The 56,489-nt window shown below is 73.8% G+C and carries 52 protein-coding genes and 1 pseudogene (1 of these 53 only partly in view); 19 read left to right on the top strand and 34 right to left on the bottom strand.

Going from position 1 to position 56,489, the window contains the following annotated elements; genetic code table 11:
- Nucleotides 1-204 precede the first annotated feature (204 nt).
- The 4 genes from VSR01_RS00690 to VSR01_RS00705 all read right to left on the bottom strand — a co-directional run bounded on the left by VSR01_RS00690 (nt 205) and on the right by VSR01_RS00705 (nt 3,792).
- On the bottom strand, nt 205-693 hold the full coding sequence (locus VSR01_RS00690) for a GNAT family N-acetyltransferase (RefSeq protein ID WP_326447340.1): 489 nt from the start codon (nt 691-693) through the stop codon (nt 205-207).
- Between the two features lie 86 nt (nt 694-779).
- Nucleotides 780-2,240 (bottom strand): DUF2252 domain-containing protein, encoded by a 1,461-nt coding sequence (locus VSR01_RS00695; RefSeq protein WP_326447341.1) that lies wholly within the window; start codon nt 2,238-2,240, stop codon nt 780-782.
- Nucleotides 2,237-2,581, bottom strand: coding sequence for a DUF7144 family membrane protein (locus VSR01_RS00700; protein WP_326453435.1), 345 nt, complete (start codon nt 2,579-2,581; stop codon nt 2,237-2,239). Before VSR01_RS00700 ends, VSR01_RS00695 begins: the two co-directional genes overlap by 4 nt.
- A 329-nt stretch (nt 2,582-2,910) precedes the next feature.
- Nucleotides 2,911-3,792: an alpha/beta fold hydrolase gene (locus VSR01_RS00705; RefSeq protein WP_326447342.1), complete on the bottom strand. Its 882-nt coding sequence runs from the start codon at nt 3,790-3,792 to the stop codon at nt 2,911-2,913.
- A 194-nt stretch (nt 3,793-3,986) separates the two neighbouring features.
- Between VSR01_RS00705 and VSR01_RS00710 the strand changes: the two genes are divergently transcribed.
- The 7 genes from VSR01_RS00710 (at nt 3,987) to VSR01_RS00740 (ending at nt 9,484) form a co-directional block, all read left to right on the top strand.
- Complete coding sequence (locus VSR01_RS00710; protein ID WP_326447343.1) at nt 3,987-4,727, top strand: DUF4230 domain-containing protein; 741 nt, start codon at nt 3,987-3,989, stop codon at nt 4,725-4,727.
- 44 nt (nt 4,728-4,771) lie between these two features.
- Nucleotides 4,772-5,086 (top strand): YkvA family protein, encoded by a 315-nt coding sequence (locus VSR01_RS00715; protein WP_326447344.1) that lies wholly within the window; start codon nt 4,772-4,774, stop codon nt 5,084-5,086.
- 144 nt (nt 5,087-5,230) lie between these two features.
- Nucleotides 5,231-6,118, top strand: coding sequence for an NAD(P)-dependent oxidoreductase (locus VSR01_RS00720; protein WP_326447345.1), 888 nt, complete (start codon nt 5,231-5,233; stop codon nt 6,116-6,118).
- A gap of 138 nt (nt 6,119-6,256) precedes the next feature.
- A complete protein-coding gene (locus VSR01_RS00725; RefSeq protein WP_326447346.1) occupies nt 6,257-6,709 on the top strand; it encodes an SRPBCC family protein in 453 nt (150 codons plus the stop codon).
- Nucleotides 6,710-7,040: 331 nt separating this feature from the next.
- A complete protein-coding gene (locus VSR01_RS00730; protein WP_326447347.1) occupies nt 7,041-7,907 on the top strand; it encodes a DMT family transporter in 867 nt (288 codons plus the stop codon).
- Between the two features lie 117 nt (nt 7,908-8,024).
- Nucleotides 8,025-8,846, top strand: coding sequence for a DUF4184 family protein (locus tag VSR01_RS00735; protein WP_326447348.1), 822 nt, complete (start codon nt 8,025-8,027; stop codon nt 8,844-8,846).
- Between the two features lie 89 nt (nt 8,847-8,935).
- A complete protein-coding gene (locus VSR01_RS00740) occupies nt 8,936-9,484 on the top strand; it encodes a hypothetical protein (protein WP_326447349.1) in 549 nt (182 codons plus the stop codon).
- Nucleotides 9,485-9,542: 58 nt separating this feature from the next.
- Here VSR01_RS00740 and VSR01_RS00745 read toward each other — a convergent pair whose 3' ends face one another.
- The 5 genes from VSR01_RS00745 to VSR01_RS00765 form a co-directional block, all read right to left on the bottom strand.
- Nucleotides 9,543-10,169: a TetR/AcrR family transcriptional regulator gene (locus VSR01_RS00745; protein WP_326447350.1), complete on the bottom strand. Its 627-nt coding sequence runs from the start codon at nt 10,167-10,169 to the stop codon at nt 9,543-9,545.
- A gap of 156 nt (nt 10,170-10,325) precedes the next feature.
- A complete protein-coding gene (locus VSR01_RS00750) occupies nt 10,326-11,207 on the bottom strand; it encodes an alpha/beta fold hydrolase (RefSeq protein WP_326447351.1) in 882 nt (293 codons plus the stop codon).
- 162 nt (nt 11,208-11,369) lie between these two features.
- Nucleotides 11,370-12,809, bottom strand: a complete 1,440-nt coding sequence (locus tag VSR01_RS00755) for a dihydrolipoyl dehydrogenase family protein (protein ID WP_326447352.1) — start codon at nt 12,807-12,809, stop codon at nt 11,370-11,372.
- Between the two features lies 1 nt (nt 12,810).
- On the bottom strand, nt 12,811-13,371 hold the full coding sequence (locus tag VSR01_RS00760) for a hypothetical protein (protein ID WP_326447353.1): 561 nt from the start codon (nt 13,369-13,371) through the stop codon (nt 12,811-12,813).
- 91 nt (nt 13,372-13,462) lie between these two features.
- Nucleotides 13,463-14,269 (bottom strand): alpha/beta fold hydrolase, encoded by an 807-nt coding sequence (locus VSR01_RS00765; RefSeq protein ID WP_326447354.1) that lies wholly within the window; start codon nt 14,267-14,269, stop codon nt 13,463-13,465.
- A gap of 254 nt (nt 14,270-14,523) precedes the next feature.
- On the opposite strand from VSR01_RS00765, the gene VSR01_RS00770 reads away from it, so the two are divergent.
- Genes VSR01_RS00770 through VSR01_RS00785 form a run of 4 tightly spaced genes read left to right on the top strand, consistent with a single transcriptional unit; the run spans nt 14,524 to nt 21,393 of the window.
- Nucleotides 14,524-15,279, top strand: a complete 756-nt coding sequence (locus tag VSR01_RS00770) for an alpha/beta fold hydrolase (protein ID WP_326447355.1) — start codon at nt 14,524-14,526, stop codon at nt 15,277-15,279.
- A 16-nt stretch (nt 15,280-15,295) separates the two neighbouring features.
- Nucleotides 15,296-16,930, top strand: coding sequence for an FAD-dependent monooxygenase (locus tag VSR01_RS00775; RefSeq protein ID WP_326447356.1), 1,635 nt, complete (start codon nt 15,296-15,298; stop codon nt 16,928-16,930).
- Between the two features lie 21 nt (nt 16,931-16,951).
- A complete protein-coding gene (locus VSR01_RS00780) occupies nt 16,952-19,054 on the top strand; it encodes a hydantoinase/oxoprolinase family protein (protein WP_326447357.1) in 2,103 nt (700 codons plus the stop codon).
- Nucleotides 19,055-19,065: 11 nt separating this feature from the next.
- Nucleotides 19,066-21,393, top strand: a complete 2,328-nt coding sequence (locus VSR01_RS00785; RefSeq protein ID WP_326447358.1) for a hydantoinase B/oxoprolinase family protein — start codon at nt 19,066-19,068, stop codon at nt 21,391-21,393.
- 114 nt (nt 21,394-21,507) lie between these two features.
- Here VSR01_RS00785 and VSR01_RS00790 read toward each other — a convergent pair whose 3' ends face one another.
- The 15 genes and pseudogenes from VSR01_RS00790 to VSR01_RS00860 all read right to left on the bottom strand — a co-directional run bounded on the left by VSR01_RS00790 (nt 21,508) and on the right by VSR01_RS00860 (nt 36,679).
- Nucleotides 21,508-22,062, bottom strand: coding sequence for a COG4315 family predicted lipoprotein (locus VSR01_RS00790; protein ID WP_326447359.1), 555 nt, complete (start codon nt 22,060-22,062; stop codon nt 21,508-21,510).
- A gap of 168 nt (nt 22,063-22,230) precedes the next feature.
- The gene (locus VSR01_RS00795) at nt 22,231-23,877 is read right to left on the bottom strand and encodes a molybdopterin-dependent oxidoreductase (RefSeq protein WP_326447360.1); all 1,647 of its coding nucleotides are present in this window, start codon (nt 23,875-23,877) and stop codon (nt 22,231-22,233) included.
- Between the two features lie 341 nt (nt 23,878-24,218).
- The gene (gene dmpG, locus VSR01_RS00800) at nt 24,219-25,232 is read right to left on the bottom strand and encodes a 4-hydroxy-2-oxovalerate aldolase (protein ID WP_326447361.1); all 1,014 of its coding nucleotides are present in this window, start codon (nt 25,230-25,232) and stop codon (nt 24,219-24,221) included.
- Nucleotides 25,229-26,176 carry an acetaldehyde dehydrogenase (acetylating) gene (locus VSR01_RS00805; protein ID WP_326453436.1) on the bottom strand — a complete coding sequence of 316 codons (948 nt, stop codon included), beginning with the start codon at nt 26,174-26,176 and terminating at the stop codon, nt 25,229-25,231. The genes dmpG and VSR01_RS00805 overlap by 4 nt, the downstream gene beginning before the upstream one ends.
- Nucleotides 26,177-26,200: 24 nt before the next feature.
- Nucleotides 26,201-27,010, bottom strand: a pseudogene (locus VSR01_RS00810) (2-keto-4-pentenoate hydratase); the annotation flags it as partial.
- Between the two features lie 79 nt (nt 27,011-27,089).
- Nucleotides 27,090-27,875 (bottom strand): 3-hydroxybutyrate dehydrogenase, encoded by a 786-nt coding sequence (locus tag VSR01_RS00815; protein WP_442785625.1) that lies wholly within the window; start codon nt 27,873-27,875, stop codon nt 27,090-27,092.
- Nucleotides 27,847-28,719, bottom strand: a complete 873-nt coding sequence (locus tag VSR01_RS00820) for a VOC family protein (protein ID WP_326447363.1) — start codon at nt 28,717-28,719, stop codon at nt 27,847-27,849. The genes VSR01_RS00815 and VSR01_RS00820 overlap by 29 nt, the downstream gene beginning before the upstream one ends.
- Before the next feature lie 7 nt (nt 28,720-28,726).
- Nucleotides 28,727-29,371, bottom strand: coding sequence for an alpha/beta fold hydrolase (locus VSR01_RS00825; protein ID WP_326453437.1), 645 nt, complete (start codon nt 29,369-29,371; stop codon nt 28,727-28,729).
- Nucleotides 29,332-29,550 (bottom strand): alpha/beta fold hydrolase, encoded by a 219-nt coding sequence (locus VSR01_RS00830; protein ID WP_326454006.1) that lies wholly within the window; start codon nt 29,548-29,550, stop codon nt 29,332-29,334. Before VSR01_RS00830 ends, VSR01_RS00825 begins: the two co-directional genes overlap by 40 nt.
- A gap of 130 nt (nt 29,551-29,680) precedes the next feature.
- Entirely contained in the window at nt 29,681-30,307 is a 627-nt protein-coding gene (locus VSR01_RS00835) for a TetR/AcrR family transcriptional regulator (protein ID WP_326447364.1), read from the bottom strand.
- A gap of 99 nt (nt 30,308-30,406) precedes the next feature.
- Nucleotides 30,407-31,579 carry an ROK family transcriptional regulator gene (locus VSR01_RS00840; RefSeq protein ID WP_326447365.1) on the bottom strand — a complete coding sequence of 391 codons (1,173 nt, stop codon included), beginning with the start codon at nt 31,577-31,579 and terminating at the stop codon, nt 30,407-30,409.
- A gap of 134 nt (nt 31,580-31,713) precedes the next feature.
- On the bottom strand, nt 31,714-33,216 hold the full coding sequence (locus tag VSR01_RS00845; RefSeq protein WP_326447366.1) for a glycoside hydrolase family 36 protein: 1,503 nt from the start codon (nt 33,214-33,216) through the stop codon (nt 31,714-31,716).
- Between the two features lie 109 nt (nt 33,217-33,325).
- Nucleotides 33,326-34,744 (bottom strand): ABC transporter substrate-binding protein, encoded by a 1,419-nt coding sequence (locus VSR01_RS00850; protein ID WP_326447367.1) that lies wholly within the window; start codon nt 34,742-34,744, stop codon nt 33,326-33,328.
- A 57-nt stretch (nt 34,745-34,801) separates the two neighbouring features.
- The gene (locus tag VSR01_RS00855; RefSeq protein WP_326447368.1) at nt 34,802-35,653 is read right to left on the bottom strand and encodes a carbohydrate ABC transporter permease; all 852 of its coding nucleotides are present in this window, start codon (nt 35,651-35,653) and stop codon (nt 34,802-34,804) included.
- A 75-nt stretch (nt 35,654-35,728) separates the two neighbouring features.
- Nucleotides 35,729-36,679 (bottom strand): carbohydrate ABC transporter permease, encoded by a 951-nt coding sequence (locus tag VSR01_RS00860; RefSeq protein WP_326447369.1) that lies wholly within the window; start codon nt 36,677-36,679, stop codon nt 35,729-35,731.
- Nucleotides 36,680-36,881: 202 nt separating this feature from the next.
- Between VSR01_RS00860 and VSR01_RS00865 the strand changes: the two genes are divergently transcribed.
- Nucleotides 36,882-38,930: a DUF4832 domain-containing protein gene (locus VSR01_RS00865; RefSeq protein ID WP_326447370.1), complete on the top strand. Its 2,049-nt coding sequence runs from the start codon at nt 36,882-36,884 to the stop codon at nt 38,928-38,930.
- Nucleotides 38,931-39,002: 72 nt separating this feature from the next.
- Nucleotides 39,003-39,809, top strand: coding sequence for a DeoR/GlpR family DNA-binding transcription regulator (locus VSR01_RS00870; RefSeq protein WP_326447371.1), 807 nt, complete (start codon nt 39,003-39,005; stop codon nt 39,807-39,809).
- Between the two features lie 142 nt (nt 39,810-39,951).
- Here the strand turns inward: VSR01_RS00870 and VSR01_RS00875 are convergent, their stop codons facing one another.
- From VSR01_RS00875 to VSR01_RS00895, 5 genes are all read right to left on the bottom strand, one after another.
- Entirely contained in the window at nt 39,952-40,956 is a 1,005-nt protein-coding gene (locus VSR01_RS00875; RefSeq protein WP_326447372.1) for an NAD-dependent protein deacetylase, read from the bottom strand.
- Nucleotides 40,957-41,094: 138 nt separating this feature from the next.
- Complete coding sequence (locus tag VSR01_RS00880) at nt 41,095-41,658, bottom strand: hypothetical protein (RefSeq protein ID WP_326447373.1); 564 nt, start codon at nt 41,656-41,658, stop codon at nt 41,095-41,097.
- Between the two features lie 8 nt (nt 41,659-41,666).
- Nucleotides 41,667-42,509, bottom strand: coding sequence for a VOC family protein (locus VSR01_RS00885; protein WP_326447374.1), 843 nt, complete (start codon nt 42,507-42,509; stop codon nt 41,667-41,669).
- Nucleotides 42,509-43,378, bottom strand: coding sequence for a beta-glucanase (locus tag VSR01_RS00890; RefSeq protein ID WP_326447375.1), 870 nt, complete (start codon nt 43,376-43,378; stop codon nt 42,509-42,511). Before VSR01_RS00890 ends, VSR01_RS00885 begins: the two co-directional genes overlap by 1 nt.
- Nucleotides 43,379-43,580: 202 nt before the next feature.
- Nucleotides 43,581-45,986, bottom strand: a complete 2,406-nt coding sequence (locus VSR01_RS00895) for a ricin-type beta-trefoil lectin domain protein (protein WP_326447376.1) — start codon at nt 45,984-45,986, stop codon at nt 43,581-43,583.
- 276 nt (nt 45,987-46,262) lie between these two features.
- Between VSR01_RS00895 and VSR01_RS00900 the strand changes: the two genes are divergently transcribed.
- Both VSR01_RS00900 and VSR01_RS00905 read left to right on the top strand, forming a co-directional pair.
- Nucleotides 46,263-46,487 carry a hypothetical protein gene (locus tag VSR01_RS00900; protein ID WP_326447377.1) on the top strand — a complete coding sequence of 75 codons (225 nt, stop codon included), beginning with the start codon at nt 46,263-46,265 and terminating at the stop codon, nt 46,485-46,487.
- Nucleotides 46,488-46,550: 63 nt separating this feature from the next.
- Complete coding sequence (locus VSR01_RS00905; RefSeq protein ID WP_326453438.1) at nt 46,551-47,711, top strand: NAD(+)/NADH kinase; 1,161 nt, start codon at nt 46,551-46,553, stop codon at nt 47,709-47,711.
- 197 nt (nt 47,712-47,908) lie between these two features.
- On the opposite strand, the gene VSR01_RS00910 is transcribed toward VSR01_RS00905, so the two are convergent.
- The 5 genes from VSR01_RS00910 to VSR01_RS00930 form a co-directional block, all read right to left on the bottom strand.
- Nucleotides 47,909-48,793 (bottom strand): hypothetical protein, encoded by an 885-nt coding sequence (locus tag VSR01_RS00910; RefSeq protein WP_326447378.1) that lies wholly within the window; start codon nt 48,791-48,793, stop codon nt 47,909-47,911.
- Nucleotides 48,793-50,058 carry a VWA domain-containing protein gene (locus VSR01_RS00915; RefSeq protein ID WP_326447379.1) on the bottom strand — a complete coding sequence of 422 codons (1,266 nt, stop codon included), beginning with the start codon at nt 50,056-50,058 and terminating at the stop codon, nt 48,793-48,795. Before VSR01_RS00915 ends, VSR01_RS00910 begins: the two co-directional genes overlap by 1 nt.
- Nucleotides 50,059-50,182: 124 nt before the next feature.
- Nucleotides 50,183-50,398, bottom strand: coding sequence for a hypothetical protein (locus tag VSR01_RS00920; protein WP_326447380.1), 216 nt, complete (start codon nt 50,396-50,398; stop codon nt 50,183-50,185).
- Nucleotides 50,395-51,915, bottom strand: a complete 1,521-nt coding sequence (locus tag VSR01_RS00925; RefSeq protein WP_326447381.1) for an FAD-dependent oxidoreductase — start codon at nt 51,913-51,915, stop codon at nt 50,395-50,397. The genes VSR01_RS00920 and VSR01_RS00925 overlap by 4 nt, the downstream gene beginning before the upstream one ends.
- A 175-nt stretch (nt 51,916-52,090) precedes the next feature.
- Nucleotides 52,091-52,855, bottom strand: coding sequence for a ferric reductase-like transmembrane domain-containing protein (locus VSR01_RS00930; protein WP_326447382.1), 765 nt, complete (start codon nt 52,853-52,855; stop codon nt 52,091-52,093).
- A gap of 541 nt (nt 52,856-53,396) precedes the next feature.
- Between VSR01_RS00930 and VSR01_RS00935 the strand changes: the two genes are divergently transcribed.
- The 4 genes from VSR01_RS00935 to VSR01_RS00950 all read left to right on the top strand — a co-directional run.
- On the top strand, nt 53,397-54,164 hold the full coding sequence (locus VSR01_RS00935) for a DUF4232 domain-containing protein (protein WP_326447383.1): 768 nt from the start codon (nt 53,397-53,399) through the stop codon (nt 54,162-54,164).
- 339 nt (nt 54,165-54,503) lie between these two features.
- Entirely contained in the window at nt 54,504-55,115 is a 612-nt protein-coding gene (locus VSR01_RS00940; RefSeq protein WP_442785626.1) for a class F sortase, read from the top strand.
- A gap of 158 nt (nt 55,116-55,273) precedes the next feature.
- On the top strand, nt 55,274-55,762 hold the full coding sequence (locus VSR01_RS00945) for an RNA polymerase sigma factor (protein ID WP_442785627.1): 489 nt from the start codon (nt 55,274-55,276) through the stop codon (nt 55,760-55,762).
- Nucleotides 55,746-56,489, top strand: the 5' portion of a protein-coding gene (locus tag VSR01_RS00950) for a DUF4232 domain-containing protein (protein WP_326447386.1). Its footprint extends 186 nt past the window's final position; only the first 744 of its 930 coding nucleotides appear in the window; the start codon lies at nt 55,746-55,748; the stop codon falls past the right edge of the window. The genes VSR01_RS00945 and VSR01_RS00950 overlap by 17 nt, the downstream gene beginning before the upstream one ends.

Raw genomic sequence — 56,489 nt, forward strand, 5'->3', positions numbered from 1 at the left:
TGCCCGTTCAGACCGGTGAACCGCCACCAGGGTTGCCCTGCGAGACCGGACGGACACGATCCGCTCACCCTCCGAGGGCGCGCGGATCACCGCGCCGGTCGGGCGGTGAAGGCGCCGGCGGGGAGGCCGCCGGCGTTCGGAGCCTTCACCCGCGGCCGGGTAGGTCGGCCTGCGAGCCCCGTCGCGCGGCGCGGCGGAGGGGGTTCAAAGCGCCTTCGCCATGACCACTTCCCTGCGCACACCGTCCGGCAGCAGGTCGCCCCGCTCGCCGGTGTCCGCGAAGCCGTGGCGTTCGTAGAGCGCGGCGGCCGCACGGTTGTCCGGCATCACCGACAGCCGCAGGACCGTGGCGCCGCGCTGCGCGGCCCACCGCGTGATCTCCGCGATCAGCAGGTCGCCCACGCCGCGGCCCCGGGCCGCCGGGCTGACCCACATCGAGATCAGCTCGGCCGCGTCCGGCTGCTCGCCCGGTACCCCGCCGGCCATCCCGACCGGCCCGTCCGGGCCTGCGGCGACGACGTTGTGCGACCCGGGAATCGCCAGCCGGTTCCTCCAGCGCTCCTCACGGTCGCCGTCCCCCTGCCACTGGGCCAGCGTCGAACCGAACGCGTACGGCGCCTCCGCCAGCGCGGCCAGTCGCAGGTCACGCCAGACCGGCCAGTCGTCCGGTCCGAGGAATCTCAATTCGATCATGCGGGGACGATGCTCCGCGCCCGGCGCCGGCCGCAAGCGGGTTTCGGAGCAGGCGCGGCGGCCCCGCGGCGGGGGGCGGCGCCGGATCAGCCGGGAGCGGACCGGAGCCGGCCGGACCGGACCGCGGCCACCAGCGCCCGGTGGTCCTCGGCGTTCCGGTCGGCGTAGCGCTCGGCGAACTCCGCCAGCGCCCGGTCGAAGACGTCGCCGGACCCGAGGTAGGCGGCGATGGCGATGCGGTCGCCGGAGCGGGCGTGCGCGCGTGCCAGGGTGGCGCCGCACAGTTCGCCGAAGGCGCGCAGGCCGGCCGGCTCCATCGTCCCCGGCTCGGCGATGCCCTTGCCGTCGCGCAACTGCCGCACGTAGAAGTCACGCCGGCGCCCGTCGATCCCGTCGGCGCGCTCCCAGCCGAGGAAGATGTCGCTGGTGGCCTGCATCAGCCGCTGACCGGCCACCACGCGCTCCCCCTGGGCGCGGAAGTCCGGGCGCGGGCCCGGCGCGAACCGCTGCGCGCGATCGGCCGCGACCGTGTCCAGGCGGGACGCGAGCACCGACTCGCCTGCCTCCTTGGCCTGCAGCAGCAGCGGATCGCCGTCGTCGCGGCCGAGCAGCAGCACCACCCAGCACCGCGTCCCGACGCTGCCGACGCCCACCACCTTCCGCGCCATGTCGGCCACGCGGTACTGCTCCAGCAGGTGCCGGCGGTCCGAGGGCAGGGTGCGGGCGTAGCGGGTGAGCAGACGGCGCAAACGGCCTTCGAGGCGGCCGCACTCGGCGTCGGACAGCAGATCGCGCAGCGGGACGAGCAAGGGCGGGTCGGAAATGATCCGCCGCTCGCCGCCGACGACGCCGGTGAGCTTGTCGAACGCCTGGAGGTTGTCCCGGGTGCGCGCCTTCGCCACGGCCCTGTCCCAGCCGCGCCGGGCCCGGCCACCCGCTTCGGGGGCGAACCGGCGGCGTACCCACTCCTCGTCGAACCCCGCGTACCAGACCGGCAGGTGACCCATCCCGGCGTACCGGCGCATCTGCTCCCGGTAGGCGCGCGCGGCGGACCGCACGATCAGCGAGCGCTCCCTGCCGGAGAAGGCGTTGGCCCTGGCGGCGATGGCCAGGCTGGCGCACAGCCGCTTGACGTCCCATTTCCAGGGGCCGGGGTGGGTCTCGTCGAAGTCGTTGATGTCGAACATCATCCGGCGCTCCGGGGAGGACAGCAGCCGGAAGTTCAGCAGGTGGGCGTCGCCGCACAGCTGGGCGGTGACGCCGGTGACGGGCGCGGTGCGCAGGTCCATGGCCATCAGCGCGGCCGCGCCGCGGTAGAAGCGGAAGGGGGACTCGGTCATCCGGCCGTAGCGGATCGGGACCAGCTCGGGCAGCCGGGTCGCGGACTGCGCCTCGACGACGTCGACGGGGTCGGGGCGGCCGGCCGGCGGGTCGAAGTCCGCGTGCGCCGAACGCGGGACCCGCCGCCGCGCCGCCTTCCCCGCCTCGGCCCGCTCCGAGGCGGAGCGCCGCGGCGGGGCGGCGGCGCGCGGGCGCGCGGCGGTCATCGCAGTTCGCTGCCCCGTCGGTAGGGGCCGGCGCACAGCGCCCAGATGATGAACGCGTCCATCGCGATGAGGGTGAGCGCCCACAGCGGGTAGTGCGGCAGCCACATGAAGTTCGCGACCATCGACACTCCCGCGAGGACGACGCCGACCACCCGGGCCCACAGCGCGCCCCGGAACAGCGACAGGCCGGCGAGCACCACGAGGATGCCGAGGATCAGGTGGGTCCAGCCCCAGCCGGTCAGGTCGAAGGTGTACGCGTAGTTGCGGGTGGTGACGAAGACGTCGTCCTTGGCGATGGCCGACGCGCCCTCGAAGATCGCCATCGCCCCGCTGAAGATCATCAGTACGGCGGCGAAAGCCGTCCAGCCGGGCACCCAGTCCACTTCCCCGCGGCCACGGCCGCGGCCTCGACCCTGTACGTCGTCGTCGTGCACATGCGCAGTCGTCATGAGCGCAACCTCCCAGCACACGGCCCTCACCAGTCAGGGCCAGTCAGGTAGCTTTTATGTCGGTTTTCACCCTTTTCATACCCACCTCCGGCGCTCTCATACGAACACCCGCTCGCCACTTCCGCCCGCGGCCCCGCCCCACCGCCCACCTCCGGCGCCCACCTCCACCGCTCATCCCTGCCGCGGCGTCCGACGACCGCGCCGAACGCGGGCGGACCTGCTCAGCCGGTGTGCGCCGCCAGCGCGTCGATGATCCGCGGCCACAGCCGGCGCGGACGGTCGTGGCCCATGTCGGGGACCAGCAGGAGCTCGGCCCCGGGCACCAGCTCCGCGGTGCGGATCCCTCCGCTGGGGTCGATCAGTGTGTCGTCCAATCCGTGGATCACCAGCGTCGGCACCCGCAACCCGCGCAGTCCGTCCGCACGCGAACCGCTGAGGACCATCGCGCCGAGCTGTCGCGCGATGCCCGCGGGGTAGTACGCGCGGTCGTACTGCGCGGCGGCCGACTCGCGCAACGCCTCGGCGTCCGCGTACCGCCTGGAGGCCCACACCAGTTCCCTCTCCGCCGCCGCGACATACCCCTCGCGGTCCGCCGGCCTCGGGCCGAACAGCACCGCCTGCGCCTCCGGGCTGGGCTGCCCGTACTCCCTCTCGCCGGTCGAGGACATCATCGACGTCAGCGTCAGCACCCGCTCCGGGAAGGACAGGGCCATCGTCTGCGCGATCATCCCGCCCATCGAGGCCCCGACCACGTGGGCGCGCTCCACCCTCAGCGCGGTGAGCAGGCCCAGGCCGTCCTCGGCCATGTCGAGAAGCCGGTAGGGAACCATCGCGCGGGCGGCGGGGATGTCGCCCGAACTCACCGCGGCGATGAACGTCCCCATGTCCACGGGGTGGGCGTCGAACGTGGTGGACAGCCCGCAGTCGCGGTTGTCGTAGCGGATGACGTACCGGCCGCGGTCGGCCAGCGCCCGGCAGAAGTCCTCGTGCCAGGCCAGCATCTGCGCCCCGAACCCCATCACGAGCAGGACGGGCGGGTCCCCCGGGTCGCCGAAGGTCTCGTAGGCGAGGGAGATTCCGGTGGACACGTCGACGATCGGCATGGGCGGAGCCTGCCACGGCCGGGCACCGGGCGCACCCGGATATCGCCGGTGGCCTGCGGGTCCGGCTGCGTCCGCCGGCGTCCGCGTACGCGTGCGATTGAGCCAACTGCGCGCCGCTCGTGACGAGTTGTTGACTCCGTACCCATGGTCCGGCCCGACCGGGGCAGCAGACCGGAGGAGGAGGGAGGTCTGTCATGGACGCGCAACCGGCGGTGAGCCGTACGCCGTGGTGGGCCCGGGTCGTCATCGGGGTGGTCGTCCTGGGGCTGTTGTTCTTCCTGCTCGGGCGGGCGGACCTGTTGCCCGGTCTGCCCAACCCGTTCGCCGAGACCGACAAGGACCGCAGCGGTCCCGTGGTGCTCAAGTCGATTCAGGACATGAACAGGTTCGAGGGTGCGAGCGGCAACTTCGAGGTGGTCGTCGACCTGCAGAAGGACGCGAAGTTCCTGCCCGACGTCGTCAAGGGGAAGCGGACGCTGTACGTGGGCGCGGGGAGCGTCGACGCCTATGTGGACCTGGGCTCGGTGGGTCCGGGGGCCGTCAAGGTCTCCGACGACCGGAGGACCGCGTCGATCCGCCTTCCGCACGCGGCCCTGGAACGCACCTCCCTGGACCCGAAGCACTCGTACGTGGTCTCGCAGCAGCGCGGGTTCTTCGACCGGGTCGGCGACTTCTTCGGCAGCAACCCCGGGAACATGCAGCAGCTCAACGAACTGGCCGCGCAGAAGATCCAGAACGCCGCCGAGCAGACCGAGCTGGCCGCCCGCGCCGAGACCAACACCCGTTCGATGCTGCAGCGCATGCTCACCACGCTCGGCTTCACCAGGGTCGACGTGGCGTTCGGACCGCCGCCCACGGCGTCCCCGACGCCCTCGCCGCACGCGTCGTCGCCGCACGCGTCGTCGCCTTCAGCCTCGCCGACGCCGTCGCGCTGAGCGGCGGGAGCACGATGCCGCGGACATGACCGAGGAGGTGCACGGTGGACGGCGTGCGGTGGGGTTGGCTCGTGGCGGGCGTCGCCGTGCTCGCGCTCGTCACGGCGGTGCTCGCGGTACGCCTGCTGGTGAAGCTGGTGCGCGCCAGGCGGCTGCTGAGGGCCGCCGGCGTGCCGTTGTCGACCAAGGCGATGTTCTGGGGGTCGATCGCGTACACGGTCTGGCCGGTCGACCTGCTGCCCGATCCCGTCTACCTGGACGACCTCGGCTTCCTGCTGCTCGCGCTGCGGTCGGTGCACGCCGCGCTCGCCCGGGCCCGCGCCGGGGACGGTGACGCCGGCGCCGACGGCACCCGCTGACCGCGGTCCCGGGTTTCGTCCTCGCTCTTCGGCTCCCGCACCGGCATGCTGCCTGCGGACGGCCGGGCATTTCCGTGTGCCGGGCGTGCGGCCGGGGGCCGCCTGGCCCGGGGACGCGCGCGGACGCAGCGAAGGTGAGCAGATATGACGCAGGTCACGGTTGTGGGGATCGGACGGATGGGGGCGCCCATCTGCGCCTGCCTGGTCCGCGCCGGTCACCAGGTCACGGCGTCCGACGCGGACCCGGCCAGGCAGGCGGCCGCGCGCGCCGCGGGGGCGGCCTGGGAACCGTCCGCGGCGGTCGCCGCCGCGCGGTGCGAGGTGCTCGTCACCGTGCTGCCGGGTCCCGCCGAGGTGAGTGCGGTGATGGGCCCCGCCGTGGTGGCCGCGCTGCCTCCCGGCGCGACGTGGATCGACATGACGAGCACCTCGCCGCAAGCCGCCGCCGAGGTCCGCGGCCGGCTCGCCGGCAGGCCGCTGGAGGCGTTCGAGGCGCCCATCGGCGGCAGTCCGCGGGATGCCGCCGCGGCCGGGTTGCGGCTGTTCGTCGGCGGGGACGCGGAGCTGATCGCCCGCCACCGGCCGCTGCTCGAGGCCGTGGCCGATCCGGCGAAGATCGTGCACACCGGGGGTCCCGGTACCGGCTACGCCCTCAAACTCCTCGTCAACGCCCTGTGGTTCGGGCAGGCCGTCGCCACCGCCGAGGCCCTCCTGCTGGGCCGCCGCGCGGGCGTCGACCTCGCCCTGATGCGCGAGGTCCTGGCGGACAGCGCGGCCGGCAGCGCCTTCGTCCGCCACGACCTCGACGCCCTGTTCGCCGGCGACTACCTGGAGTCCTTCGGACTCGACCACATCTGCGAGCAGCTGTCCCTGGTCGCGTCGATGGCCGACGCCCACGGCACGCCCCACGAGGTGGCCGACTCCGTCCGCCGCCTGTACGCGCGGGCCCTGGACCGCTACGGGCCGGCGGACGGCGAGCTCCTGGCCGTCAAGCTCCTGGAGGAACGCGCGGGCCTGCGCCTGCGCCCCTGAGCCGCCGGCGTTCCTCACCGCGCGGCCGGTGCGCCGAACCCGCCGAAGGTTTTTGGGTTGCTTTCCCGTTTCGCGGTCAGGCGTGGGAGTGGAACGGATGAGTCCGGATCAACCCGAGCAACAGCGGAGGGATTGCTGATGTCGCAGATCGAGGAGTCCATCGAGGTCGACGCTCCGGTGCGCGCCGTCTACGACCAGTGGACGCAGTTCGAGGACTTCCCGCAGTTCATGGACGGCGTCGAGCGGATCGAGCAGCGCGGTCCGACGCTGACCCACTGGGTGACGTCGGTGCACGGCGTGGGGCGGGAGTTCGACGCGGAGGTCACCGAGCAGGTGCCGGACGAGCGGGTGGCCTGGACGACGGTGGACGGCGAGGTCCGGCAGGCCGGCGTGGTCACCTTCCACCGGCTGGACGACGCTCATACCAAGGTCATGCTGCAGCTGGACCACGACCCGCGGGGCATCGCCGACACCGTCGGCGACAAGCTCGGCTTCGTCCGCCGCCAGGCCAAGGGCGACCTGGAGCGGTTCAAGAGCTTCATCGAGGGGCGCAACGGCAGCACCACCGGCGCCTGGCGCGGCCGGGTCTGACCTAACCGCACGACCTGCCGGTGCGCCGCCCGTCCTGTCCTGGACGGGCGGCGCACCGGCGCTTCCCGCAGCCGGTCGGCCCGCGGCCGGTCGGCCCGCAGCCGGTCGGCGCGCGGCCGGCCGGCGCGCACCGGTGGCAGGCGTCGACACCGTCGGCGTCCCGCTGCGGCGCGGTTGCGGGGCGCCGGGGGCGGCGTGGGAGAGACTGCGAGCAGGACCGGGCCCGCCCTGGGCGGTGGTGCGGGGGCGCGCGGGCGGCTCGGGCGGACGGATGTGTGGACGGAAGATCGGCCGATGCCCGGCAGCCGGGCCCGGGGCCGCGGGAGAGTGTGTGGCGGTTCTCTGCGTGTTCTTCGCGCTGCTCGGCGCCGGCAGCAACGCCGCCGGCACGGTGCTGCAACGCAAGGCGGCGCTGCGCGTGCCCGACCAGGACGCGATGCGGTTGCGGCTGCTGCGGGACATGGTGCGGCAACCGGTGTGGCTGCTGGGAATCTGCGGGGTGGCGGGAGCCGCGCTGTTCCAGGCGCTGGCGCTGGTGGCCGGGCCCCTCGCGCTCGCCCAGCCGGTGTTCGTGCTCGAACTGCCGCTGGCGCTGCTGATCGCGCTGCCGGTCCTGCACCGCACCCTGCCGGCCGGCGGGTGGGCGGCGGTGGCGTGCATGGTGGCCGGGCTGGTGCTGGGCCTGGCCGCTGCCGCGCCCGGCGGGGGCACCAGCCAGGCGCCGCTGTCCCGCTGGGTCCCGGCGCTCGTGCTGGGCCTGGGCGTCATGGGACTCGCAGCGGCGGCCGCCCTGCACCGGCGGACCGGCCCGCGCAAGGCCGCGCTGCTCGGCGTCGCCGCGGCGACCGGCAACGCGCTCACCGCGGCGTTGATGAAGTCCGCCGCCGACACCTTCTCCGACCGCGGCTTCACCGCGTTCCTCGGGGCGTGGCAGACCTACGCGTTCGCCCTGTGCGGGTGCGCCGCGGTCTTCCTGCTGGAGAACTCGCTGCAGGCCGGGCCGGTCACCGCCTCCCAGCCCGCGCTGACCCTGGGCGACGCGGCCATCAGCCTCGCCCTCGGTGTGACGGTGTACCGCGAGCACGTGCGCCTGGGCGGGTGGATCCTGCCCGAGCTCGCCGGCGTCGCCATGGTCGCGGCGGGGACGGTCTACCTTGCCCGGGCGACACCGCTCACCCGGGAACTCAGTTCTCCCTGACGCCGAACTCCGCCCCGGCTCCTGGCCGCCTGGTGGCGGGCTCCGGTGCGCAGGGGCGGCTCCGCGCCCGCCGGGGCCGGGTCGCGGTGGGCGCGCGGTGTCCGGGAGGATGGCGGGGTGCCGTTCACTCTGAGCCATCCCGCCGCCGTGCTGCCGTTCCTGTCCGAGGGGCGGGCCCGGGGGCGGTTGGCAGGGTCGGCGCTGGTCGCCGGGTCGCTGGCGCCCGATGTGCCGTTCTTCACCGACTCGCTGGTGCACGGGACGTTCGCCTTCGGAGAGGTGACGCACCGTTGGTGGGCCGTGCCGACCGTCGACGTGGTGATCGCGGCGGCTCTGGTGGTCTCCTGGCACGGGCTGCTGCGCGAACCCCTGGTGGCGCTGCTGCCCGGACGGTGGGCGGACGCCGCGGAGGAGCTGACCGCTCCCCGCGGGCGGGCCCGCGACGCCGCGGGCGCCGGCTGGTTCGCGCTGTCGGCCGCGCTCGGCGCGGCGACCCACGTGGCCTGGGACGCCTTCACCCATGGCGGCCGGCTGGGTGTCAGGCTGCTGCCGGTCCTGGCCCGGACCGTCCACGGGAGGCCGGTGTACTGGCTGCTGCAGTGCGGGTTCTCCGTGCTGGGGCTCGGCGTGCTGGCCTGGGCGGTTCCGCGGGTCCTGCGGCGCGCGCGGCCGGAGCGCGGTCCCGGCCCGCGCCGCGGTCTGCGGCTGCCGCGCCGCACCCGGGCGTCGGTGACGGCCCTGGCGGGGGCTGCCGCGCTCGCCGGCGCCGGGCAGCGCCTGACCCGGTGGGACGCCGGGCCGCTGCGGGACGCCTCGGTGTTCGACCTCGTCCCGACGGTCGCCTTCGGTGCGGGCGCGGGGGTGGCGGCGGCGCTGGTCTGCTACGCCGCCGCCGTGCGTCTGCCGGCGCTCCGACGGTTCGCCGCCGGCGGCGCCTGACGCCGCCAGCGCCCTCTTGGCGAGACCGGGTGGAAGCCAGTGGTCCCGGCCCGTGGTGGGGCCTGCTCGCGCGCGGCAGGATGGGCCGCATGGATCAGGGGGTGGCGGCGGTCCTGGCCGCGGGTGTGGCGGGGGCGGCGGGGGCCGCCGGGGCGGTGGCGGGAAGCTGGGCCGCAAGCCGGGCCGCACGCCGCCAGGCGGTTCACGAACAGGCCCTGCGTGCCAGGAGCGCCGCCGTCGAGGCGATCGACGTGGCCTGCAACTCCTTCCACGTCAAGGGCTACGCCGCGATACAGGCCGTCCTCGATCTGGAAGCGGCGGTCGTCGAGGGGCTGGACAGCCTTCCCCAGGACCGGCACTTCAGCGCGTCCCTGAGCGTCCCCATCGCCGCGACGTACGAGATCCGATGGGCCGACGCGGGTCTGGAGGGGCCGGCCCGGCAGTGGTGCGACGCGATTCAGAAGTTCGGCAGGGCGGTCCGTGCCCTGCGCGACTCCCCCGAGGCGATCACCGACGCCGCCTCCCCCGTCCACCGCGCCTGGAAGGACGCGTGGCTGCGGGAGCGGGAGGTTTTGCACGCACTCCAGAGGAAGGTGCAGGAAGCCAAGGAGGAGACCGCGCGGTCCGCCGTCGTGTAGCGCGTCCGGGGCTGAGCCGGCCCGAAGTCCCTTGTGGTCCGCGTGCGTTGGCCTGTCGTCAGGACGTCGCCGAGGCGCCCTCGGCGCTCGCGGTGAGTTCCGGGACGCCGCGGGCCTTGAGAATGCCTTCGACGCCGTGGAGGAAGGTGTCGGAGATCAGCTTCGGATCGAAGAGGCAGCCGGCAGCCATGGCTCCGTCGCGGAGCATGATGAAGTGGCGGCCGGCGGCCTCCGCGGTCGCCTCGCCGGTCTGTGCCAGCAGGTCGGTGACGGCGCCGAGGAACCACTGCCGGTGGGCCAGGACGGCCTGGTGGACCGGGTGCGCGGGATCGGAGTACTCGGCCGCCGCGTTGAGGAAGGCGCAGCCGCGGAACCCCGTGGACTGGATGCCGTCGGTGATGGACCTGGCCACCGCGCGGACCTGGTCGTCCGGCGACCGGCTGCTCGCCTGGGCGGCGGCGACCTGTCCCCGGATGGCCTGGTCGACCTCCGAGAGGTACGCCAGGACGAGGTCTTCCTTGCTCGCGAAGTGCCGGTACAGCGTGGCCCGGGTCACCTGCGCCTCGGCGACGATGCGGTCGATGCCGACGGAATGGATCCCCTCGGCGTAGAAGATCCGCGTCGCCGTGTTGAGCAGCCTCGTCCGCGCCTCGGAAACGGTGCCGCCTCCAGTACTCCGACTCATGGTGTCCATATTACCAAACGGTAGAACGTTCAGTCTTGAATGCGGTCGCATGCGCCCATCCGAATATACGTGCGTTCTACCCCGCGCCGGCGACCGCCGGCGCGGGGTGCCCGACCCCGGTGCTCCCCCGGCCGGCCTGCCGCCGACCGGGCGGGGTCAGTCCTGCTCGCGGGCGGCTTCCTCGATCAGCCGCGTGACGGCGCCGGGGTGGCTGACCATCACCGCGTGCGAGGAGTCGACCTCCTCGGCGTGGGCGTGGATCCGCCGGGCGAACCACCGCTCCTTCTCCGGCTCGATGGTCCTGTCGTTCGCGGCGGTCAGGTAGTAGCTGGGGATGTCGTGCCAGGCGGCCGCGGTGACCTCGGTCCGGGTCGCGCCGGCGTCGAGCGGCCGCTGTGTGACGGCCATCTCCGCGGCGGTCTGCGGATCGACGTCGGCGGCGAACCGCTCGGCGAACCGGTCCTGCCGCAGATAGACGTCGACGCTCTGGGAGCCGTCGGCGGCCACCGTCGTGACCTGCTCGGACGGCAGCGGCGGCAGCGGGTGTTCGACCGGGATGTCGGACGGTCCGGAGGCCGTCTCCCCCGTGTCGGGGGCCAGCGCCGCCAGGTACACCAGCGCCCTGACCTCGGAGTCGCCGGCCGCCGCCTCGGTGATGACCGCGCCGCCGTAGGAGTGGCCCACCAGGATGACGGGGCCGTGGACACTGCGCAGCACGTCCTTCGCTGCCGCGGTGTCGGTGGGAAGTCCGCGCAGCGGATTCGCCACCGTCCGCACCGGATATCCGTCGTGCGTCAGCCGCTTGATCACCGCGTTCCAGCTGGAGGAGTCGGCGAAGGCGCCGTGCACCAGCACCACGGTCGGCTTCGCCTCACGGCCGGCCGTCGAGGCCGCGGCGGAAGCGGTGCCTTGCGAGGCGAACGCGGGAACGGCCAGTGCGGCGCCGACCGCGAGCGCCGTCGCCGCGCCGATGGACAGCAGGCCGCTCGTACGGCGAGTCAGGCGGGTCAGACGGGTCAGACGGGTCAGACGGGTCATGGGAATCGTTACCTCTGTTCCGTAGGGGTGCTCTGCAAGTAGTTCTCGGTCCGGTGGGGCCGCCGTCCTTGGCTCGGCCGGCTGCGCGGCGGGGAGGGAGGGGACACGGCGCCTCCGCCCACCGTCGCGGGTGGGGAGGCGACGCAGGCGCGCCCGCGGCCGTCACAGGCCGTAGCCCTCCAGCAGGCGCAGCCACACCTCGCTGAGGGTGGGGAACGCCGGGACCGCGTGCCACAGCCGGTCCAGCGGGACCTCGCCGACGACCGCGATCGTGGCCGCGTGGATCAGCTCCGCGACGTCCGGACCCACCAGCGTGAAGCCGACGATCACGCCGCGGTCCTCGTCGACGACCATCCGGGCCTGTCCCCGGTATCCGTCGGCGTGCAGCGCCGCCCCGGCGACGCCTCCCAAATCCTGGTCGACGACGCGGACGCGGAGCCCGGCCGCCTCGGCCGCGGCGGCCGTCAGCCCCACCGACGCCACCTCCGGGTCGGTGAACACCACCTGCGGCACGGCCCGCTCGTCGGCGGTGGCCGCGTGCCGGCCCCACCGGCCCTGCTCGACCCGGTCGCCGGCGGCCCGCGCCACGATGGCGTCGCCCGCCGCACGCGCCTGGTACTTGCCCTGGTGCGTCAGCAGGGAGCGCCGGTTGACGTCGCCCGCCGCGTACAGCCAGTCCCCCGCCAACGGCTCGCCGTCCTCCCCCAGCACCCGCAGCGTCCCGTCCACCCGCAGCCACGAACCCGCCGTCAGGCCGACGGCGTCCAGTCCGATGTCCCGCGTGTTGGGCGTGCGGCCGATCGCGACGAGCACCTCGTCCGCCTCGATCCGCTCGCCGGAGGTGAGTGTGATGTGCACCGTGCCCCCGGCGTCGCGCGTCACCGATCCCGCCTCCGCGCCCGGGAGCACCGAGACACCGGCCTCCCGCAGCGACTCGGCGACCCGTTCCCCCGCGAACGGCTCCGCCGCGGGCAGCACGCCGTCCCGCGCCAGCATCGTGACCGACGACCCCAGCGCCGAGAACGCGGTCGCCATCTCCGAGGCGACCACGCCCCCGCCGATGATCGCGAGCCGACCGGGCGCCGCGCCGGCGGCCGCGGCCTCCCGGCTGGTCCAGGGGCCGATCTCCCGCAGGCCGGGAACGTCGGGCAGCAGGGCGGCGGTGCCCGTCGCGACGACGACCGCGTGCCGCGCGGTCAGCGTCGTCACGGTGCCGTCCTCGGCCGTCACCTCCACGACGCGCTCGGAGCTGATCCGTCCGTGCCCCCGGTGGAGCTCGACACCGACCGAGTCCAGCCGGGAGACCTGTCCCTCGTCCTTCCAGTGGGAGGCGAAGGAGTCACGCCGGGCGAGCACGGCCGGGACGTCGAGGTCCCCGGTCACCGCCTCGCGCGCTCCCGGCGCCTGCCGGGCCGCCCGGAGCGCGGCGGCGCTGCGCAGCAGCGCCTTGGTCGGCATGCACGCCCAGTAGGAGCATTCGCCGCCGACGAGGGCCCGCTCGACGATGGCGGTGCTCAGCCCGCCCCGCACCGCCCGGTCCGCCACGTTCTCACCGACCGGTCCCGCGCCGATCACGACGACGTCGTACGTGGTGCCGCTCATGTCAGGCCCTCTTTCCTGCGCGGCCGAGCCGCACGGCCGAGATGAGGAAGAAGATGCCGCCCGGGACGGCGTAACCGGCCGGGTGGCTCAGGCTGGGGTCGTCGCCGCCCGCCGCGGCGATGAACGAGGCGCCGGCCAGGACCGAGATGGCGCCGCTGAGGATCATCGGCCACTGGCCGCCCATCGCGCGGCGGGGCACGGCCACGATCAGCTGCACCAGGCCGGCGACCACGGCCCAGGCGCCCCACACCCGCAGCACCGCCGGGATGCCCGACGCGCAGGCGATCGCGACGCCGACGGCGGTGATCGCGCTGACGGCCGTGTTCACGTACAGCAGCCGCGGCGACGAACCGCTGCTCGAGGACCGCGCGTCGTAGACGGCCGCGGCCGCGTCGAACAGCGGGTACAGCACGAGGAGCGTGTCCACCAGGGGGTCGAGGTGGTCCGCGACCGCCAGCATCACGACGGCCCAGACGATGGCGAAGGCGAAGCGCGCGAAATACAGCCGCCGCAGGGCCGAAGCGGGCCCCGTGGTGTCGGGCTGAGCAGCGATGGCGCTCACGATGTTCCTTTCGGAGGTCGAGCGGGGGGATCGGGGGGACCGGGAGCGGTCCGCCCGGCAGCGGGGGATGAAGGTTCTACGGGCGGGTGCGTCAGCGGCCGGTGCCGCGGGAGGCGTCCTCGATGATCTTCGTGACCGCGCCGGGGCGGCTGATCATCACGGCGTGCGAGGCGTCGACCTCCTCGATGTGGGCGCCGGCCCGTTCGGACATGAAGCGCTGCAGGTCGGGAGCGATGGCGTGGTCGTTCCTGGTGATCAGGCTCCAGGAGGGGATGGTGCGGTAGGCCTCCGCGACGCTGGCGTCGGTGACCGCCCGGGTGTCGGCCGGGCGCTGCGCCGCCGCGAGGTCGGCGGCCGTGGTCGGGTCGACGTCACCGGCGAAGCTGTCCCGGAAGTGGTCCGGGTCGATGGAGACCTCCGTGCCGCCCGGGACCTCGGTGGACACCAGCGGGATCGGCGGCGTGGACTTCGCCGCCAGTTCGCCGACGGTCTCGCCCTGCGCGGGGATGAAGCCGGCGACGTAGACGAGGGCCTTGACGTCGGGGTCGGTGACCGCGGCGTTGGTGATCACGGCGCCGCCGTAGGAGTGGCCGACCAGCACCACGGGGCCGTCGATGCCGGCCAGATAGCTGGAGACGTAGGCGGAGTCGCTGGTGAGCCCTCGCAGCGGGTCGGCGATGGCGCGCACCGGATAGCCGTCGTGGCGCAGGCGCTCCATGACCCGGTCCCAGCTGGAGGAGTCCGCCCACGCTCCGTGCACGAGGACGACGGTCGGCTTGGGGGAGGCGGAGTGCGGGGCGCCGTGCGACGCGCTGGCCACGGCGGGGACGGTGGTGGCTCCCAGGAGGGCGAAGGCTCCGGCGGTGAGGGCGACGGAGCGGGAGATACGGAGACGCATGCGGGGTCCCATCGGTCGGCAGGCGTGAGCGGGCGGCATCCGGGGACGCCGGCATCACGCGAGAGAGAACGTTCGGTCTCCTGACGGTACACCGCACACCCGCTCTCTTGTCAACCGAACGTTCTCCCCCTTCAATGGAGCCGAGGGCGCCGACGCCCGGAAGACGTCCCGCCACGCCCGCCTGTGGCCAACGCGCTGCGCCGGTCGTAGAGTGAACGTTACATACACATCGGGGCGACCGAAGGAGACTGCCCGTGCCGGCCACATCGGACGACGTCGACACAGACGCACTCCCCGCTCTCCTCCTGCTGCACGGGGGCGGGCCGGGAGTCGACGCGGAGAGCAACTGGACGAGCGTGCGCGCGCGCCTGTCGGCCGGATTCCGCTGCCTGGCCCCGGACCTCCTGGGGTTCGGCTCGCAGATCCCCGCGGCGGTCGGCATCCGGGGTCCGCGGGCCTGGGCGCGGGCCCGCGCACGGCAGGTCGTGGAGTTGCTCGACCGCGAGGGCCTGGAGCGTGTCCACGTCGTCGGCAACTCGGCCGCCGGCGGGGCGGCGGCCCTCGCCCTCATGTCCATGGCTCCCGAACGGGTCGCGCGCGCCGTCGTCATGGGCGGAGCGGGAACCGGACCACTGCCCTGGTCCGTTCCGTTCTACGACGATCCGACCGAGCGGTCGATGCGGGCCACCCTCGGCCGCCTGGTCGCGGACGAGGCCGCCCACGCCGACCTCCTCGACGAGTTGACCGCCCTCCGGCTGCGGCAGGCCCTGCGTCCCGGGGCGGAGTCGGCCTTCCGGTCGATGTTCGCCGCCGGGGACGACTCCCCCGCCGTCGACCTGGAGAAGATCGCCACCCCGGTTCTCGCGCTGCACGGCGAACGCGACCGGGTCTCGCCGGTGCGGGTCTCCGAGCGCCTCGTCGACTCGCTGCCGGACGCCCGGCTGACGGTGGTCGCGGGGCCGGCCACTGGATCCACGTCGACCGGCCGGACGAATTCTGCCGCCTCGTAGGGGAGTTCCTGATCTCATGACGCACGCGAACAGCAGCCGGGCGGAGCACGTCGACGTCCTGGTCGTCGGCGCCGGTCCGGCCGGCCTGACCCTCGCCGTCGACCTCGCACGCCGGGGCGTGGCCTGCCGGGTGATCGAGGCGACGACGGAACGGGGCGTCAACCCCCGCTGCAACACGGTCTCCGCGCGGTCGATGGAGATCTTCCGCCGGCTCGGCGTCGCGGACGAGGTCCGCAGGGCCGGCCTGCCCGAGGACCATCCCACCTCGGTCCACTACCGGACGACGCTGACCGGCGACGAGATCCACCGGCTCGACCTGCCCTCCTCCGGTGAGGTGCTGGCCGGCGCGGGCAGGGACGCGTGGCCGGGCCCGGAGCCGCAGCACCGGATCTCCCAGCTGTTCCTGGAGCCGATCCTGGAGGAGTACGCGAGCCGGCTCCGCCCCGGGCCGTCGATCGAGCGCGGCGCCCGGCTGACCGGGTTCCGGCAGCACGACGACCACGTCGAGGCCGAGGTGGAGACCGGAGGCGAGCGCCGGACCCTGCGCTGCGCGTACCTGGTCGGCTGCGACGGCGCGCACAGCACCGTCCGCCGCCTGCTGGGCATCCGCTACGAGGGCGTCGACGCGATCCAGCAGTTCGTGTCGACGTTCCTGCACTCCCCCGAGCTGGGACGGATGACGGCGCGGGACCGCGCGTGGACGTACTGGACCTACGGCCGCCGGATCTCCTCCCTCATCGCCATCGACGGAGCCTCCCGGTGGCTGCACCACGTGGCCTTCTCCCCCGGCCACGACACCGGGGCCGAGGACCCGCGGCAGCTGCTGCGCGAGGCGGTCGGCGAGCCCGTCGAGCACGAGGTGCTCGGGGTGGTGCGCTGGACCGGGCGCCGGCTGGTCGCCCGGCGGTACCGCGAGGGGCGGGTGTTCCTGGCCGGGGACGCCGCGCACATCTGGATCCCGGTCGGGGGCTTCGGGATGAACGCCGGCATCCAGGACGCGGTGACGCTGGGCTGGATGCTGGCGGCGGTCCACCACGGCTGGGCGCCGCCGCGGGTGCTGGACGCGTACGAGCTGGAGCGCAAGCCGGTGGGTGAGCAGGTCGCCGGGGCGGTGGGCGCGGCGGCCGGCAAGGCGTTCGAGCGGTTCCCGCCGGACATCCACCTGCCGGGACCGGACGGCGAGAAGGCCCGTGCGGCGTTCGCCGAGCGCCTCGCCGCCTCCGAGCCGCAGCGGTACTCCCCCGACGGCTTCAGCTTCGGTTACCACTACGCGGGCTCGCCCCTCGTGGTCGGCGGCGGGGAACCGGCCGCGATCACCATGGGCGGCTACCCGCGGCGGGCACGACCGGGATTCCGGCTGCCGCACGTCTGGCTCGACGACGGCCGGTCCGTGCTGGACGCGCTCGGCCCCGGCTTCACCCTCGTACGGACGGACCGGGCCGCCGGCGTCGGGTCCTGGGCCGCGGCGGGCCGCGAACTCGGCATCCCCCTGGCCGTGGTCGACCTGCCGGGGCGGTGGCCCGACCGGTTCCCGGCCGAGCTGCTGCTGGTCCGGCCGGACCAGCACGTCGCCTGGATGGGCGGAGCCGGCGCTCGCGCCGACGAGCTCCTGCGGACAGTCACCGGGCGGATCGCCGCCCGGCAGCGGTAGAGATCACCGGGAGAGGGCACCATGTCATACGCACTGGGTATCGACGTCGGCGGCACGTTCACCGACGCGGTCGCCTCGGACGGCGCCGGCCGGATCGTCTCGGCCAAGACGCCGACGACGCCGCCGAACCGCGAGGCCGGAGTGATGCGCGCGATCGAGGACATCGCGGCGGAGCTGGGCATCGGGGTCGGTGAGCTGCTGGCGCAGACCGACTACATCGCCCACGGCACGACCGCGTCGATCAACGCCCTCGTCCAGGGGCAGGTGGCCGATGTGGGGCTGATCGCCACCAAGGGCCACCGGGACGCCGTCTACATCATGAACGCCGAGGGCCGCACCCTGGGCCGGTCGGCCCACGAGATCCAGGACACGCTCCGGCAGCGCAAGCCCGCGCCCCTGATCCCCAAGTACCGGGCGCTCGAAGTCACCGAGCGGATCGACCACGCGGGCAGGGTGCTCGTCCCGCTCGACGAGGACGAGGTCCGCGCCGTCGCCCGCTCGCTGGTGGACCAGGGGGTCGAGGCGATCGCCGTCTGCCTGCTGTGGTCGTTCAAGAACGGCGCCCACGAACAGCGTGTCCGCGAGCTGATCCACGAGATCGCGCCGGACATGTACGTCACGCTCTCCTGCGAGGTCAGCCCGCGCATCCGCGAGTTCTCCCGGACCTCGACGACCGTCATGAACGCCCAGGTGGGCCCGCGGCTGCGCACCTACCTGCTCCCCCTGCGGAACCGGCTGGAGGAGGCCGGGCTGAAGGGCCCGCTGCTGGTCATGCAGAGCGAGGGCGGAACCATCACGGCCGACCGGGCGCCGGAGCACGCCATCACCACCGTCGGCTCCGTCCTGTCCGGCGGTGTCATCGGCGGGATGCGGCTGGCCGAACAGCTGGGACACCGCAACGTCATCACCACCGACGTCGGCGGCACGACCTTCCTGGCCGGACTGATCGTCGACGGCGAGCCGGTCATGGCGCCGGGCTCCGTCGTGAACCAGTTCCCGATCAACGCGGCGACCATCCGCGTGCACACGATCGGCTCGGGAGGCGGGGCCCTCGCCTCGGTGGACTCCGGCGGGAACCTGCGCCTGGGCCCGCAGAGCGCCGAGGCCGTCCCGGGCCCCGCCTGCTACGGCAACGGCGGCACCCGCCCGACGAACACCGACGCGAATTTGGTCCTCGGCATCCTGAGCCCGCGCGGGCTGTTGGGCGGCAGGAAGCCCCTGCGCGTGGACCTGGCGCGGCAGGCCATCCGCGAGCACGTGGCCGAACCGCTCGGCCTCACCGTCGAGGAGGCCGCCATCGCCATCCACGAGGTGCAGAACGCCCAGGCGGGGGACCTGCTGCGGCGGGCCGTCGTCCAGGCCGGCTACGACCCCCGCGAGTTCGTGGCCTACGCCTTCGGCGGGGCCGGCCCCGCCCACTGCGCCGGCGACTGCCAGGACCTCGGCGTGAGCGAGGTCGTCGTGCCGCTCGGACCGGTGGCGTCGGCGTTCTCTGCCTACGGGCTCGCCGCCTCGGACGTCACCATGAGCGCCGAGCTGTCCGACCCCTCGTCGTTCCCGGTCGACCACACGGTGCTCGAAGCGCACTACGCGCGTCTGGAGGCCGATCTGCAGCGCGCGCTCGACCGGCAGAAGGTGAAGTTCCAGCACGTGACGCTGCAGCGGGAGATCGATCTGCGCTACTCGATGCAGGTCGCGGAGCTGTCGACGACCGTTCCCGACACGGAGTTCACCGAGCGGACCGGTGCGGAGATCCTGCGGCGCTTCGAGGAGCAGTACGAGCGCATCAACGGCAGCGGCGCCGGCTACCGCGAGGCCGGTGTGCAGGCCATCACCTACCGCGTGCGGGCCAAGGCCGGCCTCGGCTTCCCCGTGGCGCTGCCGGTCGTGCCCGAGGCCGACGGTCCCGACCCGTCCTGGGCGCTGATCGGCGAGCGCCGCGTCTGCCTCGACTCCCGGACCGGCTACGTACCGACCCCCGTCTACGACTACGCCCGGCTGCGGGCGGGCCACGAACTCGTCGGTCCGGCGATCGTCGACGTGCCGACCACGGTCGTGGTGGTTCCCGCCGGCGTCACCGGTCGCGTCGACCGTCTCGGCAACCTCGTGCTGCGCTACCAGTGAGGACAGTTTCCATGACATCGAAGATCCCCGGGGCGGACGAGTTCACCAGCCGGCCCGTTCCGCGCGAGGAACTGCTCCGGCAGATCCCGTCCACCCTGCCCCTGCACCAGATCGACGACGAACAGGCCGGCCGCGTCGACGCCCTGACCTACGAGGTCGTCCGGCACCGCCTGTGGGCCGTCACCCAGGAGATGGGTGAGACGCTGAGGCGGATGTCGGGCTCGCACGTCGTGACCGAGTCCAACGACTTCAACTTCTCCATCTGCGACGAGCTGGGCGAGCAGGTCCAGGTCGGCGCCTACAACGTGGGCCTCATCGGCTCGATGGACCTGGCCATCGTCTGGACCCTGCGCAACCGCAGCGACAACCCGGGCATCGAGGAAGGGGACATGTTCCTCTGCAACGACCCGTGGATCGGCGGCGGCCTGCACCAGAACGACGCCGCGGTGCTCGCCCCGGTCTTCCATGACGGCAAGCTGTTCGGCTGGACGACCGCCATCGCCCACCAGGTCGACCTCGGCGGCCCGCGGCCCGGCTCGTTCAGCCCGTCGGCGCAGGACGTGTTCGGCGAGGCGGTGCCCACTCCGCCGATGAAGGTGGTCCGAGGCGGGGTGCTGCAGCGCGACGTCGCCGACGCCTGGGTCCGCAGGTCCCGGCTGCCCCACCTGGTGGGCCTCGACCTGCGGGCGAAGATCGCCGCCAACAAGAACGCCGCGGACCAGATCCTGCGGCTCATCGGCAAGTACGGCGCCGACACGGTCAAGGCCGTGATGCGCCGGATGATGGACGACGCGGAGCGCCGACTCCGGGCCAAGCTGGCGACCCTGCCGGACGGCACGTGGACGGCGGTCGGCTACCAGGAGCAGTCCCGTACCGGCGACCGCGACCTGCACGCGATCAAGGTCGCCATGACCAAGGAGGCGGACCGGCTGGTCTTCGACTTCCGGGGGACGGCCGGGCAGACCGGCATCATCAACTGCCCCTACCCGGGGCTGCGGGCCGGGATCGTCTTCACGATGCTGCCGCTGCTGGCCGGGGACATCCCCTGGGCGGCCGGCGGACTGATGCGCTGCTTCGAGATCGTCACCGAAGAGGACACCCTCACCAACGCGTCGTTCCCGGCGGCCGTCGGCAAGGGGCCGTTCGGACCGGCGTGGGGGTCGGGCAACCTCGTCGCCGAGGTGATCGCCAGGATGCTGGACGCCGAACCCGACCACCGCACCGACGTGCAGTCGATCTGCAACGGCACCACCGACCTGTGCGTGGTCTCCGGCGTCGACGTCCGCGGCGGCGGCAGCAGGGGCTTCGTGTCCCCGGTCTTCGACGTCATGGCCGGCGGGTACGGGGCCCAGGTGCACCACGACGGCGTCGACACCGGCGGCCGGCTGATCATCCCCTCGGCGCGGGCCCCCGACGTGGAGATGACCGAATACCTGTACCCGCTGGTCGCTCTGTGGCGGCGGGAGCAGACCGACTCCGGCGGTCCGGGCCGGCAGCGGGGCGGGATGAGCGGCTCGGTCTGCTACGTGCAGCACCCGGACCAGAGCGGAGCGATGTCCCTGGTCGTCTCCGGCACCGGCAAGGTCGCGAACCAGAACGTCGGACTGGCCGGGGGCTACCCCGGAAACTCCCAGCTCGACCTGGTGGTGCGCGGCATCGACACCCCGCAGCTCGCCGGCGCGACGGCCGTCCCCGGTGACCTCGACGCGCTCGGCGGCACCATCGAGGTGCTGCCCTGCGAAGGAGAGTCCACCCTCGGCGCGGGCGACGCGCTCTTCCTGCACTGGCAGGCGGGCGGCGGCTACGGCGACCCGCTGCTGCGGCCGGCCGAGGCCGTGCGGGAGGACGTGCTGCAGGTGCGGGTGTCGCCCGACGCCGCGCGGGAGGTCTACGGCGTCGTCCTCCAGGAAGACCTCCGAACGGTGGACGCCGCCGCGACCGAGGAGACGCGCGAGAAGCTGCGGCAGCGCCGGGCCTCCGACGCCGGACTGCCCGGCGCCCGGCTCGCGCCGACCGGCGCTCCCGGCCTGGATGCGGCGCGCCGGCTCGACGACAACCTGGCCGTGCTGGAGTCGCCCGGCGGCGGGACGGTGGTGTGCGTCCACTGCGGCACCCGGATCGGGCCGCTGGCCGACGGCGCGTACGTCGCGTCGCTGGCCCGGCGTGAGGTGGCGCCCGCCGAGGCGGGCCCGCACATCTGGCACGACCCGTCTCAGTACGTCGACGCGGAGGTCGTCTTCCGGCAACTGTGCTGCCCGGGCTGTCTGACGGCCGTCGACTCCCGGGTGGTGCCCGCCGACCACCCGCTTCCCGTCCACCACTACCGCGGGTGGGCCTGACGCCGCCCGCACGGGAAGCGCGAGCACGAGCGCACCCCTCGGCCCGGTGACGGGCCGAGGGGTGCGTCGCGAAGGACAGGGCCGGAGGCGCGGAAGGCGCCTCCGGCCGGTTCTCTACGGCTTGGAGCCGTTCATGATGTTGGCGATCGGCCCGATGAGGAACCACGTGCCGTCCATGCCCTGCCCCTTGATCTGGTCAGGAGCGGTGTCGCCGGTGAAGTAGTAGAGGGGGTGGCCTCCGTAGGTGACCTGCTTGGCGCCGTCGGTGCGGGTGATGGTGCCCACGCTGCTCGGCACGGTGTACTTGCCGGTCACGGTCACCGGCTTGTCCGTCGTGAGCGGAGGCCACTTCTTCGCGCACGTGTCGTAGCAGGTGGACGCCGTTCCCTTGTCCTTGGTGTTCAGGTACAGCGTGCGCCCGGCCGCGTCGGTCAGCCAGATGCCCGCCGGGCCCTTCGCGGTCTTCAGGACCAGCTGCGAACCGTCCGCACTCGGCGCCGCCGGGCTCGTCGTCGAACCCGTGGCTTCCGAGGTCGGCGCCCCCGAGGCCGTCTTCGAGCCGGCGGCCGACGAGTCATCGGAGGAGCTGTCGCACGCCGCCGCGAAGGTCGCCAGGGCGGCCAGGGTGAGGCCGGCGCCGAGCGCTCGCAGTGATGTTGTTTGGAGCATGACCATCCTTAGAAAGTTCGCGGTGGGCATCGATACGCCGTTCACGCACATGTGAATGTATGGAGCGATCGCTACACGTGGGAATCTAGGCCACCCTTGTCACATGCGTCAAGACCGATCATTCTGTCTTGCTGGCTGGAGGAGTCGCGTGCCGGCCGCGCGGCCGGGTCAGACGACCTTGACGGTGACGGCGTGGTAGCCGGTGGCGCCGTTCGGCACCACGCCCTGGACGGCCGAGGTCTGCAGGGCGCCGGTGCCGTCCGTCGCGCGCACCCTGACCTTGTGGGAGCCCCTGGCCGCGTCCGTCCACGCGTACGTCCACTGCCGCCAGGTGTCCGGAGTGTCCGACGCCGCCAGGGCCGCCTCCTTCCAGGCGCCGTCGTCGATCTGCACCTCCACGGCGGCGACGCCGCGGTGATTGGCCCAGGCCGTGCCGGCGAGCACCACGGTCCCGGCCGGCACCGTCGCTCCGGACCTCGGCACGTCGATCCGGGACGCGGTCTTGACCGGGGCCTGCGGCGAATAGCCGCGCGGCGTCCAGTACGCGTCGGACGCGGCGAACGTGGTCAGGTTCAGATCGACCACCCACTTGGTGGCGGACACGTATCCGTACAGTCCCGGGATCACCATCCGGCACGGGAAGCCGTGCTCGGTCGGCAGCGCCTCGCCGTTCATCGCGACCGCCAGCATCGCGTGCCGGCCGTCGAGCACCGCCTCGACCGGCGAACCGATCGTCATTCCGTCCGTCGAGGTGGACAGGATCATGTCCGCCCCCCGGTGCACGCCGGCCCGGCGCAGCAGCGGCGCCAAAGGGGTGCCCAGCCAGCGCGCGTTCCCCAGGTAGGGCCCGCCCACCGGATTGGACACGCAGGTCAGCGTGATGTCGTGTTCCTCGAACCGGTAGGAGAGCAGCTCCTCGAAGGTGATCTCGAACGGGCGGTCCACCATGCCGTGGATCTTCAGCTTCCAGTCCCTCGGGTCCACCGCGGGGACCACGAGCGCCGTGTCCACCCGGTAGAACTCGGAGTTCGGCGTGAGGAACGGCCCGAGCCCGCGCACGTTCGGGTGGACGGCGGCGGGCGGTTCGGGCAGCGTGTTCGCCGGGGTCGGCAGCACGACCTTCGAGCGCGCGCCCGAGACGTCGTAGCGTTTGTCGATCCACGCCTTGCCGCCGAACCCGGCCACCAGCGCGCCCGCGGCCGTTCCCAGCGTGCCGATCACGAAGCGGCGCCTGCCGCCCGATTCCGCGAAGGCCCCCGGCTCCCGCGGGGGAAGCAGCGTCAGCCAGCACAGCACCAGGGCCGCGACGAACCCCGCGAGCAGTGAGGGAAGCAGCCAACTCGCGTGCGCTGCCGGGCGGGTGACCGCGACGACCGCGCCGATCCCGCCGACCAGCGCGGTCAAGACGGCCGCGACGGTCAGCCGGATGCGAGCGAGCACGCCGTCGACGGCCGCCAGCACCGCGACCGTCGCGTAGACGCCCGTCAGGAGCACCGTCTTGTCGTTGCTGCCGAAGTGGCGGATGGCGAACTGTTCGAGCCACGTCGGCGTGATGCTGATCGCCCAGGTCCCGACGGCCGTCACCGGCGCCGATGCCTCCCCGGTGGCCACCGCGACCAGCTCACCGACGGCCAGGCCCGCTCCGCCGGCGACGAGACCGGCGATCGCCCCCCGCAGCAGGTGTCCGGCACGGGCGGCCGAGCGCGTCCCGCCCGCGGTGGAGACCGACTCCCGCGGCGGGTCCTCCCCTGCCGGTTCCGGTGCCGACCCTTCCGCGGCCCTCCCCCGACCGCCGCCGGGCTGCTGCTCGCTCATGCGTCCTCCGTGAAGATTCGTCTCGGGCCCGGCGACGCCGGGCTCCCTGGGGCGGAACGACGAGTCGTACGGCGTGACGTCCGTCCGATCCGGCCGAGGGGTGAGGCTGAGGCACAGCGCGCGCACGGGGCGCGGATCCCGTCGGGAACGACGTGACCCGTGGCGTGGTCGGCTGCGGATCGGGAGCGGGGCAGAGGACCGGCAGTGCGATGCCGGCGTGCCGAACGCGGGACGACCGAACGTTCTACCCAAGCTCAGGATGACCGCCCGGTCAGGCGCTGTCAAGATCGAACGTTCTCTCTCTTCAGTGCACGGCCGCTCCGGGGACCCGCGCGCGTCGTTCAGGCGCGGGCCGCTGCGGCGAGGTCGAGGGCGACGTCGGTGATCATGTCCTCCTGTCCACCGACCATGCCCCGTCGCCCGACCTCCACGAGGATGCTCCGGGCGTCCAGGCCGAAGCGCTCCGCGGCCGCCTCGGCGTGCCGCAGGAAGCTGGAGTACACGCCGGCGTATCCGAGGCTGAGCGTCTCGCGGTCCACCCGGACCTCCCGGTCCTGCAACGGCCTGACCAGGTCGTCGGCCGCGTCCATCAGGGGGAACAGCTCGCAGCCGTGCTCCCAGCCCATGAGGTCCGCGACCGCCACGAACGCCTCCAGCGGGCAGTTGCCCGCCCCCGCTCCCTGTCCCGTGAGGGAGGCGTCGACCCGGACGGCGCCGCTCTCGACCGCGACGACCGTGTTGGCCACCCCCAGGGCGAGGTTGTGGTGGGCGTGAATGCCCATCTCGGTGCCGGGGTCGAGGACGTCCCGGTAGGCCCGGAACCGGTCCCGCACGCCGTCCATGGTCAGCCGTCCGCCGGAGTCGGTGACGTAGACGCACCTCGCGCCGTAGGACTCCATCAGCTTGGCCTGCCGGGCGAGTTCGGCCGGCTCGGCCATGTGGGACATCATGAGGAAGCCCGCCACGTCCATGCCCAGCTCCCGTGCGGCGCTGATGTGCTGGGCCGCGATGTCCGCCTCGGTGCAGTGCGTCGCGACGCGCACGGACCGGATGCCCAGGGAGTGGGCCTGGCGCAGATCACGCACCGTGCCGATGCCGGGCAGCAGCAGCGTCGTCGGGACGGCTCTCTCGGTGACGCCGACGACGGCCTCGATCCAAGCCCAGTCGGTGTGCGCCCCCACGCCGTAGGTGACGGACGAGCCGGACAGTCCGTCGCCGTGGGCGATCTCGACGGCGGCGACGCCGGAGGCGTCCAGGGCGGCGGCGACGGCCCGCGCCTGTTCCACGGTGTAGCGGTGGCGGACGGCGTGCATGCCGTCCCGCAAGGTCACGTCCTGCACGTACAGACCGGTCATCGGGTGGCCCCTTGTGCGCGGTGGTCGGCGATGCGCTCGGCGGTACGCAGCGCGGCCGACGTCATGATGTCGAGGTTGCCCGCGTAGGCGGGCAGGTAGTGCGCCGCTCCCTCGACCTGGAGGAAGACCGACACCTTGACCGGGTCGCCCGCCGCGTCCCCCGGCAGCAGCGAGCGCAAGGGATCGCCCGGCGGGACGGCCTCGTACTGCACCTCCTGCTTGAGCCGGTAGCCGGGCACGTAGGCCTGGACGCGGGCGACCATCTCGTGCACCGACCGCGTGACGGCCGCGGTGTCGGCGTCCGACACCAGGCAGTGCACGGTGTCGCGCATGATCAGCGGCGGCTCGGCCGGGTTGAGCACGATGATCGCCTTGCCCCGTGCGGCTCCGCCGACCCTCTCGATGGCGCGGGACGTGGTCTCGGTGAACTCGTCGATGTTGGCCCTGGTGCCGGGGCCGGCGGAGCGCGACGCGATGGAGGCGACGATCTCCCCGTAGTGCACGGGCGTGACCGCGCCCACCGCGGCGACGATCGGGATGGTGGCCTGGCCTCCGCAGGTGACCATGTTGACGTTCGGCGCGTCCAGGTGCTCGTCGAGGTTGACGGGCGGGACCACGTAGGGGCCGACCGCCGCGGGCGTCAGGTCCACCACGGTCCGGCCCAGTTCGCGCAGGACCTCGTCGTGGCGTCGGTGCGCCCCGGCGGACGTCGCGTCGAAGACGATCTCCACGTCGGCGAACTCGTCCATCCCCACCAGGCCGTCGATGCCCTCGTGGGTGGCGGCGACCTTCAGCCGCCGGGCCCGGGCCAGGCCGTCCGAGTCCGGGTCGATGCCGGCCATCGCCGCCATCTCCAGGCGCTCCGACAGCCGCAGGACCTTGATCATGAGGTCGGTGCCTATGTTGCCCGACCCGATGACGGCCACCTTGGCGCGGTCACTCATCGCGTCCCCCGCACCGGCGGGCGCCGGGGCGAACCGGACGCGGACGTCGCCCAGCCGCGAGACGGAGGCGGCGAAGACGTCGCCCGGAGCGGCGGCGACCATCGGTCCCAGCGCGCCGGTCAGCACGACGTCCCCGGCCCGCAGCGGATCTCCCAGCTCGGCGAGCGTGCGGGCCAGCCACAGCGCGGCGTTCAGCGGGCTGCCGAGGCAGGCGGCGCCGTCGCCCTCGGAGACCACGTCGCCGTTCCTCGACATGCTCATGGAGACTGCGGCGAGGTCCACCTCGTCGAGGGGCACGCGCTGTTCGCCGAGCACGTAGAGGCCGGAGGAGGCGTTGTCCGCGACCGTGTCGACGAACGTGATGTCCCAGTCGGCGATGCGGCTGTCCACGATCTCCAGGGCGGGGACCGCGTACCCGGTGGCGGCGGCGACGTCGTCCGTCGTGCAGTCGGCGTTCGGGAGACCGGCGTCGAGGACGAGTGCGACCTCCGCCTCCACCTTGGGCTGCAGCAGCCGGCCGAAGGGGACCCGGCCGCCCGGGGGGACCGCCATGTCGGACAGCAGCGCGCCGAAGTCGGGCCGGTCGACGCCGAGCTGACGTTGCACGGCCTGCGAGGTGAGGCCGATCTTGCGTCCGACCAGGCGGAGCCCTCCGGCGACACGCCGCTCGGTGTTCAGCCGTTGGACGGCGTAGGCGGTGTCGACGTCCCCCGCGCGGATGCGACCGCGCACGGGGCGGCACGGGGTTCCGCTCGCGGCCGCGGCCGCGAGCAGGTCCGCGATCTCCCGGACCGTGCCGGAGGAGTCGGGGACAGGAGGGGTGGCGGCAGACATGCGTGCACCTCCGCGGTGAAAGGGTTCTCGGGGTTCCTCGGCGGCGCGGGCCCAGCCGGCGAGCGGGCGCGAGGGGCGCTCAGGAGGCGGTCCACCCGCCGTCGACGGTCAGGTGGGTGCCGGTGACGGACGCGGCGTCCGGCGAGCAGAGGAAGGCGACCGCCCCGGCGACCTCCTCCGGGTCGATGAGGCGCTTCATCGCCGACCGCGCCAGCAGCACCTGCGTCGTCACCTCGTCGACGCTCAGGTCGTGCAGCATCGCCTGGTCGGCCAGCTGCTTCTCCACCAGCGGGGTGCGCACGTATCCGGGGGCCACGCAGTTGCTGGTGACGCCCCTGGCCGCCCCTTCCAGAGCGATGACCTTCGACAGCCCCTGCAGGCCGTGCTTGGCGGTGACGTAAGCGGCCTTGTACGGGCTGGCGCGGAGGCCGTGCACGCTGGACATGTGCACGATCCGCCCCCAGCCCCGCCCGTACATGTACGGCAGCACCGCCCGGCTCAGCAGGAAGGGGGCCTCCAGCATCAGCCGCAGCATCATGGCGAACGTCTCGGGGCGGAACCGGTCGACCGGCGCCACCTCCTGGATCCCGGCGTTGTTGACCAGGATGTCCGCTTCGAGGCGCAGCTCGGCGAGGTCGGCCGTCCGGCTCAGGTCCAGCACCAGCGCCTCGCCGCCGATCCGCTCGGCCGTCCGCGCCGCGCCGTCCGCGTCGATGTCGCACACCACGACGTGCGCTCCCAGCGCGGCCAGCCGTGCCGCCACCGCCGCGCCGATGCCGCTCGCCGCGCCGGTGACCACCGCGCGCCGCCCGGACAGGCCGGGCCGGCCGGCGCGCTCACCGCGACACCGGGGACGCGAAGGGATTGGCGCTCGCGTGGCGGTGCCCCCAGACGTCCGGGGCGCCGAAGTCGTGCGGCACCCAGTGCTCGTCCACCTCGATGCCGCCGCAGCCGATCTCCAGGTGGAACCCGCTGGGATTCCTGACGTAGAAGGAGATGGCCCGGTCGTTCATGTGCCGGCCCAGGCTGATCGTGATGGGCACGCCCTCGGACTCCGCGCGGTCGTGGGCCCTGCCCACGTCGTCGATCGAGTCGTGCTCGATCTCCAGGTGATGGATGGACGCCGTCTCCGCCCGCGCCAGCGCGATGCTGTGATGCGTCCTGTTGCAGCGGAAGAAGAACAGACCGGGGGCTCGGTAGTCGGTCAGCGTGAATTCGAGGACCGACTCGTACAGATCCCGGAGTTCGTCGAGCCTGGGGCTCGCGAGGACCAGGTGGCCGAGGCCGGTGACGCCCGGGGCCGCGTGGACCGGGCGGGCCGCGGCGGTACGGACCTTGGCCGCGCCCACCGCCAGTTCGACCCGGTAGCCCACGGGGTCGGTGAACCAGCGCATGCGGGTGGCGCCGCGCAGTTCCGTCTCGTCGGCCGCGCCCTCGTGGACCTGGTAGCCGGCGGCGGTCAGCCGCCCGGTGAGCCTGTCGAGTTCACCCGGCGTGTCGACGATCCAGCCGATCTCACGCGGGCGGTCCTCCGCCGACGGATAGAGGGCCAGGCGGTACTTGTACACGTCGAGTTCGGCCAGGGCGACGTTCTCCGCCCCGATCTTGTCGTGGGTGACGCCCACCCCCAGCATCCGGTCGAGGAGACCGGTCCACGCGTCGAGATCGGTGACGTCGAGACCGACGTAGCCCAGCTTGGAGACACCCATGCCGAAATCACTCCTCCTGTGCTGTCGCCGCGGCCCCGCCGCGCAGGAACTCACGGACGATGTGGTTGAACTCGGGCGCCTTCTCGTACTGGACCCAGTGGCAGCAGTGCGGCAGGACGCGGAGTTCCGCGTCGGGGATGCCCTGGAGGATGGTGGAGGCCCAGGACAGCGGTACGGTCTGGTCCTCCCGCCCCCACACGAGCAGGGTCGGCGCGGAGACGAGGTGCAGGTCGGGCGTGAGATCGCCGAAGTGGGGGGGCACGGGCAGTTCCGGATGGGCCCGCAGACTCGCCTCGTAGCGCTCGTCGATCAGGGCGTCGGTCGCGAGCGCCTGGTCGTGCACCATGAGGCGGACGAACCGCGCCATCTCCTCACGCGACGGCTTCTCGGCCGCCATGTAGGCGAAGAGGTGTTCCAGGCCGACGGGCCACGGCGGCGCGTCCTCGGGGAGGACGCCGCCCGGCGCCATGAGGACGACCCGGTCCACCCGGTCGGGACGGGTCATGGCGATCCGCATCGCGACGGCGCCCCCGTACGAGTTGCCGACGAGGTGGGTGCGCTCGACACCGAGCGCGGTCATCGCGCGGCACACCCGTTCCGCCGCGTGGAAGATCAGCGGCTCGTCCGTCGCGGGCCGGGGGAACCGCCCCAGCCCGGGAGGTCCACGACGATGTTCCGGTAGTCCTGAAAAGCCGGCAGGTTGCCGCCGAAGTTGCTCATGCCCGTGGCGCCGGGCCCCGAGCCGTGCAGCCAGATGATCGGCGTGCCGGTACCGGACTCGGTGTAGGCGAGTTCCGCGTCCCCGACGTCCACTGCGCTGGCCACTCTCATCACCACCCATCCTCTGTATGTAACGCTCACTATACAAAAGTGCGACGCGATATCAAGGGGTGGGCGAGGTGCGGCGGCACCCGGATCGGTCGGGCGGGACGTCAGCGGGACGTCGGCGGGACGTCCCGCGCTAGTCGGCGCCCCGCGCGGCCAGGCCGCGGATCAGTGCGACGAAGGGGGCCGCGTGGGCGCTGTAGCTCATGCCGTCGAAGGTGTTGGTCAGGGACAAGCCGTCCGTCATGGCCCTGCCGAGGACGGCCAGCTCGTCGATGAACTTCTCGTCGACCGTGCCGCCGTTCGCGGCGAACACCGGGGTGAGGGCCTCGACCCATGAGGCGTGGGCGTAGTCGCGGATACGGCGCACGGTGGTCCGCACGATCTCAGCGTCCTTGTGCGGACCGACGCTGATGGCCAGCAGGAGTCGGAGGTAGTCGGGGCGCTGGTCCAGGGACGCGCACGCCTCCGTGAACCACGCCTCGAACCGCTCCAGCGGCTGGAGGCCGTCGAAGGAGGAGGGGTTCGGGAGCAGGGCGTGCAGCTCGTCGAAGGTGCGGTCGAGCAGCGCCGCGAGGACGCCGAGCTTGTTGCCGAAGTGGTAGTAGATGGAACTGGCCGGCAGCCCGGACTGCGCCGACAGGTCCGAGATGGCCATGCCGTCGTAGCCCCGCCCGGCCACCAGGGTCCGCGCCGCGTCGAGGATGACGTCACGGCTGCTCGCGCCGGCAGTGGCCGATACGGACCCGTTTCCCTTCGCCATGGCCCCATCATAGGTGCGCCAGTCGCACGAACGGGCCGGCGCGCGGCCCGACGGCGGCCCGGCTCCGACGCGCGGGTCCGGCCCGGGCGCCGCCTTGTGTCAGTCGCGCAGGGGCGGGGCCGGGGCGGACAGGCCGGTGCCGAAGAGGCGGTGGTCCACCTCGTCCAGGGCCAGCCGCAGGGCGCCGAGAGCGACCCCCTCGTCGCCGAGGGTGGAGGCGCGGATCTCCGGGACGCGCAGGCACAGGCGCCTCAACTCGCGTTCCAGCGGGTCGAGGAGGACGTCGGCGGAGCGCGAGTAGCCGCCGCCGACCACGACCGTCTGGGGGTCGAGGGTGAGGACCAGGGCCGCGGCGCCCACGGCCAGGTCGCGGACGTAGCGGCGCACCGCGGTCCTCGCCGCCTTGTCGCCGGCGCGCGCGGCCGAGAACACCCAGCCGGCGGCGTCGTCGGCTGCGACCGTGTCGGGCAGGCCGGGGCAGTTCTGCAGGTGGGCCGGGGCGCCCAGCCAGCGGACCTGGCGCAGCGCGCCGATCTCGCCGGCCGCGCCGCCGTAGCCGCGGCGCAGCGCGCCGTCGAGGATCAGGCCGGCGCCGGTGCGCATGCCGGCCAGCAGGTAGACGATGTCGTCGGCGTCCTGGGCGACGCCCTTCCAGCGCTCGGCGACGGCGGCGAGCTTGCAGTCGTTCTCGACCAGGACGGGCACCGGGAAGCGGGCGCCGAGGTGCTCCGCGGGGTTGACGCCGGTCCAGCCGGGCAGCGGGGTGAACAAGGTGGTGCGGCCGGTGGCGTCCACGGGTCCGGTGACGCCGACGGTGACCGCCCACAGGTCCTCGCCGGTCATGCCCGCGCCGGCGAGGCAGTCGTTGATGACGGCGTCCATCGCCGCGAGCCGCGCCGCCGGGTCGGCCTCGGGGGTGACGGCGATGCGCGCGCTGTGCACCACCGTGCCGTCGAGGTCGGCGAGCATGGCGAGGATCTTGTGGCCGCCGACGTCGACGCCGAGGACGTGCCCGGCGTCGGCGCGGAACTGGTAGCGGCGCGCCGGGCGGCCGACGACGCTGCTGCCGGTGGGCTCCACGACGGTGGCCCATCCGTCGCCGACCAGGGCCTTGACCATGACGTCGGCGGACGGGCGGGACAGTCCGGTGCGGGCGGACAGTTCGGTGACCGTCGAGGGCGGGTTGCCGCGCAGGGCCCGGACGATGCTCAGCGAGTTGAGTTCGCGGAGCCGGTTGAGCTGGGTGCCGGTGCCCGCCGCCGTCTCGGTCAATGCGCAGCCCTTCCCGTGCCGTCTCCGGCGTACCCGTGTCGATCGCCCTGCCGTCCGCCCTGTTCCCGGGCGCGTGCGCCTGCGCGCACGGGCCCGGGAATTTTGCTGGGCTCTTTACGAATCGTATCGGTATCTCATGAGATTGGGTACAGCTGCCCTGCCGCGTCGGGGTCGACGGCGGCGGTGAAGTCGACGTCGCGGCCGTCGACGCGGTAGCGGTAGCGGCCGAGGTGGCTGATCTCGGGGCGGCGGCCGAGATAGCCGACCATGGCCGCGTGCTCCTCCGGGCTGAGCCAGCTGGGCGGGTCGGAGACGCCGCGGAAGCCGCAGATGTCGGCGAGGTCGCGCAGCCAGGCCAGCTGCTGGTCGGTCAGGAGGTTCATCCGGCGGCGGAAGTAGACGACGTCGGGGTCGACCTCGGCCAGCGGCGCCTGCCAGAGCCGGTGCACGGAGTTGGCGACGGCGTTGCGGGCGGTGGCGTCGGAGGGGTCGTCGCTGGCGTAGTTCTGCCACATCGGCGCGACGTCGGGTCCGCTGCGCAGCCCGTCCAGCACGCCGAGCGAGGGCAGCAGCACCGCGCCGCTGCCGAGCAGGTAGACGTCGTCGCCGGCGATGGAGCGGATCATGGTGAGGGCGTCGCGGTAGACCTGCTCGCGGTCGACGCCGTCGGGGCGGGCGGCCTGCGCGAGCGCGCCGTTGACGAAGTCGAGCTTGAGGTAGCGGAAGCCCCATTCGTGGACGACGCGGTGCGTCATCTCCGCGACGTGCTCGCGGGCGGTCGGCTTGGTGAGGTCCAGCGCCCAGTAGCCGGTGCCCCAGTTGTACCCGGCGACGGCCGGCTTGCCGTCGTCGTCGCGCAGCAGCAGTTCGGGGCGGGTGCGGGCGGTCTCGGACTCGGGGAGCACGATGAACGGGGCGAGCCACAGGCCGGGCGTCATGCCCGCGTCGCTGATGCGGGAGGCGAGCGCGGTCATCCCGGAGGGGAACTTCCCGTTCGGGTGCCAGTCGCCGACCATGGTCTCCCAGCCGTCGTCGACCTGCACCACGTCGTAGGGCAGCCCGCGCAGGTCGGCGAGGTCCTCGGCGAGCCGGGTCTCGGTGATGCCCTCGTAGTACGCGTACCAGGTGCACCACACGTTGCCGGCCCGGCGGTGGCGGGCGCCGAGGCGGCGGGCCAGGTGGCGGGTGTAGTCGGCGAAGACCTGCTCCTCGGGGCCGTGGGCGAGGAACCAGGGCGCGGCGCCGGTCTCGTACCACCCGGCGAGGGTGTCGAGGTCGGCGGACAGGCGCGGGCTGCCCAGGCCCAGCGAGCCGAGGAGCAGGACGTCGCCGTCGTCGCCCTGGAGGGCGGCGACCGCGGAGGAGTGGTGGCGGTACGGGTCGTCCCACCGCGGGTCGTCGGCGGTGACCCGCCGGCGGGGGTCGGCGATGCGCAGCGGCGGGTCGGACAGCCGCCGCCATCCGCACGGGCTCCACGAGTTGTGGCCGTGCCGGTAGAACTGGGCGTCTCCCAGGCCGTGCAGGACCGCGGCGCGGCCGGGCGGGAGGAGCACACCTCCCTCTACCGGCTGCGGCGCGCCCGGACCGCCCGACTCCACGGCGAACGTGCGCCCGGCCAGCTCGACGAGCAGCGCCATGACTCTCCTTGTGTTGTGTGGGTGACGTGGGTGTGGCGGCTCTCCCGGTGACGCGGGGTGCGGTCGCCCGGGGACGCGGCCCGTGACCGGGCGGTCGCGTGCGCGGCCGTCACTGGAACATCGCGTTGACGGTGTCGTTGGCCTTCTTCAGCGCGCTCGCCGCGTCGCTCTTGCCGAGGATCACCGACTGGATGGCGTCCTGGACGGTCTGGCTGATCTCGTTGCCGTGGTCGGTGACCGGGAGGAAGAAGGTGCCGCCGGGGGCCGCGGCCTCGTCGGTGAAGACGTGCGCGTCCTGGCCCTTGGCCCGGTGCGCGGCGAGCGCCTTGGCGGAGGCCTCCTTGATCGCCGGGAAGACCACCGCGTTCTTGGCGACGAGGTCCTGGCAGGCGCTGGAGCCGAGGAACTTCACCCAGCTCCACGCCTGTTCCTTGTGCTTGGTGCCGGCGTAGATCGCGTCGGACAGGCCGTTGATGGGGGTCTTGCGGCCGGCCGGGCCGACGGGCAGCGGCGCGAAGGCGTACTTCTGCTTGGCGGTCGGCGACAGGTAGGAGTTGATGGTCCACGAGCCGGCGAGGGTGATGGCGCCCTGGCCCGCGTCCATGACCGCGTCGCGGCCGAGGGTGGACTGCGCGTCGAACTTCGGCGCGTAGCCCTTGTCGATCAGGTGCTTGAACCAGTCGATGGTGGCGGCGAGCTTGGGGTCGTCGTAGTTGTAGTGGGTGCCCCAGGGGTTCTTGTCGACGAAGCTGAAGCCGTTGCCGGCCGCGAGCACGCCCCAGCCGTTCTGGCCCTGGGAGCCGTCGGCCCACTCGGGCAGGAACCCGTAGACCTTGACGTGGTTCTTGTCGAACGCGGGGTCCAGGCCGTTGCGGCCGTGGCTGTCGACCGTGGCCTTGGCGATGGTCTGCTCCAGGGTGCCGCCGTCGTCGGGGTTCCAGGTGAGGTGGGTCAGCGCCGAGGCGTCGATGCCCTGCCGGGAGAGCAGCGTGGTGTTGTAGACCAGCGCCATGGTGTCCCAGTCCTGCGGCAGGCCGTAGCGCTTGCCGTCCTTGACCCACAGGTCGGCCAGGCCGTTCTGGTACTGGGAGAGGTCGACCTTGTCCCGGTCGACGTAGGACTGGATGTCCAGGATCTGGTTGCTGGTGGCGAACTGGGGATAGTACGAGGCCTGGTCGGTCCACACGTCGGGCGCGCTGCCCGAGGCGAGCTGGGTGGTGAGGTTCTGCCAGTACTCGTTCCACGCGGTCTGGGTGATCTTCACCGTGATCTTGGGGTTCGCGGCGTGGAAGGCGTCGGCGCAGGCCTGGTAGGAGGCGGTCTGGTTGTCGTCCCACAGCCAGTAGTCGATGGTCGTGGCGCCGCCGGAGGCGTCGTCCGAGCCGTTGCCGCCGCAGGCGGCCGTGGCGCCGACGAGGGCGAGGGCGAGCACCGCTCCGGCGGCCCTGGCGGCGGTCCTGGAAGCGGTCTTCGAGGTCGAGGCGTTCTTCTGGGTGGTCTTCGGGGAGCGTCTGACGGCGTGTCTCATGGCATGTCCTTGCGTGGTGGTCGTGCGGAACCGGAGGACGGACGAGGGCGGCGCGGGCTACTTGATGCCGCTGAAGTTGAGCGACTGGACCAGCCGCTTGCCGAGGAGGACCAGCAGGACCAGGACCGGCAGGACGGACAGCGTCGAGCCGGCCATCAGCCCGGTCCAGTCCGGTTGGGTGTTGGGCGACTGCTGCAGGAAGACGCCGAGCGCGACGGTCAGCACCCGGGTGTGCTCGCCCCGTCCGACCAGCAGCGGCCAGAGGTAGTCCTTCCAGGCCCACACCGTGGTGGTCAGGCCGATGGTGATCAGCGGCCCGCGGCTCATCGGCACGATGATCCGCCAGAAGGCGCCCCAGCGGCCGACGCCGTCGAGCACCGCGGCCTCCTCGACCTCCCGGGGGATGGAGAGGAAGAACTGGCGCAGGAAGAACACCGCGAACGGCGTCATCAGCACGCTCGGCGCGACGAGTCCGGCGAAGGTGTTCATCAGGCCGAGGTTCTTGACCATGGTGAAGTTCGGCAGCAGCGTGAAGATCGGCGGCACCATGAGGGCGGCGACCAGCACGCCGAAGATCGCGTCGCGGTAGGGGAAGCGCAGCCGGGCGAAGGCGTAGCCGGCCATCGCGCAGAAGAAGGTCTGGGCGATCGCGATCACGCCGCTGTAGATGATCGAGTTGAGCGTGTACCAGAGGAAGTTGATCTGCGCTCCGGAGCCGCCCGCGGCGCGGTTCTGCTCCGAACTCGTCATGCCCAGCACGCGTTCGAAGTTGATCAGGGTGGGGTGGTGCGGCCACAGCGCGTGGGAGTCGGCGAACAGGTCGCCGGCCGGCGTGAGCGCGGTGCGCACCATCCAGTAGAACGGGAACACGGTCACGACCACCGCGGCGATCAGGATCGCCCAGGCCACGCAGCGTCCCGCTCGCGAACCCCGCAGCGGGGACGTCGAGCGTCTCGGTGACATCGAGGACATCGCTTCTCCTGGCTAACCGAGGTCCGAGCGCGAGGCGCGCAGCAGCCGCAGTTGGACGAAAGTGAGCAGGCCGAGGACCACCACGAGCACCATGGCCACGGCGGACGCATAGCCCATGTGGAAGAAGGTGAACGCCTGCTGGTAGATGTAGAAGTAGATGACCCGGGTCTCCGGGATCGGAGAGCCGCGGTAGACCACGGCGACCGTGTCGAAGATCTGGAACGAGCCGATCAGCGAGACGACCAGGACCAGGGCGAGGATCGGCCGCAGCAGCGGCAGGGTGATCCGCCGGAACATCCGGAACTCCCCCGCGCCGTCGACGACGGCGCTCTCGTACAGCTCCTGGGGGATCTGCAGCATCCCGGCGTAGAGCAGCAGCGCGGTGTAGCCGGTGTACGCCCAGGTGTTGACCAGCGCCACCGAGGGCATCGCCCAGTTCGGCGAGTAGAACGACACCGTGCCCATGCCCATGGCGTGCAGCAGGTGGTTGGCGAAGCCGAGGTTGGCGTCCAGCAGCCACGCCCACAGCAGGCCGACGGTGACGTTGGGGACCAGCCAGGGCAGCAGGAGGGTCGCGCGCAGGACCGCCGAGCGGGTCAGCCGGTGCATCAGCGCCGCGAGGCCGAGGGCGAGCACGGTCTGGCTGACGATGTTGATGCCGACGTAATAGGCGGTGACCTTCAGCGAGTTCCAGAACTGGTCGTCGTGCAGGAGCTGCGAGTAGTTGTCGCCGCCCACGTACGACGGCGAGGTGAGGAGGCTGTAGTCGGTCATCGAGTACCAGACGCCGCGGACCGTCGGGTACACGTAGAAGACCGCGAAGCCGATCAGCACGGGGGCGATGAACAGCGGCGCTATCCGCCGGTCGTCGCGGGGCCGCCGGGGTCTTCGCGAGCCGGCGAGCCGTCCGTCGCGGCGCGCGGCCGCCGTTCGGCTGGACGTCCAGCCGGTCAGCGCGGACATGCGGCCTCCTCTTCGGTACGGGCTTCGATCATGGTTGTGACCCTTGCCACAGGGCGATCTGCACGCCAATAATGATGAAGCTCTTCGAAATTTTGTCAACACCTCCGCGTAACCTGCCCTTGTCGGCCCCGGCGCGCGCTGCTCGCGGACGCCGGGGCAGGGCTCCGCCATGCCCGAATCACCCCGATCTGGAGGTCGGTTCATGCGCACCACCGCACCACCGAGACGCCGGACGCCGGCGCTGGTCGCCCTGTGCACGGCCCTGTTCGCGATCGCGTTCACGGCGCTCGCCGCGGGGCCCGCCGCCGCGGGACCGGCCGGCGCCGCACGCGCCGCCGGCCGGTCGCACGCGCACGCGGCTCCCGCGTTCACCGCCGTCGCGCACGGCGTCCCCGCGCGGCCGGCGCCGCCGTCGTCACCGGACCCGTCGCTGCAGGCCCATCCGCTGGCGTCAGCGCCGGGCCCGCTGGACAACCCGCTCAAGGGCTTCGCGACGTACTACTCCCCCGGCAGCGACGAGAACTCCGGGTACCCGCACTCGCTCCAGTGGAGCTACTTCGGCCTGTCGGAGGTGATGACCGACCCGAACGACTGCGGCAGCTACAACTGGAGCGTGCTGGACAACGCCCTCGACGAGATCGCGTCGTACGGCAACCAGGCCGCGATCCGGTTCTACATGGAGTACCCGGGCGGCTCCGGCACGCATCCCGCGAACGCCATCCCGCACTGCTTCGACGGGCACGTGACGTACCGCGCCAACACGTACTGGGGGACCACGAGTCCGGACTACGACAGCCCGTACCTGCTGGACGCCGTGGGCCGGTTCATCGCCGCGTTCGGCGCGCGCTACGACGGCGACCCGCGCATCGGGTTCATCCACATGGGCCTGGTGGGCCTGTGGGGCGAGTGGCACACCTGGCCGTACGACACCGACACGACCGGCGACAGCTACCCGAACTACATGCCGACCGACGCGCACGCCGCGCAGATCATCCGGGACTACGACAACGCCTTCAGCAAAACCAAGTTGGAGGTGCGCTATCCCGGCTCGGGCGGCGGCGCCGCGAACAACCTGGACGTCGGCTACCACGACGACTCTTTCTGCTACCGGGAGGGCAGCCCGCTGGCCGGCGTCACCCTGCCGCAGTCACTGAGCGGCGCGAGCTACTCCCAGCTCCAGGCCGACCTGAACGAGGGCACCGAGAACAAGTGGATCACCGACTCCATGGGCGGCGAGGTCCGGCCAGAGATCCAGTCCTCGGCCTTCTCCTCCTGGCCCGGCGGCTCGGGACAGGTCGACGACATGAAAGCCTGCATCGAACTGGAGCACACCACCTGGAAGATCGACCAGGGCAGCCAGAGCTACTCCCCCACCGATCCGAACGTCGGCGCCGCGGTCCGGCTGATGGGCTACGACCTCGGCGTCACCGACGCCTACTTCAAGAACACCGCGAGCGGCACCGCGACCGTGGGCGTGCACATCACCGATGACGGCGTCGCGCCGTTCTACTACCCCTGGACGGTGAGCCTGGGGCTCAAGGACAGCAGCGGGCACGTGGTCAGGACCTGGGACACCCCCTGGGACCTGCGGACCGTCATGCCGGCCAAGATCCGCGCGTTCCCCGACTGGGGCGTCGGCCAGGACCCGACCTACCTCGACTACGGCTACCCGCAGTACTTCCAGACCGCGGTCGACCTGTCCGCGGTGTCCGCCGGCTCCTACCAGCTGGTGATGCGGGTGAAGAACCCGCTGGAGGCGGTCAGCGCCGCCGCGAAGAAGCTGCGCTTCGCCAACGCGACGCAGAGCGCGGACGGTTGGCTGGGACTCGGCGCGATGACCGTCGGCTCTGGCGGCACCGGCGGCCCGGGCAGCGGCAGTTACGAGGCCGAGGCGGCCGGCAGCACGCTGACCGGCACGGCCGTCGTCGCCTCCTGCTCCGGATGCTCCGGCGGCGCGAAGGTCGGCTGGGTCGGCAACGGCGCCACCGTGACCGTGCACGGCGTCGACGGCGGATCGGCCGGCGGCACCGCCGCGGTCACCGTCCACTACGCGAGCGCCGAGACCCGCACCGCCACGATCAGCGTGAACGGCGGCGCGGCGACCACCGTCACCTTCCCCTCGACCGGCGACTGGAACACCGTCGGAACCGTGACGGTGAACCTCGGGCTCGCGGCCGGCTCGGGGAACGCGATCACCATCGGCAACCCGTCGGGCTGGGCGCCCGACATCGACCGGATCACCGTGGCCTGACCCCCTTCGCGCGGTGCCGGCCGGCTGTGGGGTCGGCCGGCACCGCGCCGACTTCTCCTCAAGGAGCGGCACATGCCCGCCGGCGAACGGCGCCGTGCCCTGCTCGCGCTGCTCGGCAGCCGGGGCGGGGCGAGCCACCGGGAACTCAGCAGCGCGCTCGGCGTGTCCGAGACCACCGTCCGCCGCGACCTGGCCGCGCTGCACCAACGCGGGGCGCTGCGCCGGGTGTTCGGCGGTGCCGTGCCCCTGGACGGCGGACCCGCCGGCCCGGACGCGTGGCCGGGGGCCCGCTCCGACGGCATCGCCGCGGCGGCCGCCGCGCTGGTGCGGCCCGGCTCGACGCTGGCGGTGTCGGCGGGCCCGCACACCGCCGCGCTGGCCGCGGCCCTGCACGGCGTGCGGGACCTGACCGTCGTCACCACCTCGACCGCCGTCGCCGCGGCCCTGCACGGGGCGCCGCACCGCGAGCACATCGTGGTCGGGGGCGTCAGCACCGCGGCCGGCCAGGTCGGGCCGCTGGCCGTCGCCACGATCCGGTCGCTGCACGTCGACACGCTCTTCCTGGCGGTGCACGGCGTCCACCCCCGCGAGGGGTTCACCGCGGCGGCAGCGGCGGAGGCCGAGACCGGGCGCGCGCTGGTCGCCGCCGCGCGCAGGGTCGTGGTCCTCGCCGACCACACCGCCTGGCAGCGGACCGGGGCCGCGGTGATCGCCCGGCTCGACGGGGCGGACGCCGTCGTCACCGACCGCGCGCTGCCCGTCGAGGCCCAGCACGTGCTCGCCGCGCACGCCGGGCGGCTCGTGCTCGCCGGTCCGCACGCCGCCGCGCGGGTCCCGCGGCGGCACGGCCGCGGCGGGACGTCCCAGCCGTCGGCGTAAGAGGCGACGCGGCGGACGTGACCGGACGTGACCGGACGTGACCGGACGTGGCAGGCGATGCGCCCGGCCATGCGATCGACGCCGAGCTCCTGGACGGTGGCGGCGCGCGCGGTGACGGCCGGGAGTGGGCGCCCCGGCGCGGTCAGGCGTGGAGGCGGTCGGCGAGCGCGGTGAGCGTGGCGCCCAGCGGCAGGTCGACCCGCAGGACGGCGAGGTCGTCGCCCCGGGTCGGGCCCTGGTTGACGATCGCGACGGGCTTGCCCTGTTTGGCCGCGTGGCGGACGAACCGCAGCCCCGACATCACGGTGAGGGACGAACCCAGCACGAGCAGCGCCGACGCCGCGTCGACCATCGCGTAGCACTGCTCGACGCGCGGTTTGGGGACGTTCTCGCCGAAGAAGACGACGTCGGGCTTGAGGGTGCCGGTGGCGCAGACCTGGCAGGGCACGGTGCGGAACGCCGCGATGTGCTCCTGGTCCAGCTCCGCGTCCCCGTCGGGGTTCGTCCGCGTGGCGCGTCCGCCGAACCCGGGGTTGGCCTGGGCCAGGCGCTCTTCCAGATGCGTACGGGAGCTGCGGTCGCCGCAGTTCAGGCAGAGCACGCGGTGCAGGCTGCCGTGGAGTTCGACCGCGCCGGGCGTGCCGGCGGCGGCGTGCAGGCCGTCGACGTTCTGCGTGACGACGCCCGAGACCAGCCCCGCGGCGGCGAGCCGGGCGACGGCGTGGTGGCCGGCGTTGGGGCGGGCCGCGGCGATGGCGCGCCAGCCGAGGTGGCTGCGTGCCCAGTACCGCTGGCGGCTCGCGTGGTCGCCGGCGAACTCCTGGTACGTCATCGGTGTGCCGCTGCGCCGCCGGCCGGTCTCGCCGCGGTAGTCGGGGATACCGGACTCCGTGGACAGCCCGGCGCCGCTGAGCACGAGCACGCCCCGGGCCGCGAGCAGTCCGGCGAGGGCGTCCACCGCGTCGGGCCGTGGCGACGCGGTGGTCGGCTCGGGGCGCGGGCTCGCGGTCCGCGGGCCGGCGGGCGGGTCCTGCGAGGCGGGCGCGTACGCCGAGGCGGCGGGCGGCGGCCCGGGAACGGTGGGCGCGGCGGTGTCGGCCCGTCGAGCGGTGGCGGCCAGACTGCCGTTCGGAGCGCTCGTGTCCATGCGGGCAGCTTACGTCGCCGGCCGTGGCGGCGGGGGGCCGCCGTGACCCTCCGCGGGGGCGTGGCCGGGACGGGATGCCGGGGGGCGTCGGCGCGGCGTGAGCGCGGGGCGTCGGCGCGGGGCGTGAGCACGGGGCTGTCAGCGCGACGCGCGGTCCACGCGGTGCAGGAAGTCCCGCGGTACGGCCCCTGCGCGTCGCAGCAGTGCGGCCACGGGAACGTCCCGGCGGGTGGCCGGATCGACGTGGGCGGGCACCGCGAGGTGGGCGGGCACGGCGGGCCTCGCGGCGGCTGCGCCGGCGTGGGGGAAGGCCGTCGTCCCGGGCGGCAGGGGCAGGGTCCCGGGACCGGGGACGGCGGTGAGGTCGGCGACGCGCGCGGTACGCGTGCGCACCTCCAGCACGAGAACGGCCCGGCCGCCGAGGGGCCCGGGCTCGCGGGCCCCGGACGCGGCCACGGACGCGGACGCGTCGACGCCGGACGCGGGCCCGTCGGCCCCGGACGCCGCGGAGGCCGCGGAGGCCGCGGGAGACTTTCCGGGCCCGGCCTGCGGGGGCGGCGCGGAGGGAGCGCGACCAGCCTCGTCGGTGTGCCACACCTCCCCCGGCGCGGGCCTGCGGGACCGGCCGAGGCGGGCGCGGCCGTCCGCGACCGCCGCCACGAGGGCAAGGGCCGCGACGACGAGGACGACCAGCCAGACCACGGCGGGCGTCAGCCGCGGGCGGGGTCGGTGATGATCGTGAAGAGACCGCCGTCGGTGTCGCGCAGGCGCGCCCACGGTCCGGTGCGCCCGTGCCCGCGGTCGAGGACGGTCGCTCCGAGGGAGTGGGCGAGGTCGGCGCCGGCCTCGACGTCGTCGACGGCGAAGTGCACCTCCCAGTGCGGGCGGATCGCCGGGTCGGGAGCCGCGTCGACCGCGCCGGAGCTGAGGCGGGCGACGATGCTCTCGCCGCTGCGGACGACGACTTCCTCGTGCTCGTAGGAGACGGTGCAGCTGTCGGGGGCGCCGTCGGCCCACTGGAGGACGCCGCCGTAGAAGATGGCCGCCTCGAAGGCGTCGCGGGTGCGCAGCCGCACCACCACCGGGCTGTTGTCGTGCCAGGTCTCCCAGCCGCCGGGGAGCCGGCCGTCCCACAGGCCGAAGACGGCTCCGTCGCGGTCGGCGGAGACGACGGCGCGGCCGGAGGCGAAGGAGACCGGGCCGAGGGCGACGGTGCCGCTGCGCTCGCGGACCCGGGCGGCGGCCTCGTCCACCTGCGGCACGGCGAAGTACGGCGTCCACACCACGGCGAACTGCATGTCGGTGGCGACGGCGGCGATGCCCGCGACGGGGCGGCCGTGCTTCATCGCGACGGCGAAGTCCTCGCCGAGGGTGGTGGAGCGGAACTCCCAGCCCAGGACGGTGCCGTAGAACTTCTCCGCGGACTCCAGGTCGCGCGCGGTCAGGTTGACCCAGCACGGGGCGCCGCGCGGCGCCTCCTTCACGGGGGCTGCGCGGTCGGGTCGACCGCCGTCCGGGCGGTCGGCGTCGGTCACCGGGTACGGCTGGGACATCACGTGAGGGGCACCGTCTCGCTCGGGGGTGGTGGCGGGCTCGCGCGCGGCGGGCCCACCGGCCTCGTCGGGCGCACCTGCATCGTCGCAGGGCCCTGCAGGCCTCGCCTTCCCACGCGCGCCGCGATCATGCCCCCGCGCGGGGAGGCGTGACGAGACTCACGCCCGGTGCGGCGCGGTCCCGCCGGGCGGCGGGGCCGGCGGACCGAGAGGTCGGTGCACCGCCATTGGAGTTCCCGCGCGTCGTGGGCCGGGGGCGGGTGGCCGTACCCGCCGGCGCTGACGCTGATGCCGACGACGATCCAGGCGCGCCAGTGCCGACCGACTCCGACGCCGTCGGTGAAGACCGTGGCGCCGTCGACCGACCAGTCGACGCTGTCCGCGCCGAACACGATGCCGAGCCGGAACGGGGTGCCGGGGGTGATCAGGCCGTCGGCGTAGCGGGCGGCCGGCCGGACATGATTGGTCAGCTCCAGCACGGCGGGGTTGTCGCCGTGGTACTCGAAGGCGTCAACCTCGCCGTGGCCGGGCTGCGGGCGGCCCCCGTCGCGGTCGCGTCCCCAGGTCCACAGGGCGGGCCAGGCGCCGGTCTGCGCGTGGACCAGGCAGGTGGCGGTGAGTTCGTCGCCGGGCAGGAGCTCGAAGCCGCCGGGGGCGTACTCGGTGGAGACCAGGTCGGTGCGCCAGTCGCCGCGGTCGGCGCGGCGGGCGCGGAAGACGCCGTCCGGGGTGGGCGCGTAGGCGGGCGCGATGCGGTCGAGTTTGTTGTCGGCGCGGTTGCGGCCGTCCTCGGGGTAGGCCGAGGTGCGGCCCGCGGCCCAGGCGGTGCGGTCGTCGAAGGGCGCCGAGAAGACGGTCGTGCCTGCCATCGCTGCCCCCGTGGTGCTCGTGCCGTGCCGACGCCGGCGGTGTGTGCCGCGTCGGCGGTGCCGCAGCGCTGCCGTGGCGGCGCCGCGTCACACCCCTCTTGTTACTCCCAGTGAACAATAGGTCACGAGCCGTGGCTAGGGTGTGTGGATGCGCGAAGGGGGCGCGCGGATCGACCGCGCGCCCCCGAGCAGCGGATGCGGCCTACGAAGCCGGCGCCGGGGCGATCCACTGCTGGTTGGCGCCGCCGTTGCAGGTCCAGATCTCCAGCTGCGTGCCGTTGGCCGTGTTGTACCCGGGGTCGTCCAGGCACTTGCCGGAGGCGGGGTTGATCAGCTCGCCGCCGCGCTGCTGCCACTTCTGGTTGCCGCCGCCGTTGCAGTCCCACAGCTCCACGAGGGCGCCGTCGTCGGTGGCCGCGTGGGTGATGTCCATGCACTTGCCGTTGATCCGGACGGTGCCGTCGGACTGGACCGCCCACTGCTGGGCGCCGGTCCTGTTGCAGTCCCACATCTGGATCTTGGTGCCGCTGGTGGCGGAGCCGGTGTCGTCGTCCACGCACTTGGCGGAGTCGGCCAGCGCGACGATCGGGCCGGTGCTGCCGGCCCGGCTGCCGACCTGGGTGACGGTGAGGTTGTCGAACTGGTCGGTCTGGTACCCGCCGGTGCCGAGCCCGGCCAGGCCGGCGCTGTACGTGCTGTCGCTGGCCGAGCCGACCGTGACGCCGTCGATGGCGGCGGTGAGCGTGCTGCCGTCCACGGTGAGGGCGAGGTGGTGCCACGTGCCGGTGCCGAGTGCCGTGACGTGGCCCGAGGCGAGCGTGGTCAGGGTGTGCGAGGTGTTGTTGCGGACGATGGACCAGGCCCCGGTGTCGTCGGCCTGGAGGTAGTAGTCGTTGATCCCGGCCGGGCCGAAGCTGTGCTGGGAGCCGGCGCGGGCGAGGAGCTGGACGGCCCCGGGCCGGGCGATGAGCGTGTCGGCGGCGACGGTGTAGTCGGTCCAGTTGAGGCTGCCGCCGATGGTGTACGGGGTGGAGTCGCCGTCCCACTCGATGGGCTTGACCGGCGCCTGCTGGGTGACGCAGCGCCCGGTGCGGCCGGCGGCGCAGCCGGTGACCTCGAACGCGCCCTGCTGCTGGGAGAGGTAGCGCGGCTGCTGGCCGGCGGCGTCGCCGTCGAAGGTGTCCGAGTACGGCAGCGGCTGCGGGGTCTGCGCGGGCCCCGCGGCGGTGCCGTGGCCCTGGCCCGTGGTGGTGGTCAGCGTGTAGACGTACCCCGGCTGCACGGTCAGCGAGTAGGAGCCGCCGGAAGGGGTGATGGTCTGCTGCTGGACCATGTGGGCGCCGTCTGAGGCGGAGCCGAGGTCGGTCGCCCACACGTGCACCGCGCCGGTGGACAGCCCGCCGCCGACGTCGACGGTGACGGTCTGCGCGGCGGTCGCGGTGGTGGTCTCGATGACGGTGGAGTAGTTCGTGTCGTCGGTGGACTTCAGGGTGACGTAGCTGCCGTTGGACTCCGCGCCGCCGAGGTAGCCGGAGCCGGCGTCGAGGAACTTCCAGCCGGGGGCGGTGAACTGGGTGACCTGCGCGGTCGCCCACAGGCTCCGGCCGACGCTGTAGGCCCCGGAGTAGGGCTGGTCGGCCAGCACCAGTCCGACCGTGCTGTACGGCAGGTCGGGGTAGATCGCCGCGACCACGGGCCAGTTGATGTAGGCGGTAAAGTGGGCGTCGATGTAGCCGCGGGTGATGGAGCGGATGAGGGCGCCGGCGCCGGAGTCGAGGTCCTGCGAGCCGTTCTCGCTGGCCCACAGGGGCTTGCCGGTGCCGGTGGCGGTGGAGTTGCCGGGGCAGGTGTCCGCGCTGCCGCCGTCGCCGCCCTCGCACGGGTAGTGCACGCCGATCTGCGAGACCGCCTTGGCGAAGGCCGGGTTGTTCGCCACGTCGTTCGCGACCGACCAGTCGCTGTCGGCGGCCACGATCTGCACGGCGCCGTAGCCGTTCGCGTCCAGGGCGGTGCGCAGCTGTTCGTACCAGCCGACGTCGTAGCCGCGTTCGTTCCAGCCGCCGAGGTAGTCGATGGTGAGCCCGTTGGCGGAGGCGCAGCCCAGCCACTCGACCAGGTAGTCGATGGTGTCCGTGGACCAGAAGTCGCCGCCGCCGAGCCAGCCGGGGGCGCCCCAGGCCAGTCCGTACAGCTTGATCGAGGGGTTGCGCGCCTTGGCCTGCTGCATCAGCCACCATTCGTAGCCGGCGGTGCAGTCCACGGCGCCCGAGGCGTGCATGTGGCTGGACTCCGAGCCGTCGGTGGAGTTGGTGTCCCCGCCGATCTCGACCTTGAGGATCTGCAGGTCGGCGCCGTAGCCCGGGGTGAACAGGTAGTCCAGGATCTGCTGGCGCTGGGCGGCGGGGTAGTCGGTGAGCAGGCGGGTGTTGCCGCCGCCTCCGCTGATCGCGCCGATGCCGTCGAAGGTGCGGCCGCCGCTCGCGCCGTCGGCGGAGATGGTGGTGGTCGCCGCGGCGGCGGCCGTCGTCGGGCGGGCGGCGGCCAGGCCGAGCGACAGCAGCAGGGCCAGGACGGCGAGCAGCGCGGTGCGGCGCGCGTCCGCGCGCACCGCGCTCCGCGGGGGTGGGGGAAGGGCATGGGGGTTCCCTCTCTCGGACACGTCATCACAAAAGCTCAGAACCGAACGGGTTGAACCGCGGGACAGTGCACTGCGCGGGTGACGGTCCGTCAAGACCGCACACGGTCAAACGTCTTCGTGTGCAGGTGTGGTCCGGTCGAGATGGGTAAAGGGAAGGAGAAAGGCACGGTTTGCCCGTGTGCGGCGCGCGCAGCCTCCCACGGCGCACCCGAACCGTGCCGGCCCGTACGGAACCCGGTACCCGCCATGGCACATCTGCTGGTCGTCGCCGCGATCGTCCTCGCCGCCTGGACAGTGCTGGCGGTGCCCCTGGGCGTGCTCGTCGGCAGACGGCTGCGCAGGTCCCGGGTGCGCCGCGGGCTCCCCCGCCGGTCGGCCGACCGGGCGGCCGACCGGGCGGCCGACCGGGCGGCGGACGAATCGCGGGGCCGTGAGCCGCCCGGTTTGACGAGGCGGTACCGCGGGGCTTGACTGCTGGACGAGCGGTGGCCGACCGCTGGTGCACCCGCCCCCGAGCGCTGGGAGACCGTGACGATGACACTGCGCCGGCTCGGGCTGGTCGTGCACGAGGGGCGCCCCGCGGCGGTGGACGGCGCCCGGAGGGTCCGCCGGTGGTGCGAGCGCCGGTCGATCGGCTGGGTGGACATCGACGTGTGGGGGACGCGGCCGGCGCGCCGCAGTTCCCGGGCGGAGCTGCGGGCCGCGGGCGGCCTGGACCTGATCGTGACGCTCGGCGGCGACGGGACGTTCCTGCGCGGGGCGCGCGTGGCGGCGAAGAAGGACGTCCAGGTGCTGGGCGTGGACCTGGGCCGGGTCGGTTTCCTCACCGAGATCGCGGTCCGGGACGTGGAGCGGGCGCTGGAGGCGGTGCTGGCCGGGGAGTCGGCCTGCGAGGAGCGGATGACGCTGACCATGCGCGCGTCGCGGCCGCTGGAGCTGCCGGAGGGTGTGGAGGCGCTGCTGCAGTACGGCCGCGGGCCGGCGCTCCCGCCGCCCCAGGTGCGTCCCGAGGCGCAGGAGGGCGACGGCTGGGGCGTGGCGCTGGACGTCACCGCGCTCAACGACATCGTGGTGGAGAAGCTGGCGCGCGACCGCCAGGTGAGCCTCGGGGTGTACATCGCGGGCCGGCTGCTCGCGGCGTACTCCGCGGACGGGGTGGTGGTGGCGACGCCCACCGGCTCGACCGCGTACAGCTTCGCGGCCGGCGGCCCGGTGCTGTCGCCGCGGATGCGGGCGGTGGTGTTCACCCCGGTGGCCCCGCACATGACCTTCGACCGCACGGTGGTCGCCGACGCCGACGAGCCGGTGGCGCTGCGCGTGCTCCCCCATTCGGGTCAGGCGGCGGTGAGCGTGGACGGGCAGTTGCGGGGGGTGCTCGACCCCGGGGACTGGATCGGGGTGTTCGCCGCGCCGCGCCCGCTGCGGCTGGTGCGGCTGCGGCGGGCGGACTTCTACGGCCGGCTCAGGGACCGGCTGCGGCTGACCGACGCGCCGGCGACGGCGGCGGACGGCGAGTCGGCCCCGCTGTTCCGGCCCTCGACGCCGGTGCCCGAGGACCTGCGGCACCTGTACCTGCCGCCGGCCGACGAGACGGCGGGCGAGCCTGGCGACGGGACGGCGGACGAGGCCGGTGGCGGAGCCGGTGGCGGGACGGCCGGGGAGGCGCCCGCGGACCGGGGGCCCGGGGAGTCGTGACCCGGTCCGGTCCGCGGCGGCACCGGGACGGGCGGCGCCGTTTCCGGCCCGCGCGCGATGACCCGGCCGGTGGGCAGCGGCCCGCACGCGGTGGCCCCCCCCGGGCGATGGCCCGGCCCGCACGCGGGGCCCGGCCGGCGGGCCCGGCGCCCGTGCCGGCCGCCGGGCCCCGCGGGGCGGGGCGGGGGCCGCCGCGGTCAGTCCCGGTACGGCTGTCCGCCCCCGTAGGGCTCGGCTCCCCCGTACGGCGGCGTCTCGCGTACCGGCTCGCGCGGCGGGCGCGGCGCGCCGGGGAGGCGGACCGGACCGCGGGCCAGGCGGTGGGCGCCCAGGGCCGCGAGGACGGCGAGGACGCCGCCGCCCGCGGTCCACAACCAGCGCGGCGACCACCAGGTGCCGGCCCAGCCGCCGGACGGCCTGATCCGCGGGCCCGCCGCGGTCACCAGGGGCACGGCGGAGCCGTCGACCGCCTGCCGTCCCGCGGTGCCGTCGGTGGTCGCCTCCACGGCGGCCTGCACGGGCAGGCCGAGGTCGGTCTGCGGCAGGTCCAGGACGGCGAGCCGGATGTAGAAGGCGCCGCGCAGCGGGTCGTTGGACCACGGTTCGGCCCAGGCGCGCACGGTCCGCAGGTGGCAGACCAGCTCCACCGACGCGGCGTCTGCCGCGGCGACGCGGGTCTGCGCGCCGTAGCGGCAGGCCTGGCGGCGGCGCAGTCCGTCGTACACGTCGACCTGCCAGGTGGACGATCCGTGCCGGGCCTGGCCGGCCGGGAAGGCGACGGTGGCGGTGACCGTCGCGTTCTGCCCGGTGTCGGCGGGGAAGGCCCAGTACAGGTAGTCGCCGGCGGAGCCGCCGGCGGTGGCCCGCTGGCCGGGGCGGATGACGGTGGCGGTGCGGAAGTTGGTGCCGGCCTCGGTGGGCGCCGCGTCGTCGTCGCCGGCGGTGGCGGTGGCGGTGGCCGAGGCGGACCCGGTGTCGGTCGGCGTGCCGGTGGGGTCGTCGGCGGCGGCGGGTCCGGCGAGCACGGCCAGCGCCGTGCCGGCCAGCAGCGCGGCTGCCGCGAGCAGTCGGGGCGTACGCATCAGGCGGTCCTCCCGGAGGTCAGGCGCCAGCGGGCGGCCCAGCCGGTGAGCAGGCCGGCGACGGCGCCGGTCACGGTGAGCAGGCCGAGCAGCCACCAGCCGCGGCCCAGGCCGAAGAAGGCGACGTCGGAGGGCTGGTCGGGGGCGTCCACGAGGTCGACGGTCAGCTCGACGGGCATGCCGGGCGTGGTCTTGACCGAGGGCGGCGCCGAGAAGGAATTGCTGATCTGCAGGCACACGGTCTCGGCGGGCGTGTCGTCGTCGGCGGACGGCTTGGGGTAGCGGATGCCGGCCGAGACGGCGTCGGTGCGGCCGGTGCCGCCTTCGTCGTCGCGGACGATCTCGCGGCCGTGCAGGGTGACGCCGCGCAGCAGGATGCCGTAGCCGGGGTTCACCGCGCGGTCGTCGAAGATGCTGGCGGAGGCGCGCAGTTCCTGGCCGGGGGCGACCTCGACGCGGTAGGAGCGGTTCTCCGAGAACGTCTCGCGGTCGGTGTAGAGGCCGGGCTTGAGCACCGGCGCGGTGGCGCAGTCGGCGGCGCCCTGGACGGCGACCGGCGCCACGGTCTCGTCGGTGCTGCGGTCGACGAGCTGTTTGACCTTGGTGGTGAGCTGCTGGCGGTGCTGGACGGTGGTGTAGGTGCCGCCGGTGGCCTCGGCGATGCAGCTGAGCTGGTTGCGGGTGCTGGAGTCGGGGATCAGGCCGAGGGTGTCGATGGTCAGGTGGATGCCCTGGGCGGCGATGTCGCGGGCGATGTCGCAGGGGTTGAGCGGCGGGCAGGTGTCCTCGCCGTCGGTGATGAGGACGAGGCGGTGGGTGCCGTCGCCGCCCTTGAGGTCGTCGGCGGCGGCGCGCAGGGCCGGGCCGATGGGGGTCCAGCCGGTGGGCTGGAGGGTGGCCACCGCGGTCTTGGCCTCGGTGCGGTCCAGCGGGCCGACCGGGTAGAGCTGCCGGGTGTCCTTGCAGCCGGTCTTGCGGTCGTTGCCCGGGTAGTCCGCGCCGAGGGTGCGTATGCCGAGCTGCACGCCCTGCGGCACCGAGTCCAGGACGTCGTCGAAGGCCTGCTTGGCCGCGGACATCCGGGACTGCCCGTCGATGTCGCGGGCCCGCATGGAGCCGCTGACGTCGAGGACGAGTTCGACCTTGGGCGCGGGCCGCGGCGCGGGGCCGTCGTCGGCCGCCGCGGTCGAGGGCAGGGCGGCGCAGACGAGCACGGCCAGCAGACCGTAGACCGGCACCGCGGTCAGCCACTTTCTGATGATCATCGGAGGATCGTAGTGAAGGGTGCGGCGAATCACGAAGTCGGCTGGTGAGGCCGGGACATGACGGCGGGTCAGCCACGTGCTGACGCGCCGTCATGTCACTGTGTTCCGAGGCGTCGGCCGTCGGTCAGGGGGACGGTGACGGCGACCAGGTGGCGTTGCCGGTGACCGGGCCGCGGCTGGGCGGCATCGGCTGGGCGCCGAGGAGCACCCGTGCGTAGAGCAGCACGGCGATCCCGGTGACCAGGGCGATGACCAGCCAGCGCAGGTGGAGCCGGGCGGGCAGGCTGAGCATCCGGTGCACCGGGCCGCCGACGACGCCGCGGCGGGCGCGGGCGCTCATCGGCGCCTCCTTCGGCCGATGGCGGGCGGCTGCAAACGGGCCCGGCCGATCTGGTCGCGGTAGGCCAGCAGTTCCAGCGGCATGTTGAAGGCGACGGCGCCGACCACCTGGGGTCCGTACGGGGTGGGGCGGCTGTAGCGGGCGATGAACCGCTCCGAGCGCAGCGAGCCCTCGACGATCTCGACCTCCTCGGCGAGCGCGGGGATGCCGACGGCCTGGATGCGGGTGCCGTGCTGCTCGGACCAGAACCGCGGCACGGGGGTGAAGCGGGCCGCGCGGTCCGGGCCGCGCAGCAGCGCGTCGGCGGCGTGCTGGCCCATCTCCACGGCGTGGATGAGGTGTTCCACGCGGCGGGGCTTGTCGTCGAAGCGGGCGTTGGGCCACGAGGCGACGTCGCCGGCGGCGACGATGTGCGGCACGGTGCGCCCCCACACGTCGCGCACGTGGCAGGTGGGGGTGCAGCGCACGCCGTCGCCGATGTCCAGGCCGCTGCCGCGCAGCCACTCGGTGCGGGGTTCGCCGCCGAGGCCCAGGACGACGAAGTCGCAGGTGAGGGTGGTGCCGTCGTCCAGCTGCAGGCGCAGGACGTCGCCGTGGTCCTGCCAGTCGGCGACCTCGCGGCCCAGTTTCAGCTCGACGCCGGCGCGCTCCTGGATCCTGCCGACGACCCCGCCGACCAGCGTGCCGAGGACCCGCCGCAGCAGTGGCGCGCTGTGCACGACGAGGGTGACGTCCATGCCCTGGGCGCGGGCGGTGCAGGCCAGTTCGCAGCCGACGAAGCCGCCGCCGAGGATCACCACGTGGCGGGCCTTGGCGTGGGCCATCGCGCGGCGCACCGCGGCCGCGTCGGCGAGGGTGCGGATGGTGCGGATGCGGTCGCTGAGCACCGGGGCCTCGGGGAGCCGTTTGGCGTCGACGCCGGTGGCGATGACCAGGCCGTCGAAGGGCAGGCGTTCGCCGCCGCGCAGTTCCAGCGCGCCGGCGCGCGCGTCGAGGTCGACCACCCGGGCGCCCAGCAGCCAGTGGGCGTCGAGCGCGTCGTCGGCGCGGAAGGCGAGCTCGCCGTCGGTCAGTTCGCCGGCCAGGTACTGCTTGGACAGCGGGGGGCGGCTGTACGGCCGCGCGTCCTCCTCGCCGACGACGACGAGTTCGCCGTCGAAGCCGCGCTCGCGCAGCCGGGTGGCGGCGCTGAGGCCGGCCAGGCCGCCGCCGGCCACGACGATGCGGCGGCGGCCGGTGCGCGAGCCCGCGCCGCTGCGCAGCGGCGGGCGGCGGGACTTGTCGTCGGCGGGTCCGCCGCCGGGGCGCTGGCCGCCGCGGACGGCGATGGCCTGCATCGGGCAGCAGCGCGCGGCCTGGCGGGCGCGGGCGGCGAACTCGGCGGGCACCGAGGGGGTGTAGTGCAGCGAGCCGCCTTCGGAGACGCGGAAGACCTCGGGCGCCTCCTGCTGGCAGATGCCGTAGATGTGGCAGCGGTTGTTGTCCACGCTCACCCGCACCGGCTCGGACTCGGGCACGAGGACCGGCCGGGCGGGCGCGAAGGAGTCCGCGGCGACGGGGACGGGCAGCGTGGCCGGCGGCGCGGCCGGGGCCTGCGGGGGCGGGATGAGCGGTCCGGAGACGGCGACGGTGTGCGCCGGGCCGGCCGCGTCCGGGGGACGGCGGAGGTGGGCGGCGACACTGGCGGGTGGGTCATCCGGCAGCTCCCGGCCGCTCGGAGAAGGGCCGCTGTCTCAGCCGCGAGCGGGACGGCAGGGCGCGGATCAGGAAGACCACCAGCACGGTGAGCGCGCCGGCGGCGACGCCGACCGCGACCACGTTCAGGTGGCGCGGCTCGGGATGGACCAGGAAGACGTGCAGCCAGATCAGCCCGAACGCGAGGTAGGCGAACTGGTGGAAGCGCAGCCAGCGGTGGTATCCCAGGCGGCGCTGGAGCCAGACCGCGCAGGCCACCGCTATGGCGAGCTCGGTGCCGAGAATGCCGAATCCGACGGGTACACGTTGCAGTCCGCCGCTGAACGGAACGACGAACTGCACGACACCGATGTGCCACACGGGCTGGTAGATAAAGGTGAGACCGTGAATACCGCCGAAGATCATGGCGGAGAGCGCGAGCACCATGTGGGCGCCGTAGAAGGTGGCCCGGTTCACGGCGTGTTGCAGGAATCTCATCCGCAGCAGGACGCCCAGCACGACGGTGGCGACCATCAGGGCATAGGCGATCAACGCGGCGAGCCGGGCGATCTTGTGGGCGCCCACGTCGTACGGGAGCTGTTTGTCGTAGGCGTCGAGCGGCGAGCCCGGTATGGGTGCGGGCGTCGCCTCGGCGGCGTGCGCCGGCGCGGCGCTGACCAGGCAGAGCGCGAGCAGGACGAGCAGCAGCGCGCAGCAGGCGGCGAGGGCGGCGAAGGCGTTCGGGCGGCGCCCTCGCAGGCCGTGGACCACGGCCTTGACCATGTCTGGACTCCTTGCTCCCGGCGCGACTGGACGTAAAAGGGACGTATCCAGGTTTCGCTCCGGGCGGGGAACACGAATGCATTCGCTGAGGAATGGCGCGGCGTCCCGCGGTAAACCGGTCAAAGGGCCTTCCCCCGTGGGACGCGCTCCTTTGGCCGGAGACGCTACACCAAAGCAGCCGCCGCGGGCGACGTATGGCCGGATCTCCTATCGGGGCGGGGACATGAGGGACAATCGCGGAAATTGGCCGCAATGCCTCGCGGCGCCGCGCCTTACTTATGAGTTTTCGTTCCGTGATGCATCCGTGATGTCACCGTTTCACAGCGGCGGGTGACGGACCGTCGGCCCGCGGAGCCCTGTCGCGGCGTCCGGACGCCGCGGCGGGCCGGCCGGGCGGACCCCGCGGCCGACGGACTTTGACGATTCTTTACAACCGGGGGTCCGGCCGCCTCGTCTCTGTCCCCGATTCCCGCTCCGCCGGAGCCCGCTGACGGCGCCGGACGGGCGCGGGAGCAACGGGAGACGAGACAGGGAGCAGGACATGCACAAGCGCTCACTCGCCGCGGGCGCCGCGGCAGCGGCCGTCGCCGTTCTCACCGCCGTGCCGGCCACGGCCACGGCGGCCTCGCCGGCCAAGGACGCGCAGGCCACGCCGATGTGCGCGACCTCGCAGCTGACCGCGCGGCTCGGCGGCTCGGACGCCGGCGCGGGCAACCTCTACCGCTACCTCGTGCTGACCAACCACGGCTCGACGACGTGCCACCTCACCGGCTTCCCGGGGGTGTCGCTGCTGGACGCCGGCGGCAAGCAGATCGGGCCGGCCGCCACGCGGGTCTCCGAGACGTACGCGCCGGTGGTGCTGAAGCCCGGCGCGTCGGCCAGCGACACCATCCACACCGCCAACCACATGGGCGCCTGCCTGCCGACCTCGGCCCAGGTGAAGGTGTACCCGCCCGGCAACACCGCCTCGCTGACGATCCCCGGCCGGATCACGGCCTGCCACGGCGAACTCCAGATCACGCCGCTGGCCGCGGGCACCGGCGGCAACCCGGAGGGCGGCAGCGCGCCGACCTCCGCCCCGTCCGGCGCCCCCTCCAGTGCCCCGTCCACCGCGCCCGGCACCTCGGGCTCCGGCCGGCAGGTACCGGTGGTGCCCAGCGGCGCGCCGGACACGGGCCTGGCCGCGACGTCCGGCGGAAGCGGCACCGGCACGGTCCTCGGCGCGGCGACCGGCGGTGTGCTGCTGCTGGGCGGGGCCGGCGTGGCGTTCGCGGTGCGCCGCAGGTCGCGCCTGCGGGCCCAGGGCTGAGACCGGGACGAGGAGTTGAGCACTTCGTTGCCCCAGGAACCTCGACAGCAGCCTCCACGGGGACCTCGTGCGGAACCGCGGCCGGCCGCCACGGAGCGTCCGGGCCCGGGGTCCGTCGCCGCGCGGCGGTCGGGAGCAGGGCCCGTCGCCGCGCGGCGGCCGGAAGCGCCCCCGGTCGCCGTACCGCGGCCGGTTGCGCGGCCGGGAGCGCAACCGGGAGCGCAACCGGAGCCGGCGCCCGCACCGGCGCCGGCTCCGGCGTGTGCACCGGGTCGGTCCGGGCCACCGCGCGGGCGCGCCCTGCGGGCCGCGCTCGCGGGCGCCGGCGCGACCGCGCTGCTGCTCGTGGCGTGCGCGTGCGGGTCCACCGCGCCCGCGCGGACGCCCTCCGACGGCGGCTCGGCGACCCCGGCGGCGACCGGCGCCTCCGGGCCGGGCGGAGCGACCGCCGCCGCGGGCTCGGGGCCCTCGGCCTCGGCGCGGCCGATGGCCCGCTCGGAGCCCTCGCGGCTGCGCATCCCCTCGATCGGCGTCGACACCTCGGTGATGCCGCTCGGCCTGACATCGGACGGCGAGGTGGAGGTGCCGCCGATCGCCGCGCACGCCCCCGCCGGCTGGTACGACGGCTCGCCGACGCCGGGGCAGACCGGACCCGCGGTGCTCCTCGGCCATGTGACGGTGGGGGCGTACGGCGACGGCGTGTTCCTGCGCCTGGACCGTGTGCGCAAGGGCGACCGGGTGACGGTGACGCGCAAGGACGGCTCGACCGCGGTGTTCGCGGTGGACTCGGTGGAGACGGTCGCCAAGTCGGCCTTCCCCACCCAGCGCGTGTACGGGAACGTCGACCACCCCGCGCTGCGTCTCATCACATGCGGCGGCACCCGGATCAGCGGGGGCGGCGGCTACCCGGACAATGTGATCGTCTACGCCTCGCTGGTCGCCGGCTCGTGAGCGCCGAGCCGATCGCCGTACGGGCGTCCGGCGCGGCACCGGGCGCCGTACCGGGCGCGGGGCCGGCGGCGGGTCCCGGCGGGACGGCTCTCGCGGCCGGACCCGCCGCCGCGGGCCCGACACGAGCGACACGAGCGACACGAGTGAGGAGAGCGGTCATCCGGTCTCAAGAGCGCGCGGCCTCCGAGCTGTTCGCGGCCCTGTACCCGCGGCTGGCCGGCTGGGTGCGCCGGCTCGTCGACGACGAGGGGACCGCGCACGAGATCGCCGCGGAGGCGTTCACCCGGCTGTGGGCGCGCTGGACCAGGGTCGAGGAGCCCAGCGGCTTCCTCTACGTGACCGCCGCGAACCTGGTCCGCGACCACTGGCGCAAACTGGAGCGTGAACGCCGGGCGATGCGCCGGGTCACCACGGAGGAAGCGTTGAAGCAGCAGCCCGACCAGACCGACCCCTCGGTGCGGATGCTCGTGCAGTCGCTGCCCGAGCGCCTGCGCAACCCGGCGCTGCTCTACTACTACGCCGACCTGCCGGTCCGGGAGGTGGCAGCGCTGCTGGGACGCAAGGAGGGCACCGTCAAGGCCGATCTGCACGCGGCACGCGAACTGCTGCGCGCCGAACTCGGGGGACGCCATGACCGGATTTCCTGAGCGCCCGGGGGAGGACCGCCCCGACGAGCACGGGCCTGACGGCGGCCACGGGGACGGGGATCTGAGCGGTCGGCTCGACGGCGGCGGGCCGGACCCGGTCGAGGTGCTGCTGCGCCCGGACCCGGAGTTCCTCGCCGCTCCCCCCGGGTCCTTCGACCGCATCCGGCGCCGGGCGAAGCGGCGGCGGCGGGCCAGGGCGGCGGTCGGCGGCGGCGCCGCGGTCGCGGTGCTGGCGGGCGCGCTGTACCTCGTCGGTTCGCTGACCGACGGCGGCGGCGACGAGGTGGTGGGGCCGCCGGCCAGCAGCGCCACGACGACCTCCCCCTCCCCCGCCGTGACGGGACCGACCACGCGGCCGGCCGAGCCCACGCCGTCGCGGGGCGGGACCCCCACCCAGCGGCCGAGCGCCGAGCCCAGCGATTCCAGGACCGCGACCGCGCCTGCCGGCGCCCCCAGCGCAGGCCCCTCCGGCGCGCCGACGACGCCCTCCGCGCCGGGCGCCACCCCCATGTGCGCCACGTCCCAGCTCACCGCGGAGCTGGGCGGCGGTGACGCGGGCGCGGGCAACCTGTACCGGTATCTGGTGCTGACCAACCACGGATCGGCCTCCTGCCATGTCAACGGCTACCCCGGCCTGTCGCTGCTCGACGGCAGCGGAAAGCAGATCGGCGTGCCCGCCACCCGCGACGAGCGGGCGCACCAGGAGGTGGTGCTGGCGCCGGGCGGC

The sequence above is a fragment of the Actinacidiphila sp. DG2A-62 genome (assembly GCF_035825295.1).
Classification (GTDB): Bacteria; Actinomycetota; Actinomycetes; order Streptomycetales; family Streptomycetaceae; genus Actinacidiphila.

Bases quoted from the DNA above. Each gene is read 5' to 3' on its own strand.
- VSR01_RS00690 (WP_326447340.1), bottom strand. From the start codon at position 693: ATGATCGAATTGAGATTCCTCGGACCGGACGACTGGCCGGTCTGGCGT.
- VSR01_RS00695 (WP_326447341.1), bottom strand. From the start codon at position 2,240: ATGACCGCCGCGCGCCCGCGCGCCGCCGCCCCGCCGCGGCGCTCCGCC.
- VSR01_RS00700 (WP_326453435.1), bottom strand. From the start codon at position 2,581: ATGATCTTCAGCGGGGCGATGGCGATCTTCGAGGGCGCGTCGGCCATC.
- VSR01_RS00705 (WP_326447342.1), bottom strand. From the start codon at position 3,792: ATGCCGATCGTCGACGTGTCCACCGGAATCTCCCTCGCCTACGAGACC.
- VSR01_RS00710 (WP_326447343.1), top strand. From the start codon at position 3,987: ATGGACGCGCAACCGGCGGTGAGCCGTACGCCGTGGTGGGCCCGGGTC.
- VSR01_RS00720 (WP_326447345.1), top strand. From the start codon at position 5,231: ATGACGCAGGTCACGGTTGTGGGGATCGGACGGATGGGGGCGCCCATC.
- VSR01_RS00725 (WP_326447346.1), top strand. From the start codon at position 6,257: ATGTCGCAGATCGAGGAGTCCATCGAGGTCGACGCTCCGGTGCGCGCC.
- VSR01_RS00740 (WP_326447349.1), top strand. From the start codon at position 8,936: ATGGATCAGGGGGTGGCGGCGGTCCTGGCCGCGGGTGTGGCGGGGGCG.
- VSR01_RS00745 (WP_326447350.1), bottom strand. From the start codon at position 10,169: ATGAGTCGGAGTACTGGAGGCGGCACCGTTTCCGAGGCGCGGACGAGG.
- VSR01_RS00750 (WP_326447351.1), bottom strand. From the start codon at position 11,207: ATGACCCGTCTGACCCGTCTGACCCGTCTGACCCGCCTGACTCGCCGT.
- VSR01_RS00755 (WP_326447352.1), bottom strand. From the start codon at position 12,809: ATGAGCGGCACCACGTACGACGTCGTCGTGATCGGCGCGGGACCGGTC.
- VSR01_RS00765 (WP_326447354.1), bottom strand. From the start codon at position 14,269: ATGCGTCTCCGTATCTCCCGCTCCGTCGCCCTCACCGCCGGAGCCTTC.
- VSR01_RS00775 (WP_326447356.1), top strand. From the start codon at position 15,296: ATGACGCACGCGAACAGCAGCCGGGCGGAGCACGTCGACGTCCTGGTC.
- VSR01_RS00780 (WP_326447357.1), top strand. From the start codon at position 16,952: ATGTCATACGCACTGGGTATCGACGTCGGCGGCACGTTCACCGACGCG.
- VSR01_RS00785 (WP_326447358.1), top strand. From the start codon at position 19,066: ATGACATCGAAGATCCCCGGGGCGGACGAGTTCACCAGCCGGCCCGTT.
- VSR01_RS00790 (WP_326447359.1), bottom strand. From the start codon at position 22,062: ATGCTCCAAACAACATCACTGCGAGCGCTCGGCGCCGGCCTCACCCTG.
- VSR01_RS00795 (WP_326447360.1), bottom strand. From the start codon at position 23,877: ATGAGCGAGCAGCAGCCCGGCGGCGGTCGGGGGAGGGCCGCGGAAGGG.
- dmpG (WP_326447361.1), bottom strand. From the start codon at position 25,232: ATGACCGGTCTGTACGTGCAGGACGTGACCTTGCGGGACGGCATGCAC.
- VSR01_RS00805 (WP_326453436.1), bottom strand. From the start codon at position 26,176: ATGAGTGACCGCGCCAAGGTGGCCGTCATCGGGTCGGGCAACATAGGC.
- VSR01_RS00820 (WP_326447363.1), bottom strand. From the start codon at position 28,719: ATGGGTGTCTCCAAGCTGGGCTACGTCGGTCTCGACGTCACCGATCTC.
- VSR01_RS00830 (WP_326454006.1), bottom strand. From the start codon at position 29,550: ATGAGAGTGGCCAGCGCAGTGGACGTCGGGGACGCGGAACTCGCCTAC.
- VSR01_RS00835 (WP_326447364.1), bottom strand. From the start codon at position 30,307: ATGGCGAAGGGAAACGGGTCCGTATCGGCCACTGCCGGCGCGAGCAGC.
- VSR01_RS00845 (WP_326447366.1), bottom strand. From the start codon at position 33,216: ATGGCGCTGCTCGTCGAGCTGGCCGGGCGCACGTTCGCCGTGGAGTCG.
- VSR01_RS00850 (WP_326447367.1), bottom strand. From the start codon at position 34,744: ATGAGACACGCCGTCAGACGCTCCCCGAAGACCACCCAGAAGAACGCC.
- VSR01_RS00860 (WP_326447369.1), bottom strand. From the start codon at position 36,679: ATGTCCGCGCTGACCGGCTGGACGTCCAGCCGAACGGCGGCCGCGCGC.
- VSR01_RS00865 (WP_326447370.1), top strand. From the start codon at position 36,882: ATGCGCACCACCGCACCACCGAGACGCCGGACGCCGGCGCTGGTCGCC.
- VSR01_RS00870 (WP_326447371.1), top strand. From the start codon at position 39,003: ATGCCCGCCGGCGAACGGCGCCGTGCCCTGCTCGCGCTGCTCGGCAGC.
- VSR01_RS00875 (WP_326447372.1), bottom strand. From the start codon at position 40,956: ATGGACACGAGCGCTCCGAACGGCAGTCTGGCCGCCACCGCTCGACGG.
- VSR01_RS00885 (WP_326447374.1), bottom strand. From the start codon at position 42,509: ATGTCCCAGCCGTACCCGGTGACCGACGCCGACCGCCCGGACGGCGGT.
- VSR01_RS00890 (WP_326447375.1), bottom strand. From the start codon at position 43,378: ATGGCAGGCACGACCGTCTTCTCGGCGCCCTTCGACGACCGCACCGCC.
- VSR01_RS00900 (WP_326447377.1), top strand. From the start codon at position 46,263: ATGGCACATCTGCTGGTCGTCGCCGCGATCGTCCTCGCCGCCTGGACA.
- VSR01_RS00905 (WP_326453438.1), top strand. From the start codon at position 46,551: ATGACACTGCGCCGGCTCGGGCTGGTCGTGCACGAGGGGCGCCCCGCG.
- VSR01_RS00910 (WP_326447378.1), bottom strand. From the start codon at position 48,793: ATGCGTACGCCCCGACTGCTCGCGGCAGCCGCGCTGCTGGCCGGCACG.
- VSR01_RS00915 (WP_326447379.1), bottom strand. From the start codon at position 50,058: ATGATCATCAGAAAGTGGCTGACCGCGGTGCCGGTCTACGGTCTGCTG.
- VSR01_RS00920 (WP_326447380.1), bottom strand. From the start codon at position 50,398: ATGAGCGCCCGCGCCCGCCGCGGCGTCGTCGGCGGCCCGGTGCACCGG.
- VSR01_RS00930 (WP_326447382.1), bottom strand. From the start codon at position 52,855: ATGGTCAAGGCCGTGGTCCACGGCCTGCGAGGGCGCCGCCCGAACGCC.
- VSR01_RS00935 (WP_326447383.1), top strand. From the start codon at position 53,397: ATGCACAAGCGCTCACTCGCCGCGGGCGCCGCGGCAGCGGCCGTCGCC.